Origin of the sequence: Nocardia sichangensis (assembly GCF_047200615.1) — a bacterium.
Classification (GTDB): domain Bacteria; phylum Actinomycetota; class Actinomycetes; order Mycobacteriales; family Mycobacteriaceae; genus Nocardia; species Nocardia sichangensis.
On record NZ_JBJZOK010000010.1, the window covers coordinates 224,345 to 266,564 of the forward strand.

45 protein-coding genes and 2 pseudogenes (1 of these 47 only partly in view) are annotated in these 42,220 nt (G+C 68.3%); 21 read left to right on the forward strand and 26 right to left on the reverse strand.

Going from position 1 to position 42,220, the window contains the following annotated elements:
- Positions 1-196 carry the end of an epoxide hydrolase family protein gene (locus ACL03I_RS16790; RefSeq protein ID WP_412806400.1) on the forward strand. 950 nt of this gene lie to the left of the window's left edge, so the window shows 196 of its 1,146 coding nt (coding positions 951-1,146); its start codon lies off the left edge, out of view; its stop codon occupies positions 194-196.
- Positions 197-439: 243 nt separating this feature from the next.
- The gene (locus ACL03I_RS16795; RefSeq protein ID WP_412806401.1) at positions 440-838 is read left to right on the forward strand and encodes an NUDIX hydrolase; all 399 of its coding nucleotides are present in this window, start codon (positions 440-442) and stop codon (positions 836-838) included.
- A gap of 336 nt (positions 839-1,174) precedes the next feature.
- On the opposite strand, the gene ACL03I_RS16800 is transcribed toward ACL03I_RS16795, so the two are convergent.
- The gene (locus ACL03I_RS16800; RefSeq protein WP_412806402.1) at positions 1,175-2,398 is read right to left on the reverse strand and encodes a helix-turn-helix domain-containing protein; all 1,224 of its coding nucleotides are present in this window, start codon (positions 2,396-2,398) and stop codon (positions 1,175-1,177) included.
- Positions 2,399-2,586: 188 nt separating this feature from the next.
- Here ACL03I_RS16800 and ACL03I_RS16805 point away from each other — a divergent pair, with 188 nt between their 5' ends.
- Entirely contained in the window at positions 2,587-2,928 is a 342-nt protein-coding gene (locus ACL03I_RS16805; RefSeq protein WP_412806403.1) for a hypothetical protein, read from the forward strand.
- Positions 2,928-3,296 (forward strand): hypothetical protein, encoded by a 369-nt coding sequence (locus tag ACL03I_RS16810; RefSeq protein ID WP_412806404.1) that lies wholly within the window; start codon positions 2,928-2,930, stop codon positions 3,294-3,296. Before ACL03I_RS16805 ends, ACL03I_RS16810 begins: the two co-directional genes overlap by 1 nt.
- 115 nt (positions 3,297-3,411) lie before the next feature.
- On the opposite strand, the gene ACL03I_RS16815 is transcribed toward ACL03I_RS16810, so the two are convergent.
- The gene (locus tag ACL03I_RS16815; RefSeq protein ID WP_355078895.1) at positions 3,412-3,846 is read right to left on the reverse strand and encodes a pyridoxamine 5'-phosphate oxidase family protein; all 435 of its coding nucleotides are present in this window, start codon (positions 3,844-3,846) and stop codon (positions 3,412-3,414) included.
- 184 nt (positions 3,847-4,030) lie between these two features.
- Positions 4,031-4,504 carry an SRPBCC family protein gene (locus ACL03I_RS16820; RefSeq protein WP_355158435.1) on the reverse strand — a complete coding sequence of 158 codons (474 nt, stop codon included), beginning with the start codon at positions 4,502-4,504 and terminating at the stop codon, positions 4,031-4,033.
- Positions 4,505-4,567: 63 nt separating this feature from the next.
- Here ACL03I_RS16820 and ACL03I_RS16825 point away from each other — a divergent pair, with 63 nt between their 5' ends.
- On the forward strand, positions 4,568-5,332 hold the full coding sequence (locus ACL03I_RS16825) for a metalloregulator ArsR/SmtB family transcription factor (RefSeq protein WP_412806405.1): 765 nt from the start codon (positions 4,568-4,570) through the stop codon (positions 5,330-5,332).
- Between the two features lie 14 nt (positions 5,333-5,346).
- Here ACL03I_RS16825 and ACL03I_RS16830 read toward each other — a convergent pair.
- Positions 5,347-5,520 (reverse strand): annotated as a pseudogene (locus ACL03I_RS16830) (NAD-dependent epimerase/dehydratase family protein); the annotation flags it as partial.
- A 279-nt stretch (positions 5,521-5,799) separates the two neighbouring features.
- A complete protein-coding gene (locus ACL03I_RS16835; protein ID WP_412806406.1) occupies positions 5,800-6,387 on the reverse strand; it encodes an MFS transporter in 588 nt (195 codons plus the stop codon).
- A 57-nt stretch (positions 6,388-6,444) separates the two neighbouring features.
- Here ACL03I_RS16835 and ACL03I_RS16840 point away from each other — a divergent pair, with 57 nt between their 5' ends.
- The 3 genes and pseudogenes from ACL03I_RS16840 to ACL03I_RS16850 all read left to right on the forward strand — a co-directional run bounded on the left by ACL03I_RS16840 (position 6,445) and on the right by ACL03I_RS16850 (position 7,433).
- Positions 6,445-6,663, forward strand: coding sequence for a hypothetical protein (locus ACL03I_RS16840; protein WP_355078900.1), 219 nt, complete (start codon positions 6,445-6,447; stop codon positions 6,661-6,663).
- Positions 6,664-6,733: 70 nt separating this feature from the next.
- Positions 6,734-6,916: pseudogene (locus tag ACL03I_RS16845) on the forward strand (short-chain dehydrogenase); the annotation flags it as partial.
- Between the two features lie 76 nt (positions 6,917-6,992).
- Positions 6,993-7,433, forward strand: a complete 441-nt coding sequence (locus ACL03I_RS16850; RefSeq protein ID WP_412806407.1) for a hypothetical protein — start codon at positions 6,993-6,995, stop codon at positions 7,431-7,433.
- A gap of 332 nt (positions 7,434-7,765) precedes the next feature.
- On the opposite strand, the gene ACL03I_RS16855 is transcribed toward ACL03I_RS16850, so the two are convergent.
- Positions 7,766-8,665, reverse strand: a complete 900-nt coding sequence (locus ACL03I_RS16855) for an SDR family oxidoreductase (protein ID WP_412806408.1) — start codon at positions 8,663-8,665, stop codon at positions 7,766-7,768.
- Positions 8,666-8,829: 164 nt separating this feature from the next.
- Between ACL03I_RS16855 and ACL03I_RS16860 the strand changes: the two genes are divergently transcribed.
- A complete protein-coding gene (locus ACL03I_RS16860) occupies positions 8,830-9,120 on the forward strand; it encodes a hypothetical protein (RefSeq protein WP_356969618.1) in 291 nt (96 codons plus the stop codon).
- 84 nt (positions 9,121-9,204) lie between these two features.
- Here ACL03I_RS16860 and ACL03I_RS16865 read toward each other — a convergent pair whose 3' ends face one another.
- Positions 9,205-10,752 (reverse strand): MFS transporter, encoded by a 1,548-nt coding sequence (locus ACL03I_RS16865; protein ID WP_412806409.1) that lies wholly within the window; start codon positions 10,750-10,752, stop codon positions 9,205-9,207.
- Between the two features lie 75 nt (positions 10,753-10,827).
- Here ACL03I_RS16865 and ACL03I_RS16870 point away from each other — a divergent pair, with 75 nt between their 5' ends.
- Positions 10,828-11,796 (forward strand): LysR family transcriptional regulator, encoded by a 969-nt coding sequence (locus tag ACL03I_RS16870; RefSeq protein ID WP_412806410.1) that lies wholly within the window; start codon positions 10,828-10,830, stop codon positions 11,794-11,796.
- Between the two features lie 101 nt (positions 11,797-11,897).
- Here ACL03I_RS16870 and cysC read toward each other — a convergent pair whose 3' ends face one another.
- The 3 genes from cysC to ACL03I_RS16885 are packed head-to-tail and all read right to left on the reverse strand — an operon-like array spanning position 11,898 to position 15,574.
- Positions 11,898-13,733, reverse strand: a complete 1,836-nt coding sequence (cysC, locus tag ACL03I_RS16875) for an adenylyl-sulfate kinase (RefSeq protein ID WP_412806411.1) — start codon at positions 13,731-13,733, stop codon at positions 11,898-11,900.
- Positions 13,733-14,665, reverse strand: coding sequence for a sulfate adenylyltransferase subunit CysD (gene cysD / locus ACL03I_RS16880; RefSeq protein ID WP_356969610.1), 933 nt, complete (start codon positions 14,663-14,665; stop codon positions 13,733-13,735). The genes cysC and cysD overlap by 1 nt, the downstream gene beginning before the upstream one ends.
- 9 nt (positions 14,666-14,674) lie before the next feature.
- A complete protein-coding gene (locus ACL03I_RS16885) occupies positions 14,675-15,574 on the reverse strand; it encodes a helix-turn-helix domain-containing protein (RefSeq protein ID WP_412806412.1) in 900 nt (299 codons plus the stop codon).
- Between the two features lie 84 nt (positions 15,575-15,658).
- Here ACL03I_RS16885 and ACL03I_RS16890 point away from each other — a divergent pair, with 84 nt between their 5' ends.
- The 3 genes from ACL03I_RS16890 to ACL03I_RS16900 are packed head-to-tail and all read left to right on the forward strand — an operon-like array spanning position 15,659 to position 18,771.
- Positions 15,659-16,822 (forward strand): hypothetical protein, encoded by a 1,164-nt coding sequence (locus ACL03I_RS16890; RefSeq protein ID WP_412806413.1) that lies wholly within the window; start codon positions 15,659-15,661, stop codon positions 16,820-16,822.
- Positions 16,822-17,598: an SDR family oxidoreductase gene (locus ACL03I_RS16895; protein WP_397279722.1), complete on the forward strand. Its 777-nt coding sequence runs from the start codon at positions 16,822-16,824 to the stop codon at positions 17,596-17,598. The genes ACL03I_RS16890 and ACL03I_RS16895 overlap by 1 nt, the downstream gene beginning before the upstream one ends.
- A gap of 3 nt (positions 17,599-17,601) precedes the next feature.
- On the forward strand, positions 17,602-18,771 hold the full coding sequence (locus ACL03I_RS16900) for a sulfotransferase family protein (protein WP_412806414.1): 1,170 nt from the start codon (positions 17,602-17,604) through the stop codon (positions 18,769-18,771).
- Positions 18,772-19,261: 490 nt separating this feature from the next.
- Here ACL03I_RS16900 and ACL03I_RS16905 read toward each other — a convergent pair whose 3' ends face one another.
- Complete coding sequence (locus ACL03I_RS16905; protein WP_412806415.1) at positions 19,262-19,939, reverse strand: PaaI family thioesterase; 678 nt, start codon at positions 19,937-19,939, stop codon at positions 19,262-19,264.
- Positions 19,940-20,137: 198 nt separating this feature from the next.
- On the opposite strand from ACL03I_RS16905, the gene ACL03I_RS16910 reads away from it, so the two are divergent.
- The gene (locus ACL03I_RS16910) at positions 20,138-20,788 is read left to right on the forward strand and encodes an HAD family hydrolase (protein WP_356969599.1); all 651 of its coding nucleotides are present in this window, start codon (positions 20,138-20,140) and stop codon (positions 20,786-20,788) included.
- A gap of 12 nt (positions 20,789-20,800) precedes the next feature.
- On the opposite strand, the gene ACL03I_RS16915 is transcribed toward ACL03I_RS16910, so the two are convergent.
- Complete coding sequence (locus ACL03I_RS16915; protein ID WP_355078927.1) at positions 20,801-21,394, reverse strand: TetR/AcrR family transcriptional regulator; 594 nt, start codon at positions 21,392-21,394, stop codon at positions 20,801-20,803.
- 93 nt (positions 21,395-21,487) lie between these two features.
- On the opposite strand from ACL03I_RS16915, the gene ACL03I_RS16920 reads away from it, so the two are divergent.
- The gene (locus tag ACL03I_RS16920) at positions 21,488-21,781 is read left to right on the forward strand and encodes a hypothetical protein (protein WP_412806416.1); all 294 of its coding nucleotides are present in this window, start codon (positions 21,488-21,490) and stop codon (positions 21,779-21,781) included.
- Complete coding sequence (locus ACL03I_RS16925; RefSeq protein WP_412806417.1) at positions 21,778-22,299, forward strand: hypothetical protein; 522 nt, start codon at positions 21,778-21,780, stop codon at positions 22,297-22,299. Before ACL03I_RS16920 ends, ACL03I_RS16925 begins: the two co-directional genes overlap by 4 nt.
- A 94-nt stretch (positions 22,300-22,393) precedes the next feature.
- On the opposite strand, the gene ACL03I_RS16930 is transcribed toward ACL03I_RS16925, so the two are convergent.
- The 5 genes from ACL03I_RS16930 to ACL03I_RS16950 form a co-directional block, all read right to left on the reverse strand.
- Positions 22,394-22,891 (reverse strand): hypothetical protein, encoded by a 498-nt coding sequence (locus ACL03I_RS16930; RefSeq protein WP_364437910.1) that lies wholly within the window; start codon positions 22,889-22,891, stop codon positions 22,394-22,396.
- A gap of 94 nt (positions 22,892-22,985) precedes the next feature.
- On the reverse strand, positions 22,986-24,263 hold the full coding sequence (locus ACL03I_RS16935) for an RNA polymerase sigma factor (protein WP_412806418.1): 1,278 nt from the start codon (positions 24,261-24,263) through the stop codon (positions 22,986-22,988).
- 13 nt (positions 24,264-24,276) lie between these two features.
- Positions 24,277-24,627 (reverse strand): YciI family protein, encoded by a 351-nt coding sequence (locus ACL03I_RS16940; RefSeq protein WP_412806419.1) that lies wholly within the window; start codon positions 24,625-24,627, stop codon positions 24,277-24,279.
- 111 nt (positions 24,628-24,738) lie between these two features.
- Entirely contained in the window at positions 24,739-25,545 is an 807-nt protein-coding gene (locus tag ACL03I_RS16945) for an ABC transporter ATP-binding protein (RefSeq protein WP_412806420.1), read from the reverse strand.
- Positions 25,542-26,213, reverse strand: a complete 672-nt coding sequence (locus tag ACL03I_RS16950; RefSeq protein WP_397279709.1) for a FadR/GntR family transcriptional regulator — start codon at positions 26,211-26,213, stop codon at positions 25,542-25,544. Before ACL03I_RS16950 ends, ACL03I_RS16945 begins: the two co-directional genes overlap by 4 nt.
- Positions 26,214-26,469: 256 nt before the next feature.
- On the opposite strand from ACL03I_RS16950, the gene ACL03I_RS16955 reads away from it, so the two are divergent.
- Positions 26,470-28,140, forward strand: coding sequence for a 2-isopropylmalate synthase (locus ACL03I_RS16955; RefSeq protein ID WP_412806432.1), 1,671 nt, complete (start codon positions 26,470-26,472; stop codon positions 28,138-28,140).
- Between the two features lie 194 nt (positions 28,141-28,334).
- Here the strand turns inward: ACL03I_RS16955 and ACL03I_RS16960 are convergent, their stop codons facing one another.
- A complete protein-coding gene (locus ACL03I_RS16960; protein ID WP_355078941.1) occupies positions 28,335-28,718 on the reverse strand; it encodes a nuclear transport factor 2 family protein in 384 nt (127 codons plus the stop codon).
- Positions 28,719-28,806: 88 nt separating this feature from the next.
- Between ACL03I_RS16960 and ACL03I_RS16965 the strand changes: the two genes are divergently transcribed.
- A complete protein-coding gene (locus ACL03I_RS16965; RefSeq protein ID WP_412806421.1) occupies positions 28,807-29,592 on the forward strand; it encodes a helix-turn-helix domain-containing protein in 786 nt (261 codons plus the stop codon).
- 15 nt (positions 29,593-29,607) lie between these two features.
- Here ACL03I_RS16965 and ACL03I_RS16970 read toward each other — a convergent pair whose 3' ends face one another.
- Together ACL03I_RS16970 and xylB are read right to left on the reverse strand one after the other, a co-directional pair.
- On the reverse strand, positions 29,608-30,237 hold the full coding sequence (locus ACL03I_RS16970) for a maleylpyruvate isomerase family mycothiol-dependent enzyme (RefSeq protein WP_412806422.1): 630 nt from the start codon (positions 30,235-30,237) through the stop codon (positions 29,608-29,610).
- Positions 30,238-30,379: 142 nt separating this feature from the next.
- The gene (xylB, locus tag ACL03I_RS16975; RefSeq protein ID WP_412806423.1) at positions 30,380-31,789 is read right to left on the reverse strand and encodes a xylulokinase; all 1,410 of its coding nucleotides are present in this window, start codon (positions 31,787-31,789) and stop codon (positions 30,380-30,382) included.
- A gap of 235 nt (positions 31,790-32,024) precedes the next feature.
- Here xylB and ACL03I_RS16980 point away from each other — a divergent pair, with 235 nt between their 5' ends.
- Positions 32,025-32,516: a hypothetical protein gene (locus ACL03I_RS16980; protein ID WP_412806424.1), complete on the forward strand. Its 492-nt coding sequence runs from the start codon at positions 32,025-32,027 to the stop codon at positions 32,514-32,516.
- On the opposite strand, the gene ACL03I_RS16985 is transcribed toward ACL03I_RS16980, so the two are convergent.
- The 6 genes from ACL03I_RS16985 to ACL03I_RS17010 all read right to left on the reverse strand — a co-directional run bounded on the left by ACL03I_RS16985 (position 32,507) and on the right by ACL03I_RS17010 (position 40,244).
- Complete coding sequence (locus ACL03I_RS16985) at positions 32,507-33,529, reverse strand: glycoside hydrolase family 172 protein (protein ID WP_412806425.1); 1,023 nt, start codon at positions 33,527-33,529, stop codon at positions 32,507-32,509. The genes ACL03I_RS16980 and ACL03I_RS16985 overlap by 10 nt on opposite strands.
- Positions 33,514-33,966: a thioredoxin family protein gene (locus tag ACL03I_RS16990; protein ID WP_412806426.1), complete on the reverse strand. Its 453-nt coding sequence runs from the start codon at positions 33,964-33,966 to the stop codon at positions 33,514-33,516. Before ACL03I_RS16990 ends, ACL03I_RS16985 begins: the two co-directional genes overlap by 16 nt.
- A gap of 56 nt (positions 33,967-34,022) precedes the next feature.
- Positions 34,023-35,504: an FGGY-family carbohydrate kinase gene (locus ACL03I_RS16995; RefSeq protein WP_397279923.1), complete on the reverse strand. Its 1,482-nt coding sequence runs from the start codon at positions 35,502-35,504 to the stop codon at positions 34,023-34,025.
- Positions 35,505-35,506: 2 nt separating this feature from the next.
- Positions 35,507-36,919 (reverse strand): L-fucose/L-arabinose isomerase family protein, encoded by a 1,413-nt coding sequence (locus ACL03I_RS17000; protein WP_412806427.1) that lies wholly within the window; start codon positions 36,917-36,919, stop codon positions 35,507-35,509.
- 119 nt (positions 36,920-37,038) lie between these two features.
- Entirely contained in the window at positions 37,039-37,917 is an 879-nt protein-coding gene (locus ACL03I_RS17005; protein WP_364437877.1) for a glycoside hydrolase family protein, read from the reverse strand.
- Between the two features lie 38 nt (positions 37,918-37,955).
- Positions 37,956-40,244, reverse strand: a complete 2,289-nt coding sequence (locus ACL03I_RS17010) for an excinuclease ABC subunit UvrA (protein WP_412806428.1) — start codon at positions 40,242-40,244, stop codon at positions 37,956-37,958.
- A 63-nt stretch (positions 40,245-40,307) separates the two neighbouring features.
- Between ACL03I_RS17010 and ACL03I_RS17015 the strand changes: the two genes are divergently transcribed.
- Together ACL03I_RS17015 and ACL03I_RS17020 are read left to right on the forward strand one after the other, a co-directional pair.
- Entirely contained in the window at positions 40,308-41,276 is a 969-nt protein-coding gene (locus ACL03I_RS17015) for a helix-turn-helix transcriptional regulator (RefSeq protein ID WP_412806429.1), read from the forward strand.
- Positions 41,277-41,343: 67 nt separating this feature from the next.
- Positions 41,344-41,745 carry a nuclear transport factor 2 family protein gene (locus ACL03I_RS17020; protein WP_364437868.1) on the forward strand — a complete coding sequence of 134 codons (402 nt, stop codon included), beginning with the start codon at positions 41,344-41,346 and terminating at the stop codon, positions 41,743-41,745.
- Positions 41,746-42,220: the final 475 nt, after the last annotated feature.

The window sequence follows — 42,220 nt, forward strand, 5'->3', positions numbered from 1 at the left end:
CCCGAAACCGAAGGGCACCGTACCCACCGGCGTCGCGGTCTTCAAGGACGGCGACTACGCCATCCGCCGCTTCGCCGAACGCACCCACAACATCACCCACTGGTCGGAGTTCTACTCCGGCGGGCATTTCCCGGCACTCGAGGTGCCGGAGCTGCTGATCGGCGACATCCGCGAGTTCTTCCGGTCACTCGGCTGATTCGAATGGAGTCGTTGGGCAGGCGGACGTCGCCGCCTGCCTGAGGTCATGCCACGACTACCGATGCTCGTCGGCGGCCCGCCGGACTGAGATAACGTCGAGCAGGTGAACCGCACTCAGTGGACTATCCACGGCGAGCGTCTCGTGGACGAGAATCGCCATATCAGATTGTCGACCGTGGATGTGGAGCTACCTGACGGAGTGAAGTTCACGCAATACGTTGCGCGCATGCCGCGATGCGCGATGACGTTGGTACTGAACGACAAGCGCGAGGCACTACTGATGTACCGGCATCGCTTCATCATCGATCGTTGGGTATGGGAACTCCCGGGCGGTTACGTCGACGGTGCCGAGGACGTAGCGACCGCCGCGGCACGGGAGGTCGAAGAGGAGACCGGCTGGCGTCCGAACACCATGGAGCATCTGGTCACCTATCAACCGGCTATCGGCACGCTGGATCAACCGCAGGAGATCTACCTGGCCCGTGGGGCGTGCTCGACCGACACCCAGCCGGACATCAACGAGGCCGAGGAGATCCGCTGGATTGCACTCGAGGAAGCGGAACGGATGATCGGGCGGGGCGAGATCGTGGGCGCCGCAACGGTGGTCGCGGTGTACCGAGCACTCAGTCTGCCCGCCTAGCGATCGTCCTGACCTGCTGTCGGAACTCTGCGACATCGGGCAGCGCCGCGTGTGTAGAAAGGCGACTGCACAAATCACGCAGGTAAGCAATTGTGCGTTGGGATCGCAACCCACTGACGAGTTCGAGCGCTTCAGTACCGAGTCGGACAGCTTCGTGTGGATCGCCATCGACGAGGGCGGATGCCAGCAGGCAAAGATTGAACGCACGTCCGCGGGTGTACCCTTCCGACATCTTCAAGGATTGTTTCGCAAACTGAGCCGTCCGCGCGTCGTGACCGAGGTCGCGAAAATTGATCAGCTGCAAGCGACCACGAGTCGCTCGACGGCCGAAACGGATCAGCCGCGATCGATTCCGCACCAAGCGGCGAAACCCCGCACACTCTCGTTGCTGCGTGCGTCGTCGCGGGCGAGGACGCGGATGGTCTCGTGCACCATGGGGTGGTAGCGGGTCTGCGTCGGCGCGATCTCCTTGGCTTTGCGCAACGAGGTAAGGGCTTTCGTCCGATCGCCGTGGAGCAGGAATCCGCGGGCCAGGTCGATGTAATGGTGGCCCGCGCGCTCCCGGGGCGTCGTGGCCGGGAGACGCACGTGCTCGGCGCGTTTCACCGCTTCGGTGCCATCCATCATCTCGACGGCCAGCCCGACCGACCAGATGCCGACATTCGTGACGCCGAAGCAGAGCCGGTAGTCGTCCCGGTCGCCACCGAGGCGGCGGGCAGTTTCTCGCGCTTCGGCGAGGTGTTCGTCGGCTACATCGCGCCGCCCCGCGCGAGCTGCGGCGAGACCGGATTTCAGGTGCAGATTGCCCCACATGCTGAGGACAGTCGGATCGTTGCCGCTGATCTCGGATTCGATGGTGGCGCGACTGGATTCGAGAAAGCGCAGGGCGGTCGACCATTCGGCCGTGCCGATCAGCTCGCCCGCACGCTGATAATCGCCCGCGAGGACGGCCAGTTGATCACCGGATTGCGCGGCTGCCCATTCGTACCGCTCGACGCACAGCGAGGAAAGGTCGATGTAGCCGAGTTTGTACACGAGTTGCCCGGTCGCGGCGAACACTTCGGCGAGGAGCCCGAAGAGGCGCTCGCGCTTCGCTCCGCTCGCGCTGTGCCATGCGAGGCGGAGGTCCGCGAGCAGGCCGGGTAGGAGTGTGCCGAGATCGCCGAGGTTGACGGAGTGACGCATCGCGGACGCCCTCGCGACGTCAGCGGCGAGCTCGCGTTCGGGCCGTGCGTTCATCGCACCGTCCGGCTCGATCTTGTACGCGGCCAGTTCACGGCGGATCTCGGGTACTCCGGCATGCACTTGCTGTTCGTCGCGAGTCTGGCGCGGGTAGGGCTGCTCTAGGAGGTCGGCGAGGTTCACCCTGAGCGCGCGGGCGCAGGCCGCGACGAAAGCCGGAGACGCGGGCGCGCGGCCGCGTTCGACCTTGCGGACCAAGCTCGCCGAGAAGTTCGCTTCCCGCGCGAGTCTCTCCTGGCTCCATCCCGCTAGCTTCCTCGCGACACGTACTTTGTCGCCGACACCGGACTCCTGGGTCATCGTCATCACGGATTCCATTCCACAGACTTCCTTACCCCCAGGGTGACAAATCTTTTGCCGATTCGCTGTCTTGTTCGTCGGTCACAGTCTGTTCCGGCCTCGGCGCCGGGTGAGCACATCCCTTGTCTCAGTAGTAATTGCGTTCCCAGGGGCCACGGGATCCCCGGCGCCGGGTGCCACACCACATCGACGGATAAGGGTGGGACATGGTGGAAATCGCGCTGGGCTACATCCGGCTGGATCAGTCCGGCAAGGACCACGTCGAGGAGGAGCGCGCGATTCGGGCGCTAGCCGAACGAAAGGGCTATCCCGAACCGGAAGTGCTGGTCGTGGATCGCGATGTGCTGATGCCGACGCTGCTGCTCGTACAGGCGGTCCGCCGGGTGGGCGCTTCGGCCGTGATCGCTCCGACTCGGGAGCACATCTGGACTGCCAGTCGTGCGCTCACAGAGGAGGTGGCGCTGATTGTCGTTGCGCCCGAACAGATGTGGGAGCGCGGGCACCGGTGGCCGCCGTTCGGATCGTCGGATAGCGGGGTGGTCGTTTGATGTCCGGCTGGTCCGAGTTCGGCACAGCGCTGATGCTGGGGGCGGCGGCGGTCGCGGTGCTGCTGACTGTCTTCTTCGCGGCGAGCCGATGGTGGCGGAAGCCGTTGCGTGGTCCGAGCGTCTATCACATCGCCGAACGCGTGGGCCATGAGCAACTGTGCCTGCTGGGCTGGCCGCCATTGGGTTGGCCTGCGGTAGAGCCGAGAGACGGCCCGGAATTCGCTCCCGGCGATGCGCACGCGCTCATGCAGGTGCATTTGGAATGCGATTCGAACGAATGCTCGTGGAAATGCGCGGCGGTCGAGGCTCTGCGGCTCGCGGGCCGGATGCGCCCTTCCAAGTATCCGCGCCGACCAGACCGCCATTGACCCGCCGGTCGGCAACCGTCGCGTGCTCCGCGAACTACCGGCCCGTCGTCACGACGGGCCGTAAATTGCCTCGGCATCGCGGAGCAACAGCATCACCGGCCCCGTACTCGGAGGGTCAGACGCTCGCGACAGCGGTGATATCGCGTGGAAGCACCGTAATCAGGACTCGCTCGCGGACCGGATACCGTCGAGCGGCGGCTGGAGCGATGGTGTGATCGACGTATTTCCTTCGGATGCGTTGAGTCCAAGAACCACTGGCGTCGACGCTGAGTGTGGCGTCGCCGATGACGCGCACTTGCCGGTTCGGTCGTTCGCCGTCGGCACGAAGTTCGTCCTCGACGTCGATGACCAAGCCGACGCGTGGGTTGGCTCGGATTCGCTCGAGGTGGGGCCGGTTGGCGTAGCTGGTGAGGTAGAAGGCGCCCGCGACCCAAAAGAACCATATCGGCGTGACATGCGGATAGCCATCCGGGTCGATGGTCGCCAACCGCGCGACGACATCCGCGTCCAACAGTTCGGTGATCTCGGCATCCCGTAGTGCTCGCACCATAGGTTCATGCTGCCCGAGGCAGGGCTGGACTGCGGTATGGCTCGAGGCGACGGTGATCGACGTCAGTCCGAGCCCATCACACCGTCCGCGCGGGATACGTTCTTGTGAGCCCACTGATCAGTCGACGTGGTGCGTTGAAGGTCGCTCGAAGCTGCTGCGTTGCTGGTCCCGGTTCGGTCCGCAACTAGCCGCCGGAGACGATGGCGGCGAGGTTGGCGAGCTCGTTCTCCCGTCCCTGGGTGAGGCGCTGAGTCCAGACGTCGTCGTGCATGGCGTCGACGGTCATGACCACGCGGACGCCCGCGTCGGTCGGCTCGAGCTCGACGGTGGTGAGAAATTCGTACGGCTCGACGCCGGGGATGAAGTCGGCCAGGGAGGTGTAGGCGAGCCGGTCGGGGCCGTCGATCTCGGTGAATGTCTTGCGGGACTCGGTCGACAGTGGCATGCCCGCGGATCGCATGAATTCGATCTGCTCGGGGGCGGTCGCGGTCATCGTGTAGACCAGTTCGCCGCCAGGGCGCAGGTCGAGCTGATCGACGCGGACGGTGAAACCGTCGGGCGCCCACCACTTCTCGATGCCCGCCGGGGTGGTCCACAGTTCCCAGATCGCCTGGGCGGTGGCGGGGTAGTCGCGTTCGATGCGGATCTGCTCGGACATGTCGTGCTCCTGGTTCAGAAGTATTCCTTGAAAGGAATATATCTGAGGAGGCATGCTTGGTCAATGGACCCCGCACTATTCGCCGCTCTGGCCGAACCGAACCGCATGCGGATCGTGGAGTTGCTGAACGCCGCGCCGCGTCCGGTCGGCGAGATCGCTACCGCACTCGGCCTGAGACAACCGCAGACGACCAAACATCTGCAGGCGCTCCAGCGCGCGGGCCTGGTGGTAATGGAACCGCTCGGGCAGCGCCGCATCTACGCCCTGCGCCGGGGTCCGCTGCGCGAGCTGCGACGCTGGCTGGCGGGATTCGAGGCCGACCATCCCTCGGAGTCGGTGCTCGCGGAATACCGGGTGGCAATCGCCGCCGAGCCGTTGTCGGCCCACGAATTCCATCGGACGCTGTCGGCGCCGCAGGCGACCGTGTGGGAGTGGTGGACCTCGCCCGATCTGGCGCGCCGGTGGTGGCACCCGGCGCATTTCGAGGTCGCCGACTGCGTCCTGCGGCCGGTCGTCGGGGGCGCCCTGTCGATCGTGCTCCGCGAGGGCGACGGTGCGCTGTATTCCAGCGCCGGGCGCTACCTCGAAGTCGTTCCGCCCGAACGGCTCCGGTTCGAGTTGTCACCGCTGGACGGCAACGGGACCCCGTTGTTCCGGGCCGACCATCTCCTCGAGTTGACCAGCGTCACCGGCGGCACCCGCGTCGACCTACAGATCGACGTGTCCGACCCGACCCCGGGCTCGGAACCGGCCATGGCCGGCATCCGCTTCGGCTGGAATCAGCTGCTGGACACCCTCGCTCACGTCATCAACTCGGCCACAAGCTGATTCGGCTACCGAGTGATGCTGTCGAGATCATCGAGGTCGCCGCGCCTCGCCCGGGCTCCTTTCCGCTCGAGCGCGGCGGCCGATGCACCCGAACGGGCGAGCCCGGTGACCTCGTGACCAGCGTCCAGCAACTGGTCGACGACGGCAGAACCGATCCATCCGGTCGCTCCGGTGACAAAGATTTCCATGCTGATACTCCTTCGTGTAGGTCCGCGACTACTTCGCTGATTCGATCCGGCGGTGAGCAGAGCGGCGACCAGCGGTCTGTGATGTAGGCGGACGCCCGTAACCCGTGCAGCGGTATCCGCTGGTCGGCTGCGGGTGCTGACACGGCGACCGGTGGTTGCGCAGCGCACTGGGCAGAGCGCTGAATCGGCCCGCATATTGAGCTGATGGCGGCTATTTGGGGGAAAGCTGTTCGATGGTTGTCGGACTACCGCACCCGATATGTCGATATCGTCCGCTGATCAACCGGCGACGGGCCCCCTCCGCCGGGACAGCACAGACTGCAGCACCACCAGCCCGCCGAGGACGACTACGGTCACGCCGATCGCGCGGAGTCCGGCGTCCGCGCCCGAGACGAACGCCGTTATCACTTCGGTGGCGCGATCGGGGGCAGTCGAGGCGAGGGCTTCGGCCACGGTGTGCGGAGAATGGCCGGCGCGGATGTCCGGCGGCAGGGCGGCGGCGAACCGTGCGGTGAGCACCGTGCCGATGACGGCGACGCCCAAGGCGCTGCCGAATTCCCTGGTGGTGGCTTGCAGTCCCGCTCCGACTCCGGCCTGTTCCGGCGGCAGCGCACCGGCGATGGCGCCGGACAGCGTCGGAAGTGCCAGTGCCACACCGGTTCCGGTGACTACGAGCCATGCCGCGTACGCGATGTAGGACGTCTGTGTGCCGCTGGTGGACAGTCCGAGCAGTCCGCAGCCGACGAACGCGAAGGCCAGCGCGATGGTCGCGTCGAGGCCGATGCGTCCCGAGACGCGTCCGGCGTGTCGTGCGCCGAGGATGATCGGGACGGTCAGCGGCACGATGCCCAGCCCGGTGCGCAGCACGCCGAAACCCTTGCCCCCTTGCGTTCGGCGGGGACGGCGTGCAGCAGGACCGAAAGGGTGTTGGGCAGCACGGCGGCGGCGCCGACTCCGGTGATCGCACGGCCGACCGGCGTCGTGGTGTTCAAGGACGGCGACTACGCCATCCGCCGCTTCGCCGAACGAACCCACAACATCACCCACTGGTCGGAGTTCTACTCCGGCGGCCATTTCCCGGCCCTCGAGGTGCCGGACCTACTGATCGGCGACATCCGCGAGTTCTTCAGCGCGCTCGGTTGATCGGCTGGAAGTCATAGGCAGGCGGTTGTCACCGCCTGCCTACGCCATGCGTGGCGACGAGGAGGAGTAGCTCGAGAACACCCCGCTGGGGCGTAGCAGGCGCGCGGCGGAGATCGCGGATGTCGCGGTGTTCCTGTCGTTGGACAAGGCAGCCTGGATGAGTGGGGCGGCAATCAATCTCAACGGGGGTACGCATCTGCGGCGGTATCCCGATGTGCTGGGGCGGGGTCGGGCGATGGCGGAAGGCGGATGAAAAGGACACGGTGGTGAATCCGTGCGGTAAGTAGTGTCGAGGCGGGGCAAGATCGCGAATGGGCTGGGAGGCCGGGGTGAGCGGGACGGAATGGGAGATGTTCTGCTCGGAGGTGTTTGCCATCGCCGAGCGTTACGCCATCCAGACCTTTTCGAATCCCGGCACCCTGGTGCTCTCCAGCGGATCCTCGTCCATGGAAGCCCAAGCGCGCGGGGTCAATCCACACATCAAACTGGTGGATATGGGCGACGCCGCGGTGCGCATCGAAACGGGCTGGTGCGTCCGCGCCATCGCCGACTACGAAATCCAATTCGAGGACAAGCCGTCCCAGGCGGCCGCGGCGGTCGAGGCGATCATTCTCGGGGGCGCCGAAGAGTATGTGATCACCGATGACGACGACCGGTGGGTGGCGTTCGGATGGTGTATTCGGGGCAAGGATTCCCTGATGTCGAAACCCCCGCACATCACCTCGGGACGAAAGGCGGTTCGTCGGCTCCTGCCGTGGCGGTCGGCGTGACCATGCGGCCAGGGTGGCCGCCGTTGGGCTGGCCCGCGGCGGAGCCGATGGACGGGCCCGAATTCAGCCCCGACGACGCCCACACGCTCATGCAGGTTCATCGAGAATGTGACGCGGACGAATGCTCATGGAAATGCGCGGCGGTCGAAACGTTACGGATCACCGGCCGGATGCGTCCATCCAAATATCCCCGCCGTTCGGATCCGTTTCGGCCTTGAATCCCAGTCGGCTTCACCAGGTCCGAGGTCGGCCGATCCGCGAACGCAAGTAGAAGGGCAGGCGGGTTGATGACCGCCTGCCCTTCTGCGACCGCGCGGAGATGCAACCCCTCCTCAGCGGTAATAGCAGCCGCTGTCGAGGTCCTCGAACAGTCCGGGCCCGCTGGGGGACCAGCCGAGCAGCGCGCGGGTCGCGTCGCTGCTCGCGGCCATGTCCGCTCCGAAGAACCGGCTCAGCCAGCCGAAATGCTCGTCGCCGCGGTCGGCCGGGACCGAGACGACGGGCAGGTCGAGTTCGCGTCCGATGGCCTCGGCGATGTCGCGGGTCGGGATGCCGGTCTCGGCCGCGGCGTGCAGGACCGTGCCCGCCGGGGCGTGCTTGTCCAGGGCGAGTTGCACGATGCGGCCCGCGTCGCTGCGGTGGATCGCCGCCCAGCGGTTGGTTCCGTCGCCGAGGTATGCCGAGACTCCCTTGGCGCGAGCGGTCGCCACCAAACCGGTGATGAATCCACGGTGGTCACCGTCGCCGTGCACGGTGGGCGCGAAACGCACGATGATCGTCCCGACGCCACGCTCCACGAACTCCAGCGCCAAATTCTCACTGCCGCCGCGTAGTGAGCCGGCGCCGTGGGCCAGGGACCGGTCCTGTTCGGTGGCCAGACGGCCGGGGGCGAGTAGGGCAAGGGCGGAGGCGAGCACGAACGGGCGGTGCGAGCTCGCGAGGGCCTCGCCGATGGTCAGCACGGCGTCGCGCTCGGTCTGGTTTGTCATGGCCGGGTCAGCGAAATCGTGCTTGTTCGCCAGATGGACGGCGGCGTCGGCGTCCGCCGCGCCGGCGCGGAGGCTGTCGAGATCGTCGAGGTCGCCCCGCCGGGACCGGGCTCCTTTCCGTTCGAGCGCGGCGGCGGAGGCGTCCGAGCGGGCGAGTCCGGTGACCTCGTGACCGGCGTCCAGTAACTGGTCGACGACCGACGAGCCGATCCATCCGGTCGCTCCGGTGACGAAAACGTGCATGTCGATACTCCTTCGTGCAGGTCCGCGATCGACAGTCGCGGACTTGATCTTTCGGTGGCCATCAGCGAGCGACCGGTGGTCGGGGGCGAGGCCGTTCGGCTCGGCCGCAACATGGAGGCCTGCGCGTTCGGGCTCGTGCACCGAATCGCTGGCATGCTCGAGAAATGGCAACTATTCGGGGGAAAGCCGTTCGATGGGTGTCGGACACTCAGCCGGGCGTTATCGCGGTCGAGTTCACCGACGTCGACGGCGTCACGCACACGTTGATCGACAAGCTGCCGATCTTCGGCGTATCAGATGATCTCGGGCCGGATTCGGTCTATCCGGTACCGGTCGAGATCGGCGTGGAGTTGGTCGAGCGCGTCGGTGAGGCGACGGTCATCGACCTCAGCGCAGAGGCGCACAACACCGACCGCATTCGGTATGTCGTACGGAGCGCGAGTATCGTCCACTGATCGGCGAAACGATGACAGCGACCGGGCGCGCGCAAGCCTTCACCTGAGTGGTTTCGGCAGCCGTGGTGTGATCGACCGTGCGTGTCACATCGTGTGAGCTGCGGTATCGGGCGACGACGACCGGGACCCGCCACGCCGGGACAGCAGCGACTGGAGCACGACGAGCCCGCCGAGGACGAGCACGCTCACACCGACCACCCGAAGTCCGGCGTCCGTGCCCGAGACGAACGCCGCGACGATGTCGGCGGTGCGATCGGGCGCGGTGGCGGCGAGTGCCTGTGCCACGGTGTGCGGATCGTGTGCGGCGCGGATGTCCGATGGCAGCGCGGCGGCGAAGCGCGCGGTGAGCACGGTGCCGATGACGGCGACACCCAAGGCGCTGCCGAACTCGCGGGTGGTGGCCTGCAATCCGGCTCCGACCCCCGCCTGCTCCGGCGGCAGCGAACCGGCGATGGCTGCGGAGAGTGTCGGAAGGGCAAGCGCTACACCTATTCCGGTAACGACGAGCCACGCCGCGTACTCGGTGTAGGGCGTCTGCGTGCCGCTGGTGGACAGCCCGAGCAGTCCGCAGCCGACGAACGCGAACGCGAGCGCGATGGTGGTGTCGAGACCGATGCGCTGTGCGAGGCGGCCGACGTGGCGCGCGGCGAGGATGATCGGGACGGTCAGCGGCACGATGCCGAGCCCGGTCTCCAGCACGCCGAATCCCTTGCCGTACTGCAGGAACGACGCGTTGACATAGAACAGCGCGAACATGCCGAAGAAGACCGTCGTCATGCCGAGGCAAGCGCTGCGCAGGCCCGGTACACGGAACAATCGCGGATCCAGCAGCGGGTGTTCGACATTCAGTTCGACGAACATCCACACGGTGAACAGCACTGCGGCGCAGACGAATCCGGCGATGACGATCGCGCTGTCCCACCCCGCTTCCGGCCCCTGGGCGATGCCGAGTAGCAGCGCGATCGACGCACCGACGAGCAGCACCGCACCGACCGGGTCCAGGCGGCGGTCATGGCGCGGCGACACCGGCGCGACGCGCCCGACGAGCAGGCAGAGGATCAGGGCGATCGGCACGGCGGCGGCGAACAACCAGCGCCACGATCCGCCCGCCAGGATCGTCCCTCCGCCGACGTTGCCGACGACTCCGCCGATGCCCGTCATCGAGGCCCAGGTGGCGATCGTCGCGCCTTTGCGTTCGGTGGGGACGGCGTGCAGCAGGACGGAAAGCGTGTTGGGCAGCACCGCGGCGGCGCCCAGCCCTGTGATCGCACGGCCCGCCAGGAGCAGGGCCACGTTCGGCGCGGTCGCCGACAGCAGCGCGCCCACCGCGAACAGCGCCAACCCCGTGAGCAGTACTCCCTTGCGCCCGAAGCGATCCCCGGCGGCACCGCCCGGTATCACGAAACACGCGAAGACGATGACATAGGTATCGACGATCCAGACCAACGTCGACGCGGAGGGACGCAACGCGCTCGAGGCGAGCATCGGGACGGCGAGATTGATCGCGGCGACCATCCCGACGACGAGCACGACGCAGGCGCACATGAGCGCGAGCAGGCCGCGCCGCGCGGCGGCAGGAGACATCGGGTCTCGTGACGGCGCACGATCCCGGACCAAGACTTTGAATGGCATGCCCTCGACGGTATTTACCGCGCATCTCTGCATGCCACGCAACTTTCACAATTTTATTTTGCGTACCATGCAACTATGCCCGAGCAGCTCGATCTGAACCTCTTGCGTGTATTCGACGCGCTGCTCCAGGAAGGCAGCGTCACGGCGGCTTCCGAACGCCTGCACCTGTCCATCCCGGCGACCAGCCGGGCGCTGGGCCGGTTGCGCCGGGCGATGAACGACCCGATCCTGGTGCGGGCCGGGCGAGGCATGGCTGCCACACCGTTCGCGCTGCGCGCCGCGCCGCGGGTGCGGTCACTGCTCGACGAGGCGTCCGCGCTGATCAGCGCCGACCGCGAGGTCGCGATCGGCGAGCTCGAGCGCACCTTCACGATCCGCATCAACGACGGCCTCGCGGTGACCCTGGCGACGGCGGCGGTGGAAGCCACGGCCACCGTGGCCCCCGGCGTGGTCCTGCGTTTCGTCACCGAAGGCAGCGAGAGCGCCGAGGCGCTCCGCGACGGCTCGGTCGATCTCGACATCGGTGTGGGCGACATCGCGGCTCCCGACATCCGGACAACGCTGCTGTACCGGGAACGGATGGTCGGCATCGTCCGCGCCGACAGCCCGCTGGGCAGGCGCCGCCGCCCGAGCTTGCGGCAACTGTGCCAGTATCCCCACGTTTCGGCCTCGCGTCGTGGACGCGCGCGCGGCCCACTCGACGACGCGCTCGACGCCGCGGGTCTGCACCGCCACGTCGCCGCCGTCGTTCCGTCCTTCGCCGTCGCGGCGCTGCTGGTCTCCGCGAGCCGCTACGTCGGCCTCGTCCCGCAACGCCTCGCCGAACAGTACGGCCGAACCCTGGGCATTCGCTGGTTTCCCCTTCCCACGGACCTGCCGGAAGTCGAAGTGCGACTGCTCTGGCACGCCCGGCTCGACGCCGACCCGGCCCAGCGCTGGCTACGCGAGACGATCCGCGACGCACTCAGCGCGCCACGCGCCGAGAAGCCCGCGGTATCCGCTCGCACCGCCGAGCGTGGCGGCCGGCCCGGGACAGGCGCGTGAAGGTCCGGCAACCGGCGGCGCAGGGCTCCGGCTGACACTCTGGTATCCCCGATGCAACGCCGACGAGGTGAGAGCATCGGTCGACCGCGGGATTCGTCCGGTCAGTCCATCCGGCTCAACCGCGCGACGATCGTCGCCGCCATCGCCGCCGGATCCCCGTGGTCGGGCCGCAGGACGATCTCGGCTTCGGTCGGCGCTTCGTAAGGGGCGTCGATGCCGGTGAAGCCGCGGATCTCGCCTGCGCGGGCCTTGGCGTACATGCCTTTCGGGTCGCGCGCTTCGCAGACCGACAGCGGCGTGTCGACGAACACCTCCAGGAACGGGATGCCCGCCGCTTCGTGGGCGGCACGGGCGCGGTCGCGGTCGGCGCGGTAGGGGCTGATCAGCGAAACGACCGCTACCACACCGGCTTCGGCGAACAGTTTCGCTACTTCGCCGACCCGGCGGACGTTCTCTTCCCGATCGGCCGCGCTGAATCCGAGATCGGAGTTGAGGCCGTGGCGCAGGTTGTCGCCGTCGAGGAGGAACGCCGGGCGGCCCGCCGCCACCAACCTGCGCTCCAGTTCCACGGCGACGGTGGACTTTCCGGAGCCCGACAGCCCGGTGAGCCAGACCGTCAGGCCGCGGGTGGCGCGCTCGTCGCGCTCGACAGCGGTGGAGTGCCAGACCACCCGGGAGGACGGCAGGCTCGGACCGGTGATCATGCCCGCCGCGACGGTGTTGTTCGTGGTGTCGTCGACCAGGATGAAGCTGCCGGTGGCGCGGTTGCGCCGGTACGGGTCGAACAGCAAGGGCTGGCGGGTGCGCAGCTGGACGCGGCCGATCTCGTTGAGCGACAACGTCTCCGCGTGCTCGTCGCGGTGCAGGGTGTTGACATCCAGCCGGTAGTCCAGGGAGCGCACCTCGGCGGTGGCCGCGCGGGTGGTGTGCCGGATGGTGTAGGTCGCGCCGGGCGTGAGCTGGTTTTCCTCGGCGAACCAGCACACCATCGCGTCCAAATCGCGCCCGGTGTTCGGGCGGTTGTTCGGGCGGCAGATCAGGTCGCCGCGGGAGATGTCCAGCTCGTCGGCGAGCTGGATGGTGACCGCCTGCGGCGGAAACGCTTCCGCGACAGGCGTGCCGCCCGGCCCCCAGATCGCCTGCACCGTTGTGGTGAAACCCGACGGCAGCACCGCCACTTCGTCGCCCGGTTTGAACACCCCGCCCGCCACCGTGCCCGCGTAGCCGCGGAAGTCCTGGGCATGGTTGCGGGTGACGTACTGTACCGGGAAGCGGGAGTCGATCAGGTTGCGGTCGGAGGCGATGTGCACCTCTTCGAGGTGATGCAGCAGGGGAGTGCCCTCGTACCACGGCATGCTCGCGCCCCGGTGCACGATGTTGTCGCCGTGCAGCGCCGACACGGGCACGAAGGTCAGATCGGAGACGTCGAGTTTGGAGGCGAACCGCGCGAACTCCTCGCGAATCTCTTCGAACCGTTCCTGCGACCAGTCGACCAGGTCCATCTTGTTCACGCACAACACCAGGTGCGGGATGCCGAGCAAACTGGCGAGGAACGCGTGCCTGCGGGTCTGCTCGACCACGCCTTTGCGGGCGTCCACCAGGATCAGCGCCAGGTCCGCGGTGGACGCGCCGGTCACCATGTTGCGGGTGTACTGAACATGCCCGGGGGTGTCGGCGATGATGAACTTTCTTCTGGGCGTGGCGAAATAGCGATGCGCCACGTCGATGGTGATGCCCTGTTCGCGTTCGGCGCGCAGGCCGTCGGTGAGCAGCGCGAGGTTAGGGTAGTCGTCGCCGCGGTCGCGGCTGGTGCGCTCCACGGCGGCGAGCTGATCGGTGAACAGCGTCTTGGAGTCGAACAGCAGTCTGCCGATCAGCGTCGATTTGCCGTCGTCGACGCTGCCCGCGGTGGCCAGGCGCAACAGTGTGGTCGTCATCAGAAGTAGCCTTCGCGTTTGCGGTCTTCCATCCCCGCCTCGGAGATGCGGTCGTCGGCACGGGTGGCGCCGCGCTCGGTCACCCGCGCCGCGGCGACTTCGGCGACCACGTCCGCGGGTGTGGCCGCGGTGGACTCGACACAGCCGGTGCAGGTCGCGTCGCCGACGGTGCGGAAACGGACGGTGGCCTCATACGGCTCCTCGCCGTCGAGCAGCTGGAGAAAGCGGGTGTGCGCCAAGAGCATTCCGTCGCGCTGCACCACCGGCCTGCGGTGCGCGTAGTACAGCGGCGGCAGCTCGATGCCCTCGGCGGCGATGTAGCTCCAGATGTCCAGTTCGGTCCAGTTCGACAGCGGGAAGACGCGAATATGCTCGCCCGCGCGGTGTCTGCCGTTGTAGAGGTTCCACAGTTCGGGGCGCTGCCTGCGCGGGTCCCACTGGCCGTACTCGTCACGGAAGCTGAACACCCGCTCCTTGGCGCGGGCCTTCTCCTCGTCGCGGCGCGCGCCGCCGAAGACCGCGTCGAACGCGCCCTCCTGGATCGACCGGAGCAGCGTCGTCGTCTGCAACCGGTTGCGGGAGGCGCGCGGCCCGGTCTCCTCGACGACCCGTCCTGCATCGATGTCGTCCTGCACCCGTCCGACCACCAGGCGCAGGCCCAGGCGGGCCACCGTCTCGTCGCGATAGGCGATCACCTCGTCGAAATTGTGCCCGGTGTCGATGTGCAGCACCGGGAACGGTAGCGGCGCGGGCCAGAAGGCCTTTGCCGCCAGGTGCAGCATCACCACCGAATCCTTGCCGCCGGAGAACAGCAACACCGGGCGCTCGAATGTCGCTGCCACTTCACGGAATATGTGCGCCGACTCGGCCTCGAGCGCGTCCAGATGGGGCAGCTCGTAGGTGCTCGCCGTCGACTTCGCGTACTGGCTCACACCGCAAAACTAGAACACGTTTCGGTCTTCGGTCAATGGTCTGCGTCCGCCCGAGTTCGCCGTGACCGCGTCAGCGGCGTCCACCAGCGCCGCGCCGCGGCGGGCGATCTCCGCCCCGGTGATCGAGCGGCCGACGTACATCGTGAGCACCATGTTCTGCCTGCCGTCGCCGTCGTAGGTCGGTGCGGCGAGCAGGCTCACCGCGTGCTCCTTGCGCGGCCGTAGATCCGCGCCCAGATACACCCGCTCGCCGAGGCTCGTCACCAGTTCGCCGACCAGTTCGCGCAGCTCAGGGGGTAGGTCCCGATCGGCGACCCCGGCCAGCAGTGAGTACAGCCGACGTCCCGCGGTGGTCATGCTCTCCACCAGGAATCCCCGCTCGCGGCATTCGGCGACCACTTGACGCAGGCGCGTCTCGTCCTGTCGCAACGGCACCGCGGGCGGCTTGGTCAGCCAGGCGTCGAACGCCGCGTCGGTGTCCCAGAGCACGTACATCAGGCCGACCGGAGGCGCGAAATGGTAGGCCGCGCCCACCTTCACCAGGCCGGGACCGGTGCTCTCCAGCACCATGATCTGCTCGCCGACGACCGCGGACGCGGTGCAGGTGGTGTGGTAGCGCGCGGAGAGTTTGTCCAGCTCGACGCGGGCGAGCGCGGAGATGGCGAAGCTGTCCTGCGCCACCCGGCCCGCCGCGATCAGTGCGGGCCCGAGCCCGTAGGTGCGGGTGTCGGCGTCGCGCATCAGGTAGCCGCCCGCGGTCAGCTCGGTGAGGATGCCCAGGCAGGTCGGCTTGGCCAGGTCGAGTTCGCGGGCGAGCTCGGAGAGCCCGAAGCGTTTCCCGCGCTGCTCGACGAAGAAATCCAGGACCTGCACCACGCGTGCGGTGGGCGCGGACCGCCGACCGACCATTGACCACTCCTAGAACACGTTCTAATCTTTCTTCTATCGAAATGTACCAGAGTGGTACATATTTGGAACACCGGAGAGAGCCTCTTGCTGACACAGCCGTTCGCGGACGCCATCGCCGCCGCCGAGCAGATCATCACCGGAGCCGCGCACATTCGCGCCGAACAGGACCTCGTCGAGGGCTACGACTATCTGGCGGGCAGCATCCGCGCGTCGTTGCAGATGGCCTGGGCCTACGAGCTGGACTTCCCGTTCTTCGTCATGTCCACCGGCCCGTACACCAAGATGGGGCTGGACAACCCCGACACCCTCTACTACCACTCCTACCTGCGCCCGGACGCCGAATATGTGGTGACCGGCACCCGCGGCACCACCCGTGACCTGAGCTTCCAGGTGCTCAACGGCAACTATTCGCCCGTCGACGTGCCCGACAGCCTCACCGCTTTCGACGACCGAAAGCTCGACATCCGCGCGGACGGGACCTACGAGATCCGCTTCGGACCCGGCGAAGCGGGCCCCGGCTATGTGCACCTCGGCGCCGACGCGGCGATGCTCGTGGTCCGCGAGGTGCACAGTGACTGGGTGACGGAGAAGGCGGGCACGATCCGCATCCAGCGCGTCGACCGGATCGGCGACGCGCCGCCGCCGCTGACCAAGGACGTGCTCACCAAGCGATACGGCGTGGCGGGCAAGATGCTGGTGTCGCGGTTGAAGACCTTCCTGGCCTTTCCGGAGTGGTTCTATCTGAACCTGCCGGTGAACACGCTGACCGAGCCGAGGCCGACGCCGGGCGGGCTGAGCACCCAGTTCTCCTCGGTGGGTCACTACGACCTGGACGACGACCAGGCCATGATCATCACGGTGCCCAAATCCGACGCCCCCTACCAGGGCTTCCAGCTCGGCAGCATGTGGTACCTGTCGCTGGATTACATCAACCATCAGACCAGCCTCACCGCCGACCAGGCACACGTGGACCCGGACGGGATGATCCGGCTGGTGGTCAGCGAGCGTGATCCTGGCCTGGCCAACTGGATCGAGCGCACCGGTCATTCCCGCGGCTACCTCCAGTTCCGCTGGCAGCGGCTGTCGCGGGAGATGAAACCCGACGACGGGCCGACCGTGGAGATCGTTTCCGTCGCGGACCTGCCCGATCGCCTGCCGTTCCACGAACAGGCGCGGGTCACGCCGGAGCAGTGGCGCGACCGGATCGCGGCGCGTCAGGTCGCCGTCGCGGAGAGGATGCTCGGCTGATGTTGCTGCGGGACAAAGTGGTCGTCGTCTCCGGCGTGGGGCCGGGACTGGGGCGTGCGATCGCGGTGCAGAGCGCGAAGGCGGGCGCGGACGTAGTGCTGGCTTCCCGGACCGAATCGCGACTGACCGAGGTGGCCAAGGAGATCACCGAACTGGGCAGGCGCGCGGTGGTCGTGCCGACCGACATCAACGACGAGGCCGCGGTCGTGAATCTGGTCGAGACCGCGCACAGCGCCTTCGGCAAGGTCGACACGCTGGTGAACAACGCCTTCGCGATCCCGCCGATCGTCGACCTCGCCGACGTCGACCTGGATCAGGTCCGCGCGGGCTTCGAGACCAACGTGCTGGCCGCGCTGCGCCTGACCAGGTTGTTCGTGCCCGCCCTCACCGAGACCAAGGGCTCGGTGGTGATGATCAACTCGGCCGTGCTGCACCACTCGCGGCGCACCTTCGGGCCGTACAAGATGGCCAAGGCCAGCCTGCTCGCGCTGGCGCAGAGCCTGGCCACCGAACTCGGTCCGAAGGGCATCCGGGTCAATTCCGTCGCGCCGGGCTACATCTGGGCCGACAACCTGAAGTGGTACTTCAACTACCTGGCGCAGCAGCGGGGGATCACCTCCGAGGAGGTCTACGCCGAGACCGCGAAGACCACCGACCTGCGCAAACTGCCCGAACCCGACGAGATCGCCGACGCGGTCGTGTTCTTCGCGTCCGCCTTGGCGCGCGCGATCACCGGCGCGTGCCTGGACGTCAACGCCGGCGAATTCCACCACTAGGAGATGACCGTGATCGGTAGGGACGACGTCGGGACCGTCGACGATTTGCACGCCTCGGCGACCAAGGTGGTCGGGCTGGACGCCTTCGGCACCGACGACTACCGCGAAGGGCTCGAGGTGCTGCTCGAGTCCTATGCGAAGGACGCCGAACTCACGCCCTTCGGCAATAAGGTGAACCGCGCGTTCCTGCGCGGCGCGCTGATCGCCCGGCTGCTCAGCGAGGCGGCTTGGCGGCAGCATCCGGAACACGCCGACGTGGCGATCGAGCGCCCGATCTTCGTGACCGGTCTGCCGCGCTCGGGCACCACGGCGGTGCACCGCCTGCTCAACGCCGACCCGGCGCACCAAGGGCTGGAGATGTGGCTGACCGAGATGCCGCAGCCGCGCCCGCCGCGCGAGACGTGGGCGAGCAACCCGGTCTACCAGCGCCTCGCCGCCGCCTACGACAAGCACCACGTCGAACATCCGGAGTTCATGGGAGTGCACCACATCTCGGCCGACCAGGTCGAGGAGTGCTGGCAGTTGCTGCGGCAGTCGGCCATGTCGGTGTCCTACGAGTGCCTGGCCTACCTGCCCACCTACTCCGAGTGGTTGCGCGAGCAGGATTGGACATCCGCCTATCGCAGGCACCGGCGCAACCTGCAACTGATCGGACTGCCGGACGCGGGCAAGCGATGGGTGCTGAAGAACCCGAGTCACCTGTTCGCGCTGGACGCGATCTTCGAGGTCTATCCGGACGCGCTGGTCATCCAGATGCACCGCGATCCACGCACCATCATCGCGTCGGTGTGCAGTTTGAACGAGCAGGCGTCGGCGGGCTGGTCGGAAAAGTTCCGCGGCCCGGTGGTCGGCGCGACGCAGCTGGATCTGTGGGCGCGCGGCGCGGAGCGGTTCCTCGCCGACCGCAAACGCCAGGACGCGGCGCAGTTCTGCGATGTCGACTACGACGAGTTCGTCGCCGACCCGATCGGCACGGTGACATCGATCTACCGGCACTTCGGGCTGCCACTGACCGCCGAGGCCGAGGCGGCGATGACCGCGTTGCACGCGGAGAGCACGTCTGGGGCGGCACGCCCGGCGCACCGCTACACCCTCGCCGATTTCGGGCTGACCGCCGAGCAGGTGGACGCGCGGTTCGGCGCGTACCGGGAAGCGCACTTCCCGGGGCGGTGAGCGGTCGGCGCTCGCCGGTGGCACGTCCGACCGGCGAGCGCCGGAACGCGGCGAAGGCATTTCACGCGAGTCTGCATCGTGTGCAGGTGTGGTCGCGCCGGATTCGCGGGTGGCTCGCCTGCCTGCGCCTTCGGGGTCGACGCGAATCGATCTGACCGACAGGGCATTCCGTGCAGTCGTGCACAGTGCGCCATTCGCGCGGGTGCTCGGCGTCCGGCTCGTCGGCAGGTGAATCGCTTATCGAGGGCGACCATTGCGCGTCGGCGGACTCGCGATCCGTCGACGCGACAGCGTGTACCGGGGGGCGACGAGCGCGGGCGCTATGAATGCGGCGCGAGAGCGGAGAGGACAGGAAAGCGCGCTCGTCCCCGGCATGCGGTGGCCGGGCCGTTCACCGTCCGTGCGAGAAGTCGACGCCGCTCAGCGGACTCCGGCAGGTGCGGGGCCGAGGCTCGAACCGGCCGACCCTCTGCCGCGCAGGCGCCGAGTTTCAGGGCTGTCCGGGCTCGAGCACGATGAACAAGCCGTTCGCCTCCGCGCACAGCCGGTCGCCGTCGTGCAGGGTGGCCCGCACATAGACCTTGCGCCCGTCCTGCCGTTCGGCCCACGCGCGCACCTTGAGTTCGGTGTTCAGCGGCGTGATGGAGCGATAGTCGACGGTGAGCGACGCCGTTCTGGTCACCGCGCCGGAGCGCACCGCGGCCGCCATGCCGAGCAGGTCGTCGAAGGCGATGGCGATCTGACCGCCGTGGGCGGCGCTGTTGCCGCCGAGGTGGAAGGTGCGGAAGGTGAGGCGCGCGTCGACGCCGTTCTGCGGGTCGACATGGTCGATGAAGAACGGCGGCAGGGTGATGTTGCCGCGGGCGGGCAGGTCGAAGCGGGTCCAGTTGGGCGTCGACCACTCGTCCACCCGTGCGGCGTCGAGCTTGTCGTTCAGCTCCTTGAGAATGCCGATCGCCTCCACCGCCAGCTCGTCGGAGGGCGAGGCCAGCCGGACGCGGTCCATCAGGCCGCGCACCTTCTCGATGAACTGGCCGTAGTGCGGCCCGCCGCGGGAGATGTCGTCCTTGGCTGCCTCGTGGGCGGCGATCAGCTGGGTCATCGGCCGGAACCCGCCCTCGTGGTGCTCCTGGCTCGGCAGCGAGTCGCCGTCCCGCGGTTCGTTCATGAGAACAAGTTATCGGTTGCCCGGTGAATGCTCGCCGCGCGGGTGCTGTGTCCGTCGTCACGAGCCGTCACCGCCTAGGCTGGTGCGCGACCGCATATCGCCTTTCCCGGGTGGTATCGGCCTGGTTCCGGCGGCCGGATACGCGTCGCGGCCGCGCTGGATCCCTGACCGCTTCGGCTGGCGAAAGGCTCTGTGCGCATGGGTATCACCGCGGTCGTGTTCGACATGGACGGCGTATTGATCGACTCCGAGCCGGTCTGGGAACTGGTGCGGCGTGGCTACGTCGCGGAGAAGGGTGGGCGATGGCTGCCCGACACCCAGCAGCGGCTGATGGGGATGAGCACCGGGGAATGGTCGACCTATCTGAGCGGCGAACTCGGGGTCGGCGAGCCCCCGGAGACCGTCGCGCGGGAGGTGATAGAGCGGATGTCCGAGCGCTACGCCGAGGGCGTGCCGGTGCTGCCGGGTGCGGTCGAGGCCGTGCAGCGGATCTGTGAGCACTGGCCGCTGGGGCTGGCCAGTTCGTCGCCGCGCGCGCTCATCGACACGGTGCTGGGCCGGACGGGTCTGATCGAGTACTTCTCCGTCACCTTCTCCACCGAGGAGGTCGATCGCGGCAAACCGGCGCCGGACGTCTACCTGACGGTGGCGACGTTCCTGCGTCAGCGGCCGAGTGACTGTGCGGCCGTCGAGGACTCGAGCAACGGCCTGCGCTCGGCCCACGCGGCTGGGATGCGGGTGATCGCGGCGCCGCGCCCGGAGTACCCGCCCGCTTCCGATGCGCTCGGCCTGGCCGCCAAGGTCATCTCCGGCCTCGACGAACTCACTCCTGGGCTGATCACCGGCTGAGCCGTCGCCAGGTCAGGGCCGATAAGAAGTCAGCAGGGTGCGGGCGGCGGCAGCCAGGTCCTCTTCCAGCCAGGCGGGCAACTGCGCGGCGTGGGCGTGGCGGCGCAACGCCGCATAGGGCAGGTCGACGATCGCGCGGCTGACCGCATCGATCTCTCGCTCCTCGTCCCTCCCGAACAAGGCGAGCGCGATGCGGCGCAGATGCTCGATCAGCGGCGCATTCATCTCGGCCAGGGTCGCGCGGAACTCGGCGTCCGGCTCGCCGTCGAGCAGATCGCTGGGACGCAGCTCCAGCAGGAGCTTGGCGTCCTGGGGGAGTTCGCGGCCGAACCGCAAGGCGGCGCGCACCATCCCGACGCCCGCCTCCACCGGATCCGGCTGGTCGGCGGCGGCGAGGGTGCCGTCCTGGAAACGGCGCAGCGCGCGCAGCCACGCCGCGGTGAGCACACCGTTGCGGTTGCCGAAGCGGTGATACAGGGTGCCGACCGGAGCGCCACTGGCCTCGGCGATGGCCGACACGCTGGCCGCGCGGGGCCCTTCGGCGAGGACCAGCGCGCGTGCTGCGTCGAGGATCACGTCGCTGTCGTGCTTGCGGGGCGGCGCCATGTACTAGTACGTTCCTTCTATATGGAGCGATTGTCCTATATTGACGAGCATGCCAGATCGGTCGACGCGAATCGCGACCGGGCGTGGCAAGCGATGCTGAGAGTCGTCTGCCGCGACCCGCACAAGCCGTCGCCGCCCACCGGGTTCGTCGTCGATTCCGTCGCGGAACCGCACCGTTTGGCGCTGCGCGGCCAGCACTGGTTCTCGAAATACGCGCTGATCTTCGAATTGGACGAGGAGGGCCCTGGCCGGACTCGCGTCCGCGCGCGTAGTTACGGCGACTTTCCCGGTCTGCACGGCCGGATCTATCGTGCGCTGGTCGTGGGGACGGGGGGTCACCGATTGGCGGTGCGTCACATGCTGCGCAGGATCGCGGCGGCGGCATGATCCCGGGGACGGTGTGGGGCGCCACCGAAGCCGAACGCGAGGCTCCCTTGCCGTGCGACGACCGGCAACCTGGCGGTCTCCAGGCCGATCGAGCGATCAGCGTCGACGCGCCGCCCACTCTCGTCTACGCCTGGCTGTGCCAGTTGCGCGTCGCGCCCTACAGCTACGACCTGCTGGACAACTTCGGCAAACGCAGCCCGCGCCGGCGCGACCCGATGCTCACCGAACTGGTGGTGGGGCAACGGTTCATGTCCCAATTCGAGCTGGTCTCCTTCGTCCTGGGCAGGCACATCACGCTGGTCTCGGGCAAGGTGTGCGTCACCTACGCGGTGCGACCAGAAGGCACGGGAACCCGCCTCCTGGTCCGGATACGCTGCGGCGCGCCCAGGCTCGTCGCGGTGACATTGGCCCTCGGCGACCTGCTCATGATGCGTAAGCAACTGCTGACGCTGAAGGAACTCGCCGAAGCCGAATACCATACGGCCCCAGCGGATTCTCCGGGACCACCGGAACGGTAGCGCCGCATCGGCCGAGAGGTGCCCGACCGGCGACGGTAGCGCGATCCGGACGGTGGGGAGACCGGAGGTCATCCGCACGAGCGAAGGGTGAGGTTTACGAAAGGCGTTCGACCAAATCGAACTTGCGTTGTTCATAGCCTTTCGGCACGGTGTCGCGGACCGAGATCAGGGCGTGTGCCCAAGAGCCGAGGAGGGTGCGGTCGCCCACCGTGCGGCCGGGATCCGGTGTGGGTTCGGCGGTGAGCAAGGGGAGTGGGTGGATGCGGTGACGGGCCTCGTTCTCCAGTACGGTCGCTTTGTCCACGAAGATCCGCAGGTCGTGATTGAGGAGATAGCGGCCGACCGCGCCGTGTTCCGGCGGCCGCAGTGCGGCGACCGAACCTGCTGTGCGATAGAGGTTTTCGCCTAGTCGTGGTCGTTGCGCATCCCGGCCCGCCCAGGTGACCCGAGCGGGTTCGGTGAGCAGTCGCTCGATCCCTTGGACGAGGTGGTGGCCGATCCTGGCGTGTTCCATGAGCCGCGGGCCCGCGTCCACGTAGCCGAGCAGGCGGTGGTCGCCGGTGCGGAGTACTGCTCGATAGAGCTGCCACACGTAGTCGTATTCCCTTCGGTGGTAATCGATTTCGTTGCATGCTCACACGCGTTTGCGGTGTGGCGATTACAGCGGCGTTACCACCGTGGTGCGGTCAATCGGCCTGCGCGCAGGCGACCGCCCGGTCGAGCAGGAGGGCCTGCTCGGAAGTATTGCCCGTCAGTTCCGCCGCGCGCGTGAATTCGGCGCGGGCCTGCGCATACCGGCCCAGCTGGGCGAGCAGGTCGCCGCGCACGGCGTAGCGCAGGTGGTAGTCGGTGAGGGCGCCGGCGGCGACGAGCGCATCCACCAGCTCCAGCCCCGCGGCGGGGCCGTGCACCTTGCTCACCGCGACCGCGCGATTCAGCTCCACGACGGGGGAGGGAAAGCGTTGCGCCAGAACGGCGTACAGTCCGGCGATGCGCCGCCAATCGGTCTCTTCCGGCGTCGCCGCCATCGCGTGCACCGCGGCGATCGCGGCTTGCAGCGCGTACCGTCCCGGTGGCAAGGCGCGCGCACGTGCCGTGCTGTTCGCCCGCCCGAGGGCGGCCAGCCCGCGCCGGATCAGCAGGCGATCCCACCGTGCGCGGTCCTGGTCGTCGAGCAGCACCACCTCTTCGCCGGTTCCGGTGCGCGCGGGCAGCCGGGAAGCCTGTAGCTCCAGCAGCGCGACCAGGCCGTGCGTCTCCGGCTCGGCGGGCAACAACTCGCCGAGCATGCGGGCCAGGCGCAGCGCGTCCTGGCACAGTTCCTCGCGGATCCAGTCCTCGCCCGCCGTCGCCGCGTAGCCTTCGTTGAAGATCAGGTAGACCACGGCCAGCACCGAGGCCAACCGATCGGCCAGCTGGGCACCGCGTGGCACCGTGTAGGGGACCCGCTTGTCGGCGATGGTGCGTTTCGCGCGCACGATCCGTTGCGCCACGGTCGATTCCGGCACGACGAACGCCCGGGCGATCTCCTCGGTGGTCAGCCCGCCGAGCAGCCGCAGGGTGAGCGCGACCCGGGCCGGTTCGGTGAGCACCGGGTGACAGGCGGTGAACATCATTCGCAGCAGGTCGTCCTCGACCAGGTCGTCGTTCGTATCGGGCGGCGGCTGCTCGGTCACGAGATCGCGACCGAGCAGCTCCAGCTTGCGGGCGAAGGTGCGGTTGCGCCGCACCCGATCGATCGCCCGGTGCTTGGCGGTGAGCATGAGCCAGCCGCCCGGGTTCGGCGGCACGCCGTCGCGCGGCCACTGCTCCAACGCCGCGACCAACGCGTCCTGCGCCAGTTCCTCGGCGGCGCCGATATCGCCGACCACCCGGGTGAGCCCGGCGACCAACCGGGGCCATTCCATCCGGGTCACGGCTTCGGCGGCGCGTCGCGCCGAATCCGCGGACGGCTGCCCGCTCATCCGCCGTGCCCGCTCAGCCGGGGTCGGCGATCTGCCGGACCTCGACCTCGATGTCCCATTCGGGTCCGTGTACGGCGAGGAAACGAGAGGTCCATTCCACCGCCTCTTCCTTCGACTTGACCTGCAGAATGCAGTATCCGCCGACGATCTCCTTGGATTCGGTGAACGGTCCGTCCAGCACGGTCTGCTTGCCGCCGGACTGGGTGACCCTGGTGGCTTCGGTGATCGAGTGCAGACCGTTGGTGTCCAGCAGCACGCCCGCCTTGGTCATCTCCTCGATCACCTTGCCCACCTGTTCGACCAGCGCGTCGTCCGGCTCCGGGGAAGTGTCGGGGTCAAGGCGGATGAGCATCATGTATCGCATCTCGGCATCCTCGGTCGATGTGGCGTCAGGATCGGTCGATCCTCACATCACTGCATCGAACGACCCCCGCCCGAATCGACATGTCGGCGGAAATTTCTCCAGCCGAAGCGCCTACCGCGGCCACGCGATGGTTTTGCGGGCCGCTCGCGCGGTCCAACGGCCGTCGTCATGGCGGACCTCCACCGGGTGTGCGAAGGCGGCGGTGACGTTCTCGGTGGTGATCGTCTCCTGCGCGGGGCCCGCCGCGACGGAGTGACCGCCCGCGATGAGCAACGCGTGGGTCGTCGTGCTGGGCAGCTCTTCCAAGTGGTGGGTGACCAGGATGGAGGCGACGTCGGGGTGGGTACGGTCCAGGGTGTCGAGAGTGTCCAGCAACTGCTCGCGCGCGGCGACGTCCAGGCCGGTGGACGGTTCGTCGAACAGCAGTAGCCGTGGCTCGGCGATCAGCGCTCGGGCGATGAGCGTGCGGCCGCGCTCGCCCTGGCTCAGCGTGGGCCAGATCTCCGTCGCCTTGCCGGTCAGGCCCACGGTGTCGATCATCGCGTCGGCTCGGTCGAGCTGGTCGGCTGTCGGTGTCCAGCGCATGGGGGTGTCGATCGTCGCGGTCAGGCCGGTCAACACGACCTCGCGGATGGTCAGCGGAGACCGCAACGGGTGGCGTGGGTTCACCTGGCCGATGCCGCGGCGCAGCTGCTGCAATTCGACGCGGCCGAGTTCAGCGCCGAGCACACGGACCGAACCCGACGTGGGGAAGGTGACCGCGCCGCAGAAGCCGAGCAGGGTGCTCTTTCCCGCGCCGTTCGGACCGAGCAGCGCCCAGCGTTCGCCGGCGCGCACGGTCAGCGAAATCCCGCCGATGATCTTCTTGCCCTCGCGGCGGAAGGTCACGTCGGTCAGTTCCAGCACCGGTTCGGTCACGTGAAAGCCTCTTTCAGAGTGGTCAGGTGGGCGCGGCTGTACTCCGCCGCGGCGGCCGGGTCGCGGGCGGCGATGGCGTCGGCCAGCCGCTGATGCGCGGCGTGATCCACGGACTCCGACGGCACCGGGCGGATCTTCAACATGTCGATCATCGCCAGCCGCAACCGGGGCAGGAAGCTGTCGAACAACTGGGTCAGTACGTCGTTGTGGGCGGCCACGATGACCGCCCGGTGGAACGCCATATCGGCGTCTACGTGCTCGGCCACCGGCTCGCCGTGTGCTTCGCGCGCGGCCAGGGCCCGGCGGATCATGCGCAGGTCGGCGGGGGTGCGCCGCTGGGCGGCCAGTGCGGCGGCCTCGGCCTCGATGGCGATGCGCGCCTCGATCACCGAGGCGATGGTGGCGCGGCGCAACACGGCGTCCCATTCCTCGGTCGCCTCGAGCGCGGTCACGAAAACGCCCGCGCCCTGCCTGCTGTCCAGGACGCCTTTACCGGCCAGCTCGCGGATCGCCTCCCGCAGCGTCGAGCGTCCGACGCCGAGCTGTGCGGCCAGGGTGGTCTCACCGGGCAGGCGGTGACCCAGCGGCCATTCGCCCGCCTGGATGCGGACGAGCAGCACTTCGGCCGCCTGCGCGGCCAGTGGATGGCGCCGTACCTGGGAGATCATTCACTACCTCTCTACTTGTCTGAGGAGTCGTGTACAGTCTAGCCATCATGCGCACCATGCTTCTGCTTAGCCGCCACGGCGGGGCCTGAACGACCGGCCGCCCGCCGTGGGGCTTCGTCGTGGCCGGTCACCCTTGTCGTGACGGCCGCAATGGCCAGGAAGCAGACCCATGACCACCGCATTCCCCACCATCCACACGCCTGCGGGGCAGGTGCCCGATCAGGCTCCGGCGTGGAATCGCCAGCGGCGCTCGCAAATGCCGTCGCACCGCTATCGTGACATCCACCGACGCGTGGAAGTACCGCTCACGCAACGGAAATGGCCCGACGCCCGGCTCACGCAGGCGCCTCTGTGGGTGCCGGTCGATCTGCGCGACGGCAATCAGGCACTCGCCGAGCCGATGGACCCGGCGCGCAAACGACGCTTCTTCGAGCTCTTGGTCGCCATGGGCTACAAGGAGATCGAGGTCGGCTACCCGTCGGCGTCCCAGACCGACTTCGACTTCGTTCGGCTCATCGCCGAGGAGGATCTCGCGCCCGAGGACGTGACGATCGCCGTCTTCACCCCGGCGCGGCGCGATCTCATCGAGCGCACCGTCGCATCGGTCCGCGGCATCCCCAACGACGTCGTGATCCACATGTACACCGCGACGGCTCCCGCGTGGCGGGACATCGTGCTCGGCAAGGACCGCACGGCGCTGCGCGAGCTGATCCTCGACGGCGGGCGCGCAGTGCTGGACTGCGCCGGGGACCTGCCGAACGTGCGGTTCGAGTTCTCGCCCGAGGTGTTCAACCTGACCGAGCCCGACTACGTCCTCGAGATCTGCGACCGGATGACGACATTGTGGGACGCCACACCGCGGCGTCCGGTCATCCTGAACCTGCCCGCCACCGTCGAAGTCGCCACCCCGAACGTCTACGCCGACCAGATCGAATACATGCACCGCAATCTGGCTCGCCGCGACAGCGTCATCCTGTCGGTGCACCCGCACAACGATCGCGGCACCGGCGTCGCGTGTGCCGAACTGGCGGTACTCGCGGGCGCGCAACGCGTCGAGGGCTGCGTCTTCGGCAACGGTGAGCGTACCGGCAACGTCGACATCGCCACGCTGGCGCTGAATCTGCACGCGCAGGGCGTCGATCCGATGATCGACTTCTCCGACATCGACGAGATCCGGCGAACCGTCGAATATTGCACGCGTATGCCGATCCACGAAAGACACCCGTATGTCGGCGATCTGGTGCACACCGCGTTCTCCGGGACTCATCAGGACGCGATCAAGAAGGGCATGGCCGAGCATCGCACCCGGGCCGCCGCGACGGGCATTCCCGAGCGCGCGGCCGACTGGCACGTGCCGTATCTGCCCATCGATCCCGCCGACCTCGGCCGCAGCTACGACGCGGTGATCCGGGTCAATTCCCAATCCGGCAAGGGTGGCATCGCCTACCTGCTGCACACCGAATACGGCATGGACCTGCCACGACGCCTGCAGATCGATTTCGCCGGGCACGTGCAAGCGCTCGCCGACGACACCGGCGTCGAGATCAGCGCCGTCGAACTGCGTGACCTGTTCGAGGCGATCTACTGCGACGACCCGTCGGGGCTGGCGGTGAAGGACTGGCGCACCAGCGGCGACGGCGCCGAAGCGGACACCGAGATCACGCTGATCGTCGACGGCGTCACCCACCGTACGCGGCGCGGCGGCGGCCCGGTCGCGGCGCTCACCGAGGCACTGGCCGAGGCGGGGTATCGCATCGAGGTGCTCGGGCTGACCCAGCAGGCGACGGACCGAGACGAGGGCGCCATCGCTTACCTGGAATACCGCAGCGGCGAACACCTCGGTTGGTCCTGCGGCCGAGCCGATTCCGCGCAGGCGGCGGCATTCGCCGCGATCCTGCGCGCTGCCGGACGCTCGGCCCGGCGGTGACCATCTGGCACCCGCTCTCGCGCTGACCGACTCGTGGCGCGATGGCAGGTCGCGGCTGGTGCGCGTATCACGCGCGTACCACCGACGATCCGATCGGGTACTCGAGCCCCGGTACCCGATCGGATGCGGGCGCTGCACGGCAGGTGACGGTCAGGCTCCGGCGAAACCGTCGCCGGAGAACCGAATTTTCCCGGTCAGAACATGCCGTGCGGTATCTGCGCGGGCTCGGGCACCGTTTGCACGACATCCCAGTGCTCCACGATCTTTCCGTCGGCCACCCGCCAGATGTCGACCACAGCCAGGTCGGGCTCTTCGTCGCCCGGCGGGATCATGCGGTAGTGCATGACCACGTATTCGTCGTCGGCGATCACCCGCGCCAGCTCCAGCTTCGACCCGGCCACCGGTGCCTGGGCGATGAACTCGATGAAAGCGTCCTTCCCGGACGGATTTCCGGGGCTGTGCTCGAGGAAGTCGTCGTGCAGCAGAGTGCCCAGCACGTCGACGTTGCCCGCCGCGAACTCCGTGAAGCCGTTCCGGAGCAGTTCCCTGTTGCGCGCTGCCGCGCTGTCGTTCGTCATGCCGACGAGACTGGCAGCGCGCGAACCGGGGTGTCGATTACCCGCCATGTAATGGCGGGCGTGACCCGGGCGTCGTGATACTGGGCCGATGAACGGTGATCGACCGGTCGGCGAGCTGCTGCGAGAGTGGCGGCACCGGCGGAAGCTGAGCCAGCTGGACCTGGCCATCCAGGCCGACGTGTCCGCCCGGCATGTCAGTTTCGTCGAGACCGGCCGCACGACGCCCAGCCGAGCCATGGTGCTGCACCTGGCCGAACAGCTCGACATTCCGCTTCGCGAACGCAATCGCGCGCTGATCGCCGCCGGACACGCTCCCGAGTTCCGGCGCAGTGACTGGAACGACCCCGCGCTGCGGCGCGCCCGCGACGCGGTGCAGCGGGTACTGCGGCTGCACGAACCGTATCCGGCGCTGGCGGTGGACCGGCGCTGGAATCTGGTGCAGGCCAACGATTGTGTGGGCGTGTTCTTCGACGGTGTGGATCCGCGACTGCTCGAACCGCCGATCAACATGATGCGGCTCGGCCTGCACCCGGCGGGCTTCGCCTCCCGGCTGCGCAACCTCGAGCAGGTCCGCGCTTTCCTGCTGCCCCGCCTGGCGCGCCAGGTGATGGCGACCGGAGATCCCGAACTGGCCGCGCTGCACGAGGAACTGCGCTCCTACGGCTCGCCGGGCGGCGCGGACAGTGACATCGCGGACATCCTGCTGCCGATCCGACTGCGCCACCGCGACACGGAACTAGCGCTCTTCAGCACGATCACGACCTTCGGCGCGGCATTCGACATCACGCTCGACGAGGTCGCGGTCGAAGCGTACTTCCCCGCCGACGACGAAACGGCTGCCTACCTGCGTGCGTGCGCCGAAACCGGCCGGTGAGCGACGGGCGTCGGGTCAGTCGCGTGCGGTGAATCGCTCCGCGGGCTCGCCGGTGAGGTGTCCGGCGGGCAGTTTGCGGCCGCAGAGGACGAGCAGCAGGTCCTGGGCGCGCCCCGACAGCACCGTCCCGGACCCGTAGCTGAAGTCCAGGTCGTCGGCGCGCAGTTCGATGCCGCCGAGTTTGGCGCCGAACAGCTTGACGGTCCTGGGGTCGATCGTGTCCAGCACCAAGCGCATCCGGTCCTCGGGCACCAAGCGGTCCAGGCCCAGGGCAACGGTGATGTCCAGCCCGTGGATCACATCGTGGCTCAACGCGTTGGAGAGCCCGCCGCCCGGCGGGCGCCAGGGGTGATCGACGTTGTCCCACAGTGATTTCAGCAGATCCGAGGTGCTCAGCGTGGCGGCGTCCATCCGGGCGGTGCGGTCGGCCAAGCGGTTGAAGTTCCCGAACGCCGCGACCATCCCCACCGCCAGGCGCGCGCTCGACAGGCGATACGGCATGGTGATGTGCGCGACCACTTCGCGTACCCGCCAGCCCGCGCAGAGGGTCGGCGAGTCCCAGCCCTCGGCGTCCAGTCCGGCCAGGAGTTCGGCGAGTTCGGCTCGTTCCGCCGTCACCGCCCTTCGCACCTGGGTATCGGTCATTCGTCCACCTCTCTTCGACGAGGTGATCCAACCCCTCCGGCCGTCGAGGCGCCACCCGGCGACGAAAATCGGCTACCCGCAGAGCGGAAACAGGGCGCTTCCGGGTTCGCTGCGCACGCAGGGACTGCGGTGAAGACAGTGGTCAGCCGTACAGCGCCTGGCGGGTCCTCCGATACGCGGCCCGGATGTCCCGTCCGGTCGCGGTGTCGGCCGGTGGCGGAATCTCCGCGACCGAGCATGCGGGCCAGGACGGCGGCCGGGACGTGCCGCTGAGCGCCCATGCCGCTTGCCTGGCAGCGCCGAGCGCCACGTACTCGGCCGGTTCCGGCACCGTCACCGTGACGCCGAAGACCTGCGCGGCGATGGCCGCCACCAGCCGGGAGCGCGCCGCGCCGCCGATGAGCAGCACGCGCCGCGGCGAGACCCCGCCGATCTCGGTGAGGTGGTCGAGCGCGTCGGCGAGATGACACAGCAGAGCCTCGAAGGCGGCGCGGGCCACTGTGCCGGGGCGCATCGCCTCCGGCCGCAACCCGTGCAGACTGCCCGCGGCGTGCGGCAGGTTGGGCGTGCGTTCACCGGCGAGGTAGGGCAGCATGACCACGCCGTCCGCGCCCGGCGGCTCCTGCGCGGCCAGCGATTCCAGCGTCGGCAGATCCACGCAGAGCAGATCGGCGGTCGAAGTGAGGATGCGGGCGGCGTTGAGCGTGCAGACCAGCGGCAGGAACGCGCCGGTGGCGTCCGCGAAACCGGACACCGCGCCGGTCGCGTCGGCGGCCGGACGGTCGGTGCGAGCGTATGCCGTTCCGCTGGTGCCGAGGGAGACCACCACATCGCCATCAGTGATGCCCAAGCCGAGCGCGGCCCCGGCGTTGTCTCCCGTTCCGGCGGCGACCAGTGCGCCCGAAGGTGTGTGCCCGGCGGACTGGTCCGGGCCGAGGACCCGGGGCAGGCCCGGGTGGCGCCCACGAAAAGCCATGGCGAGCAGATCTTCGCGATAGTCTCCGTCGGCTGGTGACCAATAGCCGGTGCCGGAAGCATCGCCCCGATCGGTGGTCGGCTCGAGCATGTGTCCCGGTCCGCCGCCCCGTAGCCGCCAGGTCAAGTAGTCGTGTGGCAGCACGACGTGGGCGGTGTTGTCGGCGAGTTCCGGCTCGTGGTCGGCCAGCCAGCGCAGTTTGGCGACGGTCAGGCCTGCCACCGGTACGTTGCCGACCGCATCGGCCCACGCCCGCGGGCCGCCCAGGTCGGCGATCAGTTCCTTCGCCGCGTCGGCGGAGCGGACGTCGTTCCACAGCAGCGCGTCCCGCACCGGGACACCCGCCGCGTCCAATGGGACCAAGCCCTGTTGCTGCCCCGCGACGGCTACCGCGTCGACGTCGTCGAGCAATCCCGCACTCGCCGTCTGTAGCGCGTCCCACCACGCGGCCGGGGCGACCTCGGTCCCCTCGGGGTGCGTGGCCCGCCCCTGAGCGAGAACCTCACCGCTGTCGGCGTCGCAGACCACGACCTTGCACGCCTGGGTGGAACTGTCGACTCCCGCCACGGTCGTCATGGCGCCTGCCCCGATCGAAGCCCGCTCGCGTCGCCGACACCGCCCCCGTCGCACAGCGGACGCGGGCGGATCGACACCTCGGCGGAAACCGGTCGCATTTCGAGGACGAGCCCGTCGCGCGATCCGGCGAATCGTCCGATCGTCTGGAGCACACCCATACCGACCACCTTGCCCCTCGCCGCCCGGCACCGGAGCATTTCGGGTATTCCGCCGCCGTATCGGGCAGACTGTCGCGATGAGCATCGACCCCACCGACGTGCGCATCCGCACGGGAGACGGGACGCAGCTGCCGGAGCTGACCGAGAAAGCGCTCGGCGACCTGCTCGGCGAACCGGCCGGGCCGGAAGACGCCGCGCTCGAACTCAGCCGTGCCGACCTGCACGAGATCCGGGCCAGGCTGCTGCCCGACGGCGTCTACGAGTTGGAGCACCGGGCGGGGTCGGCGACCGAGTCGTTCCAGATGTACACCTCCGACCCGGTGCTGGTGCGTGATGTGCTGTGGGCATGGCTCTGCGACGATCCGTGGTGGCGCGACTCGGTCGCGTGGTTCCCCGTCGACCCGGCGATCGCCGAGCTGCGCGCCGTGCAGGACGAACTCACCGGACTGCTGGACGGCCTGACCGTGATGGACGATCTCACCGCGGGCATGGACGCGGCGCTGGCGCGCGCCGACGAACTGCTGGCGTCGGAGCTCCCACCGGATGCGGACGACTCCGCTCAAGCCTGATACCACCAGGCGGTGGTCGCCACGTCGGCGTCCTCCAGCGGGAGATAGGTCTCGGCGTCCTGCCATCCGAGGGCTTGGACGGTGACGCGCAGTTCGCGGTCGAAACAGATCGGATCGCGCACATGCCAGCGATACATGCCGAAGCGCTGATCCGCTCGATAGATTTCCTCCGGCGGAAGCACTTGATGCAGCCCGAGATAAGGCGTGGAATATGTCCGGTATGTCCCGTCGAGATCGAAATTCCAGGCGCCGCCGAAATAGTCTTCTGTGCCCGTCCCGCAAATGGTCGGATGCTCGGTGTCCCCGTCGAGGAAGAACTTGACCTCGCCCTCGCCCCACCATCCCGGCGCGCCCGGGCGGATGGCGAGGTAGGTGCCGACGTAGCGGCCCGGCCCCGGCACCGTGTCGAGCACGGTGTGGACGGCAGGGTTCCCCAGGCCGGTGGTCCGCGTCCACCGGGTGTGCAGATACCCCGCTTCGTCCGGTACGTCCTCTTCGGTGTAAGTCGCCTGGTAGTACACCGGAACCTCGCGTCCGCAGAGGTTTTCGAGCGTGATGCGAGCGCGGTGCCGAAACGGCATGGGCCAGTAGCTGTTCAATCCACCCGCGGGCGCGACGACCACCATCTCCGAACTCAGCAGGGCGGTCTCGCCCCATCCGTTGCAGAAGAAGTCGCCGAGGGGCGAGGAGATCGCGGGCCGTGCCGCGTCGTCCCAGGTCATCCGCAGCGTCAGCCCGCGAAGGACGGAACGCTCGGTGGTCAACCAGAAATGCCGGAAAACGCCGGGACCGGATACGTCGGCCAGCGTGGCGGTTTCGCCGTGGGCGAGCGCGATCGAGGGGGAGATCTTCCACCCCGCCCCGAGCAGTCGTGCCGCGTGCGCTCCGGTGCCGTCGGTCGCCCGCGCCCCCGCGCCGGGCGCCCCCGTCGGATTCTCGGCGCTGACCGACCGCGTTCGCGTGCCGTCCAGCCGCCACAGTTCACCGCCCGGCGCGGTCACAGTCCCGGCCACCCGTAACGGGGTGCGGTCGGCGCGAGCCCGGCCCGGTGCGCCGTGGCGGCCCCGCCGGTCGCGGCCAACTGCCGGGTGCCGGTCTGCTGGGCGAGTTCCCGGCGGAACTGGTCCATGTCCAGCCAGAGGATCTGCTGCACAAGGTCTTCCAGCGCGTCCGAGGCGAGGGCGCCCGCGGCGGAGTAGACGAGCATGCCGTCCCGGAACGCCATCACCGTCGGGTACTGCGTCACCTGGGCGGCAGCGGTCAACGCGACCTCGGCTTCGGTGTCGACCTTGCCGTGCACGATCTGCGGATGCCGCTGCGACGACGCTTCGTACACCGGAGCGAAATACTGGCACGGCCCACACCAACCGGCCCACCAGTCCACCAGCACGATCGGATGCGACGTGACGACGGAGTCGAAATTGTCCTGGGTCAAGGTGATCGTGGGCATGACATCCTCGTATCGTTCCGCGGAGCAACTGTGCATCGTCGCACGGATATTCGCGATCAGGAAGCCGCCCCGGCGCGGTGCTGTTCGGCCGCGAGGAAATGCGCGATATTCGTCGTCCGATCGTACAGATCGCGGTAGTGCCGGTAGTACTCGTCGTAGATCGCGACACTTTCGGGCTGCGGTCGCACGGTGTCGACGACGGGATTCCACCCGGAAGTGTCGATCCCGGCGGCCTCGGCCGCGAGCAGGGCGTCGCCGAGACTCGCCCCGACGGTGTCGGCGGGCAATTGCTGCGGCAGCCCGGTGACATCGGAGACGATTCGGGTCCACAGCCCGCCTCTGGTGCCGCCGCCCACCGCGACCAGACGTCCCGCCTGCCCGCCTGCTTCGGTCATGGCCTCGAGGTTGTGGCGCACTCCGTAGGCGATGCCTTCCAGAACCGCGCGGTAGAGCTCGGTCCGTCCGTGCCCGAGGGTCAATCCCGCGACGATGCCGCGCGCGTCCGGATCGAACAAGGGCGTGCGTTCCCCGGCGAAATAGGGCAGCGCGAGCAACCCCCTGCTCCCCGCGGGCACCTCCGCTGCCGCGGCGACCAAGTCGGTGAACTCGCCACCCACGAGCTTGCGCAGCCAGTCGGTGACCGCGCCGGAGGTGGCCATGCCCGCGGCGAGGGTATACGTGCCCGGCCAGGTGCCGCAGGTGCCCCAGAGGCCGGGATGCGGGCGCGGGTCGGTGAGCACCTGCACCAGGAACATGGTGGTGCCGTACATGATCATCGCGTCGCCCGGAGCGCGGACGCCGACGCTGGCCGCCTCGGCCCAGGCGTCGATGGTCCCGGTGGTGACGGGCAGCCCCGACGGAAGTCCGGTCGCGGCCGCCGCGTCCGCGCTCACCCGGCCCACGATCTCGGTGGGCCAGGCCAGCTCCGGCAGCCGCCAGCCCGGCACGATCCGCTCGGCCCAGTCGCTCGCCCAGGCACGTTCGCGCAGGTCGTAGAGGGGCACGCACTGACTGGCCGATTGGTGGTCGAGCACGTACCGGCCGGTGAGCCGGTGCACCAGGAAAGAACTCGCCATCAGCAGCATCGCGGTGCGTGCGGCGACATCCGGCTCGTGCCGGGCCAGCCACCGGGCTTTCGGGCCGACAGCCTGGCTGGTCAGCGGCGATCCGGCGCGGTCGAGCACGGCCCGCGCGCCGAATTCGTCGTTCAATTCCGCTATCTCGACGCTCGCCCTGGTGTCGACGCCGTAGAGGATGGCCGGTCGCAACGGCCTGCCCTTCGCGTCGGCGGGCAACAGGCACGGGCCGATGCCGGACACCGCGAGTCCCTCGAGCGCGGCGCCGCCGGCCGCCGCCACCAGCTCACTGGCGAGTGCGAGAAAATCCGCCCACCACACCTTCTCCGCGTCGTGCTCGACCCAGCCGGGGTGCGGCATGGATACCTCATGCGCCCGCTCGGCCCTGGCGATGACCGTGCCGCGCGCGTCGGTGAGCACGCCCTTCGAACTCGAGGTCCCGATGTCGATACCGAGAAACATCGTCACCGCGTGAACTCGTCCACCGTGACGTCGAGCAATTCGCACGTCGCGCGCACGGCATCTCGGTGGTCGCCGGGCACCGCGTGAATGTGGTTGGCGCCGAAGCGGTTCAGGAAATCCTCGGCGCGCGCGTCCAGCCGGGCGAACGCGTGCGGCCATTCCCGGGTCGACTGCTTCATCAGGGCTTCGTTGGTCTGCTCGTCGTATTCCTCGAATTCGCCGAGCATCAGCTGCATGCGGTAGTCGCCGTCGAGCCGGGTGAGCCGGGCGAGAGTCATCCGGCCCGGTGCGGCCAGATGATGCACCGAGGCGCCGCCCGCGGGAAAGAAGAACACCTCCGGGTACAGGTGCACCTTCGCCAGGTTCTCCGCCGGATCGTCGCTACGGGCGGCGAACCAGGTGGCGTGCTGGCCGGAATTGCAGAGATCCCAGATGTCCCGATCGGCGTGATAGTGCCGGACGTCGGCGAACAGCACCGGGGTGCCCGCGATCCCTTTGAGCAGCTGCATGGTCAGCGCGCCGTCCATGTCCGCCTCGGTCGCGCAGACGTGCGGCTCCTTCGGTCCGTTCCAGTCGTAGGGATCGTTGAGGAAGGCCTCGGTGACGTCCATGGTGGCGAAATACTGGGTGAGCTCGGGCTGCCCCTTGATCCCCGAGAAATCCAGGCGCCACTCGTCGATCAGCTCGCGCACCGCCAGATACGAGCGGATCTGACGTTCCAGCAGTTGCGGGGTGAGCTTGGCGCCGTCGTAGTACACGCCCGCGGTGTTGCGCTCCAGCCACTCGCGCGCGGCCTTCGCCTCGCCCGCGTCGGCCAGTTCCGCGCGCCGCACGATCTCCCACTGATCGATTTCCTCGACATCGATGCCGAACAGGCGCTGCCACTGATCGGTGTTGGCGACCGCGGTGTTCATGCCCATCGGCCGCCCACCGAAGCGCCCGAACGTCGAACCGCGCAGGCTCGCCACGGCTGCCGCGGCCCGCGCGCGCACGCCGATCGCGTCGATGAGTTCGGGATCGGACGGATCGCCCCACAGCCTGCTGTGCCGACGTCCGATCTGATCCAGCGCACCTCCGGCGGCGAGCATGCCCACCATTCCCGGCTGGACCGGGTCGATATTCGACAGCAACAGCAGCGGCCCCGGAATCGCGCCCGCCGCCAGCATGGTGAAATGCGGGAACGCCCAGACCGCGTAATGCAGGACGGTGAGATCGACGCCCGCCGCGGCGACCGCGCGCGCCACCGCACCGGCCGACGCGTTGTCGCTGATCGGCGCCGCGCCACGGACCACATCGTGGCCCGCGTCCGCGAGCGCGGCCACCAGCCGGTCCTCGGTGGAGGCGATGAAATCGGCGATGCCCGCATGCACATAGTCGCGGCCATCGGAGATGCTGATGATGCCGATACGGGCCATGCCGGTCCCTCCCGTAGGTGGGTGATCGGAGAGTTCGACTCGCTCAAGAGATACCAGCCGCGACCGCGCTCGGAGACGCGTTTCGCCGAAATAGCGCTCGGCCCGGTGCTTCGGACCGCTTAGCGCGGAACCGTTTTGACGACCCGCGACTGCGGGAAGCCGAGCGGCGCCAGATGTACCCCGCCCTGTCCCCACCCCGCACTGGTGATCCACCAGCGGCCGTCCTCGTCGACCACCTCGGCGGCGTGCGCCGCGATGTGTCCGACCTTGTCGCCGATGCGGAAATGGAAAGGATTGTCACTGCGGAAGACGTCGGTGCCGACGTAATGCGGGCGCGGACCGATGAACAAGTACCACCATCCCCCGTACCGGAGGACGTAAGGCGATTCGGTGTTGCCCGCCTCGGTGCCTTTGGCCGGGTCCGTGTACGCGATGTGCCGATCGCCCCAGTGCAGGAGGTCGGCGCTGGTGCGGTAGGCGACGACATGGTGACCACCCGCCGGGGCGCTGGTCGCGCAGTAGTACATCACCCATTGTTCGCCGACGCGCACCACCATGGGATCGCGAGCGTCGTAGCCGTCGCGGAACAGCGGGCCCTCCGCCGATCTGGTCCAGTGGAAGAGGTCGGGCGAGGTCGCCAGATTCATCGCCGCGGCGGTGCGGTCGGCGCCGCCCGCGGCGTAGAACATGTAGTACCGGCCGTGAGCGCCGAGCACATAAGGCGCCCACAGATGCGTCTCCCCGTAGTCCCGGTCCACCCGCAACGCGGAGGCATGCTTGGTCCACGCACCGTGCAGCCGGTCGGCGGTGGCGTGAGCGAACTCGATCTCGTCGAACGGATCCGCCGGCTCGAGGTGGGTGATCCCGAAAAGGTGCCACCTTCCGGCAGCGTCGCGAACGAATGTGTGATCGTTGATGTACCAGGCTTCCGACTCCCCGGCGCTCGGATCGTAGATCCGCGCGAAAGCTCCCGCCCGGACCACCTCCCGTGTCGCCATGGATTCATGATGCCGCGATCACGTCCTCGGTGGCGGAATCATCGGGCAACGACACTGCGCCGCAGGTATTCCGCGGTCAGCGACCGGTCGTCCGCCAGCAAGTCCGCCGGTGTCCCGGCGAAAACGAGTTCGCCCCCGTGCTTTCCGCCGTCGGGTCCGAGGTCGATCACCCAGTCGGCCCGAGCGACGACGTCCAGGTCGTGCTCGATGACGATCACCGTGTTGCCCGCGTCGACCAGCCGGTCCAGCAGCCCGACCAGCGCGTCGACATCGGCCATGTGCAGCCCCGTGGTCGGCTCGTCCAGCACGTAGACAGCGGCTTCGGCGCGACGCTGGAGGTGATCGGCCAGCTTGACGCGCTGGCGTTCGCCACCGGACAGCGAGGACAACGACCGGCCGAGGGTGAGATACCCGAGACCGACGTCGAGCAGCGACCGCAACGGCGTGCCGATCCGCCGGTCCCCGTCCGCGGCCCAGAAGTCCAGCGCTTCCGCCGCGGGCATCTCCAGCACGTCGGCGATGGACGCCCCGCGAATCTCGTAAGCGAGCGCCTCCGGACGGTATCGGCGTCCGTGGCAGGCCTGGCAGATCGTGGTGACCGGATCCATGTACGCCAGGTCGGTGAAGATCACTCCGGCGCCGTCGCATTCGCCGCACGCGCCGTCGGAATTGAAGCTGAACAAGCCCGGTCGGACACCGTGCCGCTTGGCGAACAGCTGACGCAGCGGATCCATGATGCCGAGATAGGTGGCGGGGCTGGAGCGCCGGGAGGCGGCGATCGCGGCCTGGTCCACCGCGATGACCTGCGGATGCGCCGCGACGAACGCGCCGGACACCAGCGTGCTCTTCCCGGAGCCCGCCACGCCGGTCACCGCAGTGAGCACACCCGTCGGAAACCGTACGGTGAGGTTCTTCAGGTTGTAGGCGTCGGCATCGGCGACGGTGAGCCATCCCGCCGGCTCGCGGACGTCCTCCTTCACCCGCCGCACCCGGCGCAGGCCCGCACCGGTCGGCGTCTCCGCACGCCGCAAGCGATCGACGGTGCCCTGGAACACCACCTGCCCGCCGCGGGAACCGGCGCCCGGCCCCATGTCGACCACATGGTCGGCGACGGCGATGACATCGGGGGAGTGCTCCACCACCAGCACCGTGTTCCCTTTGTCCCGCAGCCGGCTCAGCAGAGTGTTCAGCCGGCCCACATCCCGGGGATGCATGCCGACGCTGGGCTCGTCGAAGATATAGGTCATGCCGGTGAGGCTGGAGCCGAGATGCCGGACGACCTTCAGGCGCTGCGCCTCGCCGCCGGACAAAGTGGCGGTTTCCCGATCGAGCGACAGGTAGCCGAGCCCGACCTCCTCGATCCGGCGCAACCGGGCGACGGCGGCCTGGGCGATCGGCCGAGCCACCGGATCGTCCAGGCGGTCGAGCACCTCGATGAGGTCGGTGATCTCCAGCCTTCCGTAGTCGGCGATGCCGAGGCCATCGATCCGGCTCGCCAGCGCGGCGGCGTTGAGCCGTGCGCCCCCGCAGTCCGGGCAGACCTCCTCGGTGACCACCGCGCGGGCGGCTTCGCGATTCTTGTCCGACAACGCGGTGAGATCACGCTTGATGTAGAGGCGGTCGAACCGCTCCAACAGGCCTTCGTACGCGTTGTTTCCCGCCGAACCGTTCCGATTCTTGCGCGGCACCCGGAAACCCTTGCCATACAGGAACAATCGCCATTCCTCGGTAGTGAAGTCCCGCAGCGGCTTGTCCGGATCGAAGAGCCCCGACTCGGCGTAGAGCTGCCATTGGAACGTTCCGACCGCGAAGGGCCCGAAGGTGATGGCGCCCTCGTTGAGCGATTTGCCGCGGTCGATGAGCTTGCCCAGATCCGGCCGCACCACATTGCCGAGACCGCCACACGCGGGACACATGCCCAGCGGATCGTTGAACGAATAGCGCGTGGCCTCGCCCGCGCTCGGCACGCTGTGCCGGGAGAACAGGACGCGGATGACGGAGTGGATGTCGGTCATGGTCCCGACCGTGGAACGGGAATTGCCGCCGATCGGCTTCTGATCGACGACGACGGCGGGCGCCAGGTTGTCGATCGCGTCCGCCTCCGGACGCTCGTATTTGGGCAGCCGATTGCGGATGAACCAGGTGAAGGTCTCGTTGAGCTGCCGCTGCGATTCGACCGCCACGGTCCCGAAGACGATCGACGACTTGCCCGAACCGGAGACGCCGGTGAAGACCACGATCTTGCCTTTGGGAATCGTCAGCGAGACATCGCGCAGATTGTTCTCGCGAGCCCCGACGATCCTGATGGTGTCTCGATCTGCATGCACGGACCTCACGCTAGGCAGCGATGAGGTCGGTTTCTGTCCTCCTTCGCGGCCATACTCGAGTACGTGACCCGGACCGCCGAGCGACTGCTCCAGCTGCTGTCGCTGTTGCAGACCCGCCGCGAATGGAGCGGTCCCGAACTGGCCGCGCGGCTCGGCGTCACGGTGCGGACGGTGCGCCGGGACGTGGAGCGTCTGCGCGAGCTGGAGTATCCGGTGGTCGCGAGCCTCGGCGCGATCGGCGGCTACCGCCTGGAAGCGGGCGCGGCACTGCCGCCGCTGCTGCTCGACGACGAGGAAGCGGTCGCGATCACGCTCGGACTGCGCGGCGCGGCGCAGGGCGCGGTCGCGGGTATCGAGGAATCGGCTGCTCGCGCCCTGGTGAAGCTGCAGCAGGTCCTGCCGTCGCGCTTGCGCCGCCGAGTCGACGCGATAGACGCCACCACCGTCTCGCTCGGCGGGCCCGCCGCCGGTCCGATGATCGATCCCGAGGTGTTGGTCGTCCTGGCCGCCGCCGCGCGCGACAGCGAGCGGATCCGCTTCCGATACAGCGACAAGACCGATACGGAAAGCAGCCGCCTCGCCGAACCGCACAGTCTGGTCTCGGCGGGTCGGCGCTGGTACCTGGTCGCCTGGGATGTCGACCGCGCCGATTGGCGCACTTTCCGCGTGGACCGTGTGACGTCACCGCGGCCGATCGGAATACGCTGCGCACCTCGCGCGCTGCCCACCGCCGACGCGGCGAGTTTCGTGACCAGCCAGTTGGCGCGCTCCAGACCGGTTCGTCCCGTGGTGCTGCGGGTGCATGCCCGCGCCGCCGTGCTGGCCGAGACGTTCCGCGTTCGCGCGGAGGAAGTCGAACCGCTGGACGAGCGGACCTGTCTCTTGCGCACCTCCGCGGATTCGCTGGAGTGGACCGCCCTCCGCATCGCGCACCTCGACCTGGACTTCGAGGTCGTCGAACCCGTCGAGATGAAAGAGCTGCTCGCCCGGCTCGGCGCCAAACTACTTCGTGCGGCGGACGAGCCTGGCTGAGCGAAGGCCGCCGCGGCGTGCGGATACTCGGCTGCCCGATGCGGGAAGCGGCACTACGGTGCTGCGCATGACGCTCTCAGTGGAAGACCGCCTCGATATCACCGACCTCATCGCCCGGCACGGCCACATCATCGATGCGGGCGAACTGGATCGCATGGACGAGCTGTTCAGCGCGGAGGTCGTCTACGACCTGACCGCCATGGGATACGGCGAATTGCGCGGCATCGCCGCTGTGCGTGACGCGGCCCTCGCGCTCGGCGACGCGAATCCGGTCGGCCATCACGTCACGAATGTGATCGTCACCGAAAGTGAGGCCGACCGCGCACAGGTGTTGTCGAAGGGAATCGGGATCGCCGCCGATGGTCGCTGCGGAAGCGTTACGTATGAGGACGTGGTGGTGCGAGAACCCGTTGGCTGGCGGATCACGTATCGCAAAGTCATTCCGCGCCGCGCTCCGCTGGGTGGCTGATCGCCGACGGGCGCATTGTCGTAGAAGCGCTGCCAATCGATCTTGTCGTGGTCTGAATCACACTTGTGTCATTCGCGCCGGAGTTTCGCCGCGCGCACGCCGCTGACCTGCGAAAAAGCGCGCTGGGCAGGCGATTTGACGAAGCGTTATCCGCCGCGTAACTTATTCCAAGTCAGAGCGACACGGACACCGACCCGGAGCCGAGAAGCGAGGCGGAGACGCCGAGCGGAAGGACCGGGAAACGAGGTAGGACGAGGAGCGCCTGGCGATCACACTGGCTCGATCGGGAGCCCGATTTTGATCGGGTGAGCGAATGAGCTAAGCTGGAAAAGTTGCCTCACTGAAGGTCCGAAGTAATTCGGATTGAATGTGTGTGCGTGTGTTCTTTGAGAACTCAATAGTGTGTCGATGAATGTCAGTGCCAAATATTTTTTGGTTCCGGCCTTTTCACTCCCCGTGTGGAGGGTCGGACATT

Bases quoted from the DNA above. Each gene is read 5' to 3' on its own strand.
- ACL03I_RS16795 (WP_412806401.1), top strand. From the start codon at position 440: ATGACGTTGGTACTGAACGACAAGCGCGAGGCACTACTGATGTACCGG.
- ACL03I_RS16800 (WP_412806402.1), bottom strand. From the start codon at position 2,398: ATGGAATCCGTGATGACGATGACCCAGGAGTCCGGTGTCGGCGACAAA.
- ACL03I_RS16805 (WP_412806403.1), top strand. From the start codon at position 2,587: ATGGTGGAAATCGCGCTGGGCTACATCCGGCTGGATCAGTCCGGCAAG.
- ACL03I_RS16810 (WP_412806404.1), top strand. From the start codon at position 2,928: ATGTCCGGCTGGTCCGAGTTCGGCACAGCGCTGATGCTGGGGGCGGCG.
- ACL03I_RS16815 (WP_355078895.1), bottom strand. From the start codon at position 3,846: ATGGTGCGAGCACTACGGGATGCCGAGATCACCGAACTGTTGGACGCG.
- ACL03I_RS16820 (WP_355158435.1), bottom strand. From the start codon at position 4,504: ATGTCCGAGCAGATCCGCATCGAACGCGACTACCCCGCCACCGCCCAG.
- ACL03I_RS16825 (WP_412806405.1), top strand. From the start codon at position 4,568: ATGGACCCCGCACTATTCGCCGCTCTGGCCGAACCGAACCGCATGCGG.
- ACL03I_RS16855 (WP_412806408.1), bottom strand. From the start codon at position 8,665: ATGCACGTTTTCGTCACCGGAGCGACCGGATGGATCGGCTCGTCGGTC.
- ACL03I_RS16860 (WP_356969618.1), top strand. From the start codon at position 8,830: ATGGCAACTATTCGGGGGAAAGCCGTTCGATGGGTGTCGGACACTCAG.
- ACL03I_RS16865 (WP_412806409.1), bottom strand. From the start codon at position 10,752: ATGCCATTCAAAGTCTTGGTCCGGGATCGTGCGCCGTCACGAGACCCG.
- ACL03I_RS16870 (WP_412806410.1), top strand. From the start codon at position 10,828: ATGCCCGAGCAGCTCGATCTGAACCTCTTGCGTGTATTCGACGCGCTG.
- cysC (WP_412806411.1), bottom strand. From the start codon at position 13,733: ATGACGACCACACTGTTGCGCCTGGCCACCGCGGGCAGCGTCGACGAC.
- ACL03I_RS16885 (WP_412806412.1), bottom strand. From the start codon at position 15,574: ATGGTCGGTCGGCGGTCCGCGCCCACCGCACGCGTGGTGCAGGTCCTG.
- ACL03I_RS16895 (WP_397279722.1), top strand. From the start codon at position 16,822: ATGTTGCTGCGGGACAAAGTGGTCGTCGTCTCCGGCGTGGGGCCGGGA.
- ACL03I_RS16900 (WP_412806414.1), top strand. From the start codon at position 17,602: ATGACCGTGATCGGTAGGGACGACGTCGGGACCGTCGACGATTTGCAC.
- ACL03I_RS16905 (WP_412806415.1), bottom strand. From the start codon at position 19,939: ATGAACGAACCGCGGGACGGCGACTCGCTGCCGAGCCAGGAGCACCAC.
- ACL03I_RS16910 (WP_356969599.1), top strand. From the start codon at position 20,138: ATGGGTATCACCGCGGTCGTGTTCGACATGGACGGCGTATTGATCGAC.
- ACL03I_RS16915 (WP_355078927.1), bottom strand. From the start codon at position 21,394: ATGGCGCCGCCCCGCAAGCACGACAGCGACGTGATCCTCGACGCAGCA.
- ACL03I_RS16920 (WP_412806416.1), top strand. From the start codon at position 21,488: ATGCTGAGAGTCGTCTGCCGCGACCCGCACAAGCCGTCGCCGCCCACC.
- ACL03I_RS16925 (WP_412806417.1), top strand. From the start codon at position 21,778: ATGATCCCGGGGACGGTGTGGGGCGCCACCGAAGCCGAACGCGAGGCT.
- ACL03I_RS16935 (WP_412806418.1), bottom strand. From the start codon at position 24,263: ATGAGCGGGCAGCCGTCCGCGGATTCGGCGCGACGCGCCGCCGAAGCC.
- ACL03I_RS16940 (WP_412806419.1), bottom strand. From the start codon at position 24,627: ATGCGATACATGATGCTCATCCGCCTTGACCCCGACACTTCCCCGGAG.
- ACL03I_RS16950 (WP_397279709.1), bottom strand. From the start codon at position 26,213: ATGATCTCCCAGGTACGGCGCCATCCACTGGCCGCGCAGGCGGCCGAA.
- ACL03I_RS16955 (WP_412806432.1), top strand. From the start codon at position 26,470: ATGCCGTCGCACCGCTATCGTGACATCCACCGACGCGTGGAAGTACCG.
- ACL03I_RS16960 (WP_355078941.1), bottom strand. From the start codon at position 28,718: ATGACGAACGACAGCGCGGCAGCGCGCAACAGGGAACTGCTCCGGAAC.
- ACL03I_RS16965 (WP_412806421.1), top strand. From the start codon at position 28,807: ATGAACGGTGATCGACCGGTCGGCGAGCTGCTGCGAGAGTGGCGGCAC.
- ACL03I_RS16970 (WP_412806422.1), bottom strand. From the start codon at position 30,237: ATGACCGATACCCAGGTGCGAAGGGCGGTGACGGCGGAACGAGCCGAA.
- xylB (WP_412806423.1), bottom strand. From the start codon at position 31,789: ATGACGACCGTGGCGGGAGTCGACAGTTCCACCCAGGCGTGCAAGGTC.
- ACL03I_RS16980 (WP_412806424.1), top strand. From the start codon at position 32,025: ATGAGCATCGACCCCACCGACGTGCGCATCCGCACGGGAGACGGGACG.
- ACL03I_RS16990 (WP_412806426.1), bottom strand. From the start codon at position 33,966: ATGCCCACGATCACCTTGACCCAGGACAATTTCGACTCCGTCGTCACG.
- ACL03I_RS16995 (WP_397279923.1), bottom strand. From the start codon at position 35,504: ATGTTTCTCGGTATCGACATCGGGACCTCGAGTTCGAAGGGCGTGCTC.
- ACL03I_RS17000 (WP_412806427.1), bottom strand. From the start codon at position 36,919: ATGGCCCGTATCGGCATCATCAGCATCTCCGATGGCCGCGACTATGTG.
- ACL03I_RS17005 (WP_364437877.1), bottom strand. From the start codon at position 37,917: ATGGCGACACGGGAGGTGGTCCGGGCGGGAGCTTTCGCGCGGATCTAC.
- ACL03I_RS17020 (WP_364437868.1), top strand. From the start codon at position 41,344: ATGACGCTCTCAGTGGAAGACCGCCTCGATATCACCGACCTCATCGCC.